This is a genomic window from Nitratireductor sp. StC3, from assembly GCF_003015025.1.
In the GTDB taxonomy this organism is placed as follows: domain Bacteria; phylum Pseudomonadota; class Alphaproteobacteria; order Rhizobiales; family Rhizobiaceae; genus Mangrovimarina; species Mangrovimarina alexandrii.
The window spans coordinates 1-55,553 of the sequence record NZ_PYBP01000003.1 but is presented as its reverse complement, the minus strand read 5'-3'; the positions used below and the strand labels follow the sequence as shown (position 1 = coordinate 55,553).

General features: G+C 65.7%; 56 protein-coding genes and 1 pseudogene (1 of these 57 running past the window's edge). 29 read left to right on the top strand and 28 right to left on the bottom strand.

Going from position 1 to position 55,553, the window contains the following annotated elements:
- Positions 1-85, bottom strand: partial view of a response regulator transcription factor gene (locus tag C7T96_RS07450; protein ID WP_106570588.1) — the beginning only. It extends 620 nt beyond the left edge of the window; 85 of the gene's 705 nt are visible here — the first part of the coding sequence; the start codon lies at positions 83-85; its stop codon lies off the left edge, out of view.
- Positions 78-611 (bottom strand): MarR family transcriptional regulator, encoded by a 534-nt coding sequence (locus C7T96_RS07445; RefSeq protein ID WP_106570929.1) that lies wholly within the window; start codon positions 609-611, stop codon positions 78-80. The genes C7T96_RS07450 and C7T96_RS07445 overlap by 8 nt, the downstream gene beginning before the upstream one ends.
- 238 nt (positions 612-849) lie before the next feature.
- Here C7T96_RS07445 and C7T96_RS07440 point away from each other — a divergent pair, with 238 nt between their 5' ends.
- The 3 genes from C7T96_RS07440 (at position 850) to C7T96_RS07430 (ending at position 2,967) form a co-directional block, all read left to right on the top strand.
- Positions 850-1,746, top strand: a complete 897-nt coding sequence (locus C7T96_RS07440) for a branched-chain amino acid aminotransferase (RefSeq protein WP_106570587.1) — start codon at positions 850-852, stop codon at positions 1,744-1,746.
- Between the two features lie 154 nt (positions 1,747-1,900).
- Positions 1,901-2,185: a hypothetical protein gene (locus C7T96_RS07435; RefSeq protein ID WP_106570586.1), complete on the top strand. Its 285-nt coding sequence runs from the start codon at positions 1,901-1,903 to the stop codon at positions 2,183-2,185.
- 140 nt (positions 2,186-2,325) lie between these two features.
- Positions 2,326-2,967, top strand: coding sequence for an MBL fold metallo-hydrolase (locus C7T96_RS07430; protein WP_106570585.1), 642 nt, complete (start codon positions 2,326-2,328; stop codon positions 2,965-2,967).
- A gap of 65 nt (positions 2,968-3,032) precedes the next feature.
- On the opposite strand, the gene C7T96_RS07425 is transcribed toward C7T96_RS07430, so the two are convergent.
- The 3 genes from C7T96_RS07425 to C7T96_RS07415 all read right to left on the bottom strand — a co-directional run bounded on the left by C7T96_RS07425 (position 3,033) and on the right by C7T96_RS07415 (position 4,664).
- Positions 3,033-3,491 carry a BA14K family protein gene (locus C7T96_RS07425; RefSeq protein ID WP_106570584.1) on the bottom strand — a complete coding sequence of 153 codons (459 nt, stop codon included), beginning with the start codon at positions 3,489-3,491 and terminating at the stop codon, positions 3,033-3,035.
- Positions 3,492-3,798: 307 nt separating this feature from the next.
- Positions 3,799-4,014 (bottom strand): cold-shock protein, encoded by a 216-nt coding sequence (locus C7T96_RS07420; RefSeq protein ID WP_106570583.1) that lies wholly within the window; start codon positions 4,012-4,014, stop codon positions 3,799-3,801.
- Between the two features lie 260 nt (positions 4,015-4,274).
- Complete coding sequence (locus C7T96_RS07415) at positions 4,275-4,664, bottom strand: hypothetical protein (protein ID WP_106570582.1); 390 nt, start codon at positions 4,662-4,664, stop codon at positions 4,275-4,277.
- 314 nt (positions 4,665-4,978) lie between these two features.
- On the opposite strand from C7T96_RS07415, the gene C7T96_RS07410 reads away from it, so the two are divergent.
- On the top strand, positions 4,979-5,206 hold the full coding sequence (locus C7T96_RS07410; protein ID WP_127599494.1) for a hypothetical protein: 228 nt from the start codon (positions 4,979-4,981) through the stop codon (positions 5,204-5,206).
- A 22-nt stretch (positions 5,207-5,228) separates the two neighbouring features.
- On the opposite strand, the gene uvrB is transcribed toward C7T96_RS07410, so the two are convergent.
- The 4 genes from uvrB to C7T96_RS07390 form a co-directional block, all read right to left on the bottom strand.
- Entirely contained in the window at positions 5,229-8,282 is a 3,054-nt protein-coding gene (uvrB, locus tag C7T96_RS07405; RefSeq protein WP_106570580.1) for an excinuclease ABC subunit UvrB, read from the bottom strand.
- 115 nt (positions 8,283-8,397) lie between these two features.
- Positions 8,398-8,826, bottom strand: a complete 429-nt coding sequence (locus C7T96_RS07400; protein WP_106570579.1) for a GNAT family N-acetyltransferase — start codon at positions 8,824-8,826, stop codon at positions 8,398-8,400.
- Positions 8,827-9,114: 288 nt separating this feature from the next.
- Entirely contained in the window at positions 9,115-9,630 is a 516-nt protein-coding gene (locus C7T96_RS07395) for a histidine phosphatase family protein (protein ID WP_106570578.1), read from the bottom strand.
- A gap of 9 nt (positions 9,631-9,639) precedes the next feature.
- A complete protein-coding gene (locus C7T96_RS07390; RefSeq protein WP_106570928.1) occupies positions 9,640-10,137 on the bottom strand; it encodes a hypothetical protein in 498 nt (165 codons plus the stop codon).
- Positions 10,138-10,354: 217 nt separating this feature from the next.
- Here C7T96_RS07390 and C7T96_RS07385 point away from each other — a divergent pair, with 217 nt between their 5' ends.
- Entirely contained in the window at positions 10,355-11,599 is a 1,245-nt protein-coding gene (locus C7T96_RS07385) for an endonuclease/exonuclease/phosphatase family protein (RefSeq protein WP_106570577.1), read from the top strand.
- Positions 11,600-12,251: 652 nt separating this feature from the next.
- On the opposite strand, the gene C7T96_RS07380 is transcribed toward C7T96_RS07385, so the two are convergent.
- Both C7T96_RS07380 and C7T96_RS07375 read right to left on the bottom strand, forming a co-directional pair.
- Positions 12,252-13,010: a LuxR C-terminal-related transcriptional regulator gene (locus C7T96_RS07380; protein ID WP_146149152.1), complete on the bottom strand. Its 759-nt coding sequence runs from the start codon at positions 13,008-13,010 to the stop codon at positions 12,252-12,254.
- 292 nt (positions 13,011-13,302) lie between these two features.
- Positions 13,303-14,043, bottom strand: a complete 741-nt coding sequence (locus C7T96_RS07375) for an autoinducer binding domain-containing protein (protein ID WP_106570575.1) — start codon at positions 14,041-14,043, stop codon at positions 13,303-13,305.
- A 452-nt stretch (positions 14,044-14,495) separates the two neighbouring features.
- On the opposite strand from C7T96_RS07375, the gene C7T96_RS07365 reads away from it, so the two are divergent.
- The 7 genes from C7T96_RS07365 to C7T96_RS07335 all read left to right on the top strand — a co-directional run bounded on the left by C7T96_RS07365 (position 14,496) and on the right by C7T96_RS07335 (position 21,771).
- Positions 14,496-16,127, top strand: coding sequence for an FAD-binding oxidoreductase (locus C7T96_RS07365; protein WP_245414095.1), 1,632 nt, complete (start codon positions 14,496-14,498; stop codon positions 16,125-16,127).
- 442 nt (positions 16,128-16,569) lie between these two features.
- The gene (locus C7T96_RS07360; protein WP_106570573.1) at positions 16,570-16,812 is read left to right on the top strand and encodes a DUF1344 domain-containing protein; all 243 of its coding nucleotides are present in this window, start codon (positions 16,570-16,572) and stop codon (positions 16,810-16,812) included.
- 168 nt (positions 16,813-16,980) lie between these two features.
- A complete protein-coding gene (locus C7T96_RS07355) occupies positions 16,981-18,201 on the top strand; it encodes an NAD-dependent epimerase/dehydratase family protein (protein ID WP_106570572.1) in 1,221 nt (406 codons plus the stop codon).
- Positions 18,202-18,234: 33 nt separating this feature from the next.
- Positions 18,235-19,059 (top strand): glycosyltransferase, encoded by an 825-nt coding sequence (locus tag C7T96_RS07350; protein ID WP_106570571.1) that lies wholly within the window; start codon positions 18,235-18,237, stop codon positions 19,057-19,059.
- Positions 19,060-19,063: 4 nt separating this feature from the next.
- The gene (locus C7T96_RS07345) at positions 19,064-19,960 is read left to right on the top strand and encodes an NAD(P)-dependent oxidoreductase (protein WP_106570570.1); all 897 of its coding nucleotides are present in this window, start codon (positions 19,064-19,066) and stop codon (positions 19,958-19,960) included.
- A 135-nt stretch (positions 19,961-20,095) separates the two neighbouring features.
- Positions 20,096-20,770, top strand: a complete 675-nt coding sequence (locus tag C7T96_RS07340; RefSeq protein ID WP_106570569.1) for a 5-formyltetrahydrofolate cyclo-ligase — start codon at positions 20,096-20,098, stop codon at positions 20,768-20,770.
- Between the two features lie 308 nt (positions 20,771-21,078).
- On the top strand, positions 21,079-21,771 hold the full coding sequence (locus C7T96_RS07335; RefSeq protein WP_106570568.1) for a hypothetical protein: 693 nt from the start codon (positions 21,079-21,081) through the stop codon (positions 21,769-21,771).
- Positions 21,772-22,127: 356 nt separating this feature from the next.
- Here the strand turns inward: C7T96_RS07335 and C7T96_RS07330 are convergent, their stop codons facing one another.
- The 3 genes from C7T96_RS07330 to C7T96_RS07320 are packed head-to-tail and all read right to left on the bottom strand — an operon-like array spanning position 22,128 to position 25,398.
- Positions 22,128-23,051, bottom strand: a complete 924-nt coding sequence (locus C7T96_RS07330; RefSeq protein ID WP_106570567.1) for an NAD(P)-dependent oxidoreductase — start codon at positions 23,049-23,051, stop codon at positions 22,128-22,130.
- 10 nt (positions 23,052-23,061) lie between these two features.
- Positions 23,062-24,276, bottom strand: coding sequence for a mandelate racemase/muconate lactonizing enzyme family protein (locus tag C7T96_RS07325; protein WP_106570566.1), 1,215 nt, complete (start codon positions 24,274-24,276; stop codon positions 23,062-23,064).
- A gap of 30 nt (positions 24,277-24,306) precedes the next feature.
- Positions 24,307-25,398: a Zn-dependent alcohol dehydrogenase gene (locus tag C7T96_RS07320; protein WP_106570565.1), complete on the bottom strand. Its 1,092-nt coding sequence runs from the start codon at positions 25,396-25,398 to the stop codon at positions 24,307-24,309.
- Between the two features lie 196 nt (positions 25,399-25,594).
- On the opposite strand from C7T96_RS07320, the gene C7T96_RS07315 reads away from it, so the two are divergent.
- Positions 25,595-25,987 (top strand): acyl-CoA thioesterase, encoded by a 393-nt coding sequence (locus C7T96_RS07315; protein WP_106570564.1) that lies wholly within the window; start codon positions 25,595-25,597, stop codon positions 25,985-25,987.
- Positions 25,988-26,001: 14 nt separating this feature from the next.
- Here the strand turns inward: C7T96_RS07315 and C7T96_RS07310 are convergent, their stop codons facing one another.
- The 4 genes from C7T96_RS07310 to C7T96_RS07295 all read right to left on the bottom strand — a co-directional run bounded on the left by C7T96_RS07310 (position 26,002) and on the right by C7T96_RS07295 (position 29,269).
- Positions 26,002-26,718 carry an extensin family protein gene (locus C7T96_RS07310; RefSeq protein WP_245414107.1) on the bottom strand — a complete coding sequence of 239 codons (717 nt, stop codon included), beginning with the start codon at positions 26,716-26,718 and terminating at the stop codon, positions 26,002-26,004.
- A gap of 228 nt (positions 26,719-26,946) precedes the next feature.
- Positions 26,947-27,657 (bottom strand): extensin family protein, encoded by a 711-nt coding sequence (locus tag C7T96_RS07305; protein WP_245414094.1) that lies wholly within the window; start codon positions 27,655-27,657, stop codon positions 26,947-26,949.
- 223 nt (positions 27,658-27,880) lie between these two features.
- Positions 27,881-28,306, bottom strand: coding sequence for a DUF3775 domain-containing protein (locus C7T96_RS07300; RefSeq protein WP_106570561.1), 426 nt, complete (start codon positions 28,304-28,306; stop codon positions 27,881-27,883).
- Positions 28,307-28,378: 72 nt separating this feature from the next.
- On the bottom strand, positions 28,379-29,269 hold the full coding sequence (locus tag C7T96_RS07295; RefSeq protein WP_106570560.1) for a DMT family transporter: 891 nt from the start codon (positions 29,267-29,269) through the stop codon (positions 28,379-28,381).
- A 202-nt stretch (positions 29,270-29,471) separates the two neighbouring features.
- On the opposite strand from C7T96_RS07295, the gene C7T96_RS07290 reads away from it, so the two are divergent.
- On the top strand, positions 29,472-30,011 hold the full coding sequence (locus C7T96_RS07290) for a carbohydrate-binding module family 14 protein (protein ID WP_106570559.1): 540 nt from the start codon (positions 29,472-29,474) through the stop codon (positions 30,009-30,011).
- A gap of 76 nt (positions 30,012-30,087) precedes the next feature.
- Here the strand turns inward: C7T96_RS07290 and C7T96_RS07285 are convergent, their stop codons facing one another.
- On the bottom strand, positions 30,088-31,224 hold the full coding sequence (locus tag C7T96_RS07285) for a PQQ-dependent sugar dehydrogenase (RefSeq protein ID WP_348627230.1): 1,137 nt from the start codon (positions 31,222-31,224) through the stop codon (positions 30,088-30,090).
- A 146-nt stretch (positions 31,225-31,370) separates the two neighbouring features.
- On the opposite strand from C7T96_RS07285, the gene C7T96_RS07280 reads away from it, so the two are divergent.
- Together C7T96_RS07280 and greA are read left to right on the top strand one after the other, a co-directional pair.
- The gene (locus C7T96_RS07280; protein WP_106570558.1) at positions 31,371-31,907 is read left to right on the top strand and encodes a PH domain-containing protein; all 537 of its coding nucleotides are present in this window, start codon (positions 31,371-31,373) and stop codon (positions 31,905-31,907) included.
- 160 nt (positions 31,908-32,067) lie between these two features.
- Positions 32,068-32,541, top strand: coding sequence for a transcription elongation factor GreA (gene greA, locus C7T96_RS07275; RefSeq protein WP_106570557.1), 474 nt, complete (start codon positions 32,068-32,070; stop codon positions 32,539-32,541).
- A 9-nt stretch (positions 32,542-32,550) separates the two neighbouring features.
- Here greA and C7T96_RS07270 read toward each other — a convergent pair whose 3' ends face one another.
- Positions 32,551-33,024 (bottom strand): Lrp/AsnC family transcriptional regulator, encoded by a 474-nt coding sequence (locus C7T96_RS07270; protein ID WP_106570556.1) that lies wholly within the window; start codon positions 33,022-33,024, stop codon positions 32,551-32,553.
- 251 nt (positions 33,025-33,275) lie between these two features.
- Between C7T96_RS07270 and trxB the strand changes: the two genes are divergently transcribed.
- Together trxB and C7T96_RS07260 are read left to right on the top strand one after the other, a co-directional pair.
- Positions 33,276-34,250 (top strand): thioredoxin-disulfide reductase, encoded by a 975-nt coding sequence (gene trxB / locus C7T96_RS07265; RefSeq protein WP_106570555.1) that lies wholly within the window; start codon positions 33,276-33,278, stop codon positions 34,248-34,250.
- A 27-nt stretch (positions 34,251-34,277) separates the two neighbouring features.
- Positions 34,278-35,174 (top strand): LysR family transcriptional regulator, encoded by an 897-nt coding sequence (locus tag C7T96_RS07260; RefSeq protein ID WP_106570554.1) that lies wholly within the window; start codon positions 34,278-34,280, stop codon positions 35,172-35,174.
- A gap of 343 nt (positions 35,175-35,517) precedes the next feature.
- Here the strand turns inward: C7T96_RS07260 and msrP are convergent, their stop codons facing one another.
- Both msrP and C7T96_RS07250 read right to left on the bottom strand, forming a co-directional pair.
- Positions 35,518-36,483, bottom strand: coding sequence for a protein-methionine-sulfoxide reductase catalytic subunit MsrP (gene msrP, locus C7T96_RS07255; protein WP_106570553.1), 966 nt, complete (start codon positions 36,481-36,483; stop codon positions 35,518-35,520).
- 110 nt (positions 36,484-36,593) lie between these two features.
- On the bottom strand, positions 36,594-38,642 hold the full coding sequence (locus tag C7T96_RS07250; protein WP_106570552.1) for an elongation factor G: 2,049 nt from the start codon (positions 38,640-38,642) through the stop codon (positions 36,594-36,596).
- Positions 38,643-39,017: 375 nt separating this feature from the next.
- On the opposite strand from C7T96_RS07250, the gene C7T96_RS07245 reads away from it, so the two are divergent.
- Positions 39,018-40,022 (top strand): hypothetical protein, encoded by a 1,005-nt coding sequence (locus tag C7T96_RS07245; RefSeq protein WP_146149151.1) that lies wholly within the window; start codon positions 39,018-39,020, stop codon positions 40,020-40,022.
- A 51-nt stretch (positions 40,023-40,073) separates the two neighbouring features.
- Here the strand turns inward: C7T96_RS07245 and C7T96_RS07240 are convergent, their stop codons facing one another.
- On the bottom strand, positions 40,074-40,799 hold the full coding sequence (locus C7T96_RS07240) for an alpha/beta hydrolase (RefSeq protein WP_106570550.1): 726 nt from the start codon (positions 40,797-40,799) through the stop codon (positions 40,074-40,076).
- A 114-nt stretch (positions 40,800-40,913) separates the two neighbouring features.
- Between C7T96_RS07240 and C7T96_RS07235 the strand changes: the two genes are divergently transcribed.
- Positions 40,914-41,921 (top strand): helix-turn-helix domain-containing protein, encoded by a 1,008-nt coding sequence (locus tag C7T96_RS07235; protein WP_106570549.1) that lies wholly within the window; start codon positions 40,914-40,916, stop codon positions 41,919-41,921.
- Between the two features lie 174 nt (positions 41,922-42,095).
- On the opposite strand, the gene C7T96_RS07230 is transcribed toward C7T96_RS07235, so the two are convergent.
- Entirely contained in the window at positions 42,096-43,298 is a 1,203-nt protein-coding gene (locus C7T96_RS07230) for a pyridoxal phosphate-dependent aminotransferase (protein ID WP_106570925.1), read from the bottom strand.
- 249 nt (positions 43,299-43,547) lie between these two features.
- On the opposite strand from C7T96_RS07230, the gene C7T96_RS07225 reads away from it, so the two are divergent.
- The 3 genes and pseudogenes from C7T96_RS07225 (at position 43,548) to C7T96_RS07215 (ending at position 46,130) form a co-directional block, all read left to right on the top strand.
- On the top strand, positions 43,548-44,480 hold the full coding sequence (locus C7T96_RS07225) for an EAL domain-containing protein (protein ID WP_106570548.1): 933 nt from the start codon (positions 43,548-43,550) through the stop codon (positions 44,478-44,480).
- Positions 44,481-44,583: 103 nt separating this feature from the next.
- A complete protein-coding gene (locus C7T96_RS07220) occupies positions 44,584-45,402 on the top strand; it encodes an EAL domain-containing protein (RefSeq protein WP_127599541.1) in 819 nt (272 codons plus the stop codon).
- A gap of 115 nt (positions 45,403-45,517) precedes the next feature.
- Positions 45,518-46,130: pseudogene (locus C7T96_RS07215) on the top strand (glutathione S-transferase family protein).
- A gap of 106 nt (positions 46,131-46,236) precedes the next feature.
- Here the strand turns inward: C7T96_RS07215 and C7T96_RS07210 are convergent.
- Positions 46,237-46,449 (bottom strand): cold-shock protein, encoded by a 213-nt coding sequence (locus C7T96_RS07210; protein ID WP_106570547.1) that lies wholly within the window; start codon positions 46,447-46,449, stop codon positions 46,237-46,239.
- A 473-nt stretch (positions 46,450-46,922) separates the two neighbouring features.
- Between C7T96_RS07210 and C7T96_RS07200 the strand changes: the two genes are divergently transcribed.
- Both C7T96_RS07200 and C7T96_RS07195 read left to right on the top strand, forming a co-directional pair.
- Complete coding sequence (locus C7T96_RS07200) at positions 46,923-47,159, top strand: DUF1344 domain-containing protein (RefSeq protein ID WP_158264322.1); 237 nt, start codon at positions 46,923-46,925, stop codon at positions 47,157-47,159.
- A 179-nt stretch (positions 47,160-47,338) separates the two neighbouring features.
- The gene (locus tag C7T96_RS07195) at positions 47,339-48,238 is read left to right on the top strand and encodes an alpha/beta fold hydrolase (protein ID WP_106570544.1); all 900 of its coding nucleotides are present in this window, start codon (positions 47,339-47,341) and stop codon (positions 48,236-48,238) included.
- 46 nt (positions 48,239-48,284) lie between these two features.
- Here C7T96_RS07195 and C7T96_RS07190 read toward each other — a convergent pair whose 3' ends face one another.
- Complete coding sequence (locus tag C7T96_RS07190; protein ID WP_127599549.1) at positions 48,285-48,596, bottom strand: hypothetical protein; 312 nt, start codon at positions 48,594-48,596, stop codon at positions 48,285-48,287.
- Between the two features lie 264 nt (positions 48,597-48,860).
- Between C7T96_RS07190 and C7T96_RS07185 the strand changes: the two genes are divergently transcribed.
- The 3 genes from C7T96_RS07185 (at position 48,861) to C7T96_RS07170 (ending at position 53,447) form a co-directional block, all read left to right on the top strand.
- Complete coding sequence (locus C7T96_RS07185) at positions 48,861-49,697, top strand: alpha/beta hydrolase (RefSeq protein ID WP_106570923.1); 837 nt, start codon at positions 48,861-48,863, stop codon at positions 49,695-49,697.
- A gap of 1,795 nt (positions 49,698-51,492) precedes the next feature.
- A complete protein-coding gene (locus C7T96_RS07175; RefSeq protein ID WP_106570541.1) occupies positions 51,493-52,404 on the top strand; it encodes an IS1595 family transposase in 912 nt (303 codons plus the stop codon).
- Complete coding sequence (locus C7T96_RS07170) at positions 52,401-53,447, top strand: hypothetical protein (protein WP_106570540.1); 1,047 nt, start codon at positions 52,401-52,403, stop codon at positions 53,445-53,447. Before C7T96_RS07175 ends, C7T96_RS07170 begins: the two co-directional genes overlap by 4 nt.
- A gap of 7 nt (positions 53,448-53,454) precedes the next feature.
- On the opposite strand, the gene C7T96_RS23840 is transcribed toward C7T96_RS07170, so the two are convergent.
- Positions 53,455-53,700, bottom strand: a complete 246-nt coding sequence (locus tag C7T96_RS23840) for a hypothetical protein (RefSeq protein ID WP_146149150.1) — start codon at positions 53,698-53,700, stop codon at positions 53,455-53,457.
- Between C7T96_RS23840 and C7T96_RS23835 the strand changes: the two genes are divergently transcribed.
- Positions 53,699-54,433, top strand: a complete 735-nt coding sequence (locus C7T96_RS23835; protein ID WP_146149149.1) for a hypothetical protein — start codon at positions 53,699-53,701, stop codon at positions 54,431-54,433. The genes C7T96_RS23840 and C7T96_RS23835 overlap by 2 nt on opposite strands.
- 575 nt (positions 54,434-55,008) lie before the next feature.
- Here C7T96_RS23835 and C7T96_RS23830 read toward each other — a convergent pair.
- Entirely contained in the window at positions 55,009-55,509 is a 501-nt protein-coding gene (locus C7T96_RS23830) for a hypothetical protein (RefSeq protein ID WP_146149148.1), read from the bottom strand.
- Positions 55,510-55,553 lie beyond the last annotated feature (44 nt).

The window sequence follows — 55,553 nt, the reverse complement described above, 5'->3', positions numbered from 1 at the left end:
TGAGCAGGGTGCGGATGCGGGTGTCGTCGTCGACCACGAGAAGATGCGGCGCGTCGTCGGCGGGAATGATCATTTCGTCAGCCATCGTCGGATCCCAAAGTGCCCGGCCTGCCCGGCAGATTGTCGATCTGCGCGCGCAGATCGGGGTTCACCATCGCCTTGAGGAAACCTTCTATCACATCGCGCTTGTCGCGGCCCGTCTCCTTCAGCGCCGCATCGATGCGCCGAGACTGTGGCCGCGCGAGGGCAAGGGCGAGCGCGCGGCCGCGCTGGGTGGGGTAAAGCTCGCGCTGGCGGCGGTCCTTCGGTCCGGGAAGCTGCACGATATGGCCGGTGTCGATCAGTTGCTTGAGCACGCGCGCCAGGCTTTGCTTGGTGATCTTCAGCACGTCGAGCAGTTCGGCCACCGTCAGACCGGGCATGCGGTTGACGAAGTGCAGCACGCGATGATGCGCGCGGCCGAAACCGTCGGCGGCGAGAATCTGGTCCGGGTCGGAGGTGAAATCGCGATAGGCGAAGAAAAGCAGCTCGATAATGTCCAGATCGATCCCGTCGGCGCGCGACAGCGCCGTGCGGATCGGTACCGGTTCGTGTTCGTCCTTGCCTGGCATCATGGTTCCGTTGGTAAAAAATATGTCAGCCTTGTTGACATATATCGAGCCGACTGGTAATTTTCGACAAGCTTTTCGGCAGATTGCGAACGAAAAGGCAAGGCGTTTCCGGATTGGGGATGGATCCTTCCCTTTGCATTTCGCACCATGATTGGCGACACTTTCAATTCAACACGGGAACCGGCGTGAAATTCCGGTACGTTGTCACACATGCGGCGCTGGTCCGCAGGAGGTAAACATGGCATCCGTTCCATTCGATCAGCTTGACGGTCACATCTGGATGAACGGTGAGTTCGTGGCGTGGGGCGATGCCAAGGTGCATGTGCTGACGCACGGTCTTCACTATGCCAGTGCGGTGTTCGAAGGCGAGCGCGCCTATGGCGGCGAGATTTTCAAGCTCACCGAGCACAGCGAACGGCTGCACGAATCGGCGCGCATCCTCGGCTTCACGATACCCTGGTCGGTCGCCGAGATCGACCAGGCCAGTCGCCAGCTTCTCACGATGCAGGGTTTCAGCGACGCCTATGTGCGCCCGATCGCCTGGCGCGGCAGCGAGCAGATGGGCGTTTCGGCCCAGAATAACCGCATCAACTGCGCCATCGCGATCTGGCAGTGGCCGAGCTATTTCGATCCCGAGCAGAAGCTGAAAGGCATCCGCCTCGACATCGCCGAATATCGCCGGCCCGATCCGCGCACCGCGCCCTGCAAGTCCAAGGCGGCCGGTCTCTATATGATCTGCACGCTGTCCAAACACGCCGCCGAGGCCAAGGGCTATGCCGACGCGCTGATGTTCGACTGGCGTGGCCACGTCGCCGAAGCCACCGGTGCCAACGTGTTCTTCGTCAAGGACGGCGTCATCCATACGCCGAAGCCGGACTGTTTCCTCGACGGCATCACCCGCCGCACGGTGATCGAGCTTGCGCGCCGGCGCGGCTACGAGGTCGTCGAGCGGACCATCCTGCCCGAGGAGATGGACGGTTTCCAGGAATGTTTCCTGACCGGAACGGCCGCCGAGGTGACGCCGGTGTCGGAAATCGGACCCTACCGTTTCCAGCCCGGCGAGTTCTCCCGCAATCTGATGGCCGACTACTCGGCCGAGGTCCATCCCAGGCGCGCGGTGGCCGCTGCGGAATAGATAGCGGTCGTTTATGACCGTGGCGAAGGGGTTGCGGCCGCGATTTAAGAAAATGCGTGAAACCCCGCCGCTATAGATTTGACTCCGGGGCGCATTGCCTTTTCGATGGCCATGCCGGCAGCGGGACCGGCTTGGCCACGGAGGGTAAAACGACATGGAAGCGCTACTTCCCATCATTGTTCAGTTGGTGACCGGCGCCATTGGCGGGCACGCGGTTTCGGGCGCGCTCAAGCAGCAGGCGGTCAGCGCGATCCTGCGCACCGTCGTCGGCGCGATCGGCGGCGTCGGCGGCGGCACGATCATCGGTTCGCTGCTGGGGGATCCGGCGACCGCCGGCGCGCTTGGCGGCATGCTCGGCGATGCGGTTGGCGGGGCCGCCGGCGGTGGCATCCTGACCGGCATTGTCGGCGCGGTGATGCAGTCGATGAAAAAGAGCTGAGCCGGCCTGTCCGGCCGGTGGGCAAGGGCGGCCGCGTGGGCCGCCCTTTTTCGTTCGCCGCGTAGAGTCCTCGCCCCCGGGACGGGTGGACGCTCCCGCACCCGGCCGTTATGGGAGGGGCGACCAACGAGGAAAGCGCCATGGGACAGCTCAACGCCGGCATCATTCCAGTCACGCCGTTCCAGCAGAACTGCACGATCCTGTTCGATACCGACACCAAGCACGGTGTGGTCGTCGATCCGGGCGGCGAGGTCGAACGCATCCGCGCGGCCGTCGAGGAGAATGGGCTGTCGATCGAGGCTATCTGGCTGACGCATGGCCATATCGACCATGCCGGCGGCGCGATGGACCTGAAGGAGGCGCTCGGCGTCGATATTGTCGGCCCGCACGAGGCCGACCGGCAGATGCTGCTCAATCTCGAGGAGCAGGCAAAAATGTTCGGCCTTGCCGATCCGGTGCGCAATTGCGTGCCGGACCGGTTTCTGGCCGAGGGCGAAACGGTGCGTTTCGGCGCTCACGATTTCGAGGTCCTGCATTGTCCCGGACATGCGCCGGGCCATGTCGTGTTCTTCAACCGCGCGGCCCAGTTCGCCCATGTTGGCGACGTCCTGTTCAACGGTTCGATCGGGCGCACCGACCTGCCGGGCGGCGACCACGAGACGCTGATCCGCTCGATCAAGGAAAAATTGCTGCCGCTCGGCGACGAGGTCGGGTTTATTTGCGGCCACGGGCCGGGCGGCCGCTTCGGCGACGAGCGGCGCAGCAATCCGTTTCTAGTGTAGGTGCCGCGAAAAGGAAAACCCCGCCCGCGAAGCGGACGGGGCAGCGTGCGCGTCTTGGCTGGAGGTCAGTCGGCGACGCAGAAATGGTCCCTGCCGTCATAGCCGCGATAGGTGCCGGTGCTGACGTTGAAGGAGCGATAGCGCTGCTGGCAATAGCGCATCCATTCGCGGCTCCAGGGCTGATAGTCGCTGCCGGCATAGGGATCGGCATTGACGACGCGCCGGCGATACGGGCGCGGCTGGGGCGCCGGCGGGAAATCGTCGAAGCCGGCATCGCGGTAGTCGTCGACATAGGCCGGTTCCCGGTCCGCGCTGCTGACGGCGCCGACGATCAGGCCGCCGACCACCAGGCCGAGAATGCCGGCGGCGAGCAGGTCCTCCTGGGTGTTCTGGCGATGATTGACCTCGGGATGGCGCGGACGATGCTCGCGCCAGCGCTGCCCGGCACTGGCTTCCAACACCGGTACGAGTGTGGTCGCGGCGACCGCGGTGGTGAGAAGCAGGGATTTGAGAAAACGGTTCATCAAGCTCTCCATGAAAGCGCCGGCGCGAAAGGCGGGCCGGAATTGGCGCTGTTTTAGAAGGGCGCGACTGAACGCTGGCTGAACGGCGCGTTCAGCAAGAATAGGGTTTTGAAACAACGGGCTGGTTGTCGACGCAATCGGGCGGCGGCGGTGGCGCGAAACGGGGACGTGCCGGCTGGACGGTCGTGTGACAGGGCGGTCCGGCAGGGTCGCCGCCGGCGGATGGCCGGCGCGGACGAGGCCCGGCCGCGTGGCCGGGTTTGAGCGCGGGACCGGCGGTCCCGCGACGCGAAAGCGTGCGTATGTCTCAGGCGAGCATCAGGTTGACCGCCTTGGGGCCCTTGCCGCGTCGGTCGGGTTCGGTGTCGAAGGTGACCTTTTGTCCGTCTTCCAGTCCGGTCAGGCCGGATGCCTGGACCGCCGAAATATGGACGAAAATGTCCTTGGCGCCGTCGTCGGGCGTGATGAAGCCATAACCCTTGGCATGGTTGAAGAACTTGACGGTTCCGGTCATCTGACCCATCGGAATCTCCTTTCTCCCGTCAGGTTGCTCGGTTTGCGGGCATGCCGCATGTCATCGGTCGTTCACTGGGGGAGAAGAAACAGTCGGATCGACGCCGGGGCGGTGCCAGGGGCCCTCTCGTTTCGCGATCCACCCGGGCGCCACGAGGGGCAGTCCAAAGCCGGGGCATGCCATTCCAGTCTCCGGGCCGGCAAATGCCCGAATGCGGAATTTGTCCCCTATTTTTTCGTTGGCGGCAAGCGCGGATTTGCCGGTCGGCCTCAGTTGCCGATCGCCGGTTCGCTCGAGCGGCGGATGATGCGGATGCGGCAATCATCGCCGACATGGCGATGATAGATGCGGCCTGCGCCCGGCACGCGATGAAGCCGCGGGGCGCGGTGGCAGTCCGCCGGCTTGCGGCGCTCAGCCGTTTCGTCGGCGACCGGCCGGCAGTCGCGCCGGCGGTGGTGATGGCGCAGCGTCTTGCCGAACTCCGGCACGAAATGGCGGCGCGTGTCCTGGTGGCAGCCGCCGGCCGGGATCGCGGCCGCCGTACCGGGCGGCGTCGACGGCGCTGCCGCAAATAATGGCGCGGCCGCGGCGCCGGACAGGGCAGCCAGGCCGAGGGCTGCGGACAGGAACAGGCATGCGGCGGTGCTACGAAGCGTCAAGGTCCGTCTCCCGGTCTGGTGGTCCACTGCTCAATCTGGGGCCTGAGAGGCCGTCGATCCAACGGGCGCTTCGACAAACGGGGTTTTGCCTTAACGAAAGGTGAAGCAGGCCGCAAACCCGGCGCTGGCGCGCAATGGGCGGTGCGGATGGCGCATCGTGTGGGCTTGCCATGCGGTTTCCGGTGCCGTTGGGTTACCGAACGGCACAAACTGTGATCGCGCCTGCCGATCCATGTCCGCATTTCATGCGTTAGATTTAAAGGTTGGCCGAGAAACGATCGTCAATGGAGCCGGCCCGACAGGAGGCCAAGGAGATGACCCGCCCCACGCAATCCCCCCGCCGCAAGCCCGTCCCGGCGCCGCCGCGCCCCAAGGAGGCGCGCGAGGCGATCCGACAGGTGGTGGAGGCGGTGTGCTGTGAACTTGGCGTGTCCGCCCGCCAGCGCGCGCGGCGCGCCGCGATCGAACAAAGGATCACGGTCGCCTACCACCACGGTCCGCGCCAGCCGCTCGACCTCGTCCGCGCCGGGCTGGAGGGCTGATCGCGCAGCCCTATGACTGCGCCTACCGGCCCGGCCGGCCGCTCTTTTTCGGCCGCCGCGCGCGGCGTTCGTCGGCCGGGTCCTCGTAGGAGCCGGCGCCGGCGCGGTGGCGCTTGACCGGCTTGGCCTCCTCGGGCGGCGCCGGCGGCTCGCCACCGAGCGGCTTTTCGGTGCGTCCGACCGTCATCTCGTCGAGCGTGTTCTTGCGGAACAGGGATTGTTCCCCGCCCGGCCGCTCTTCGCCCGGCGTGCCGTAATCGGGACCGTGCGCCTGGCGGTGCGACTGCTTTTTGAACAGCGAGCGTGGCACCGCGCCGGCCGGGGTGGCGTGGTCGCCCGAACCGCCCATGTCGTCGAGCGCCGGCTTGGAAAACAGGCTGTCGCCGCCCGCCGCCGCGCCGCCGGCGCCACGCGGTTTCGCCGCTTTGCCCCTGGCCTTGTCGCGCCGGCTCCTTTGCGTGTTCTCCACGCCGGTATCGCGGGCCATCGGGTCGTCCATGACCGCCAGCTCGGTCTCCTGCAGGCGCTTGATCTCGTCGCGCAGACGGGCCGCCTCCTCGAAATCGAGATCGGCGGCGGCGTCGCGCATCTTCTTTTCCAGATGCTCGACATGCGATTTGAGATTGTGGCCGACCAGCGCGCCTTCCTCGGTGTGGCTGGAAATGTCGGCGCGCACATGGTCGCGCTCGTAGACCGAATCGAGAATGTCGGCGATGCGCGATTTCACGCTCTCCGGCGTGATGCCGTTTTCGGCGTTCCAGGCGAGCTGCTTTTCGCGCCGGCGCGCGGTCTCGGCCATGGCGCGTTCCATCGAGCCGGTCACCGTGTCGGCGTAAAGAATGACGCGGCCGTCGACATTGCGCGCCGCGCGGCCGATCGTTTGCACCAGCGAGGTCTCGGAGCGCAGGAACCCTTCCTTGTCGGCGTCGAGAATGGCGACGAAGCCGCATTCGGGAATGTCGAGCCCTTCGCGCAACAGGTTGATGCCGACCAGGCAGTCGAAGGCGCCGAGGCGCAGGTCTCGGATGATTTCGATGCGCTCCAGCGTGTCGATGTCGGAGTGCATGTAGCGCACGCGGATGCCCTGTTCGTGCAGATATTCGGTCAGGTCCTCGGCCATGCGCTTGGTCAAGACGGTGCACAGCGTGCGGTAGCCGCGGCGCGCGGTGTCGCGGATCTCGCCCAGGACGTCGTCGACCTGGGTCTTGGCCGGGCGCACCTCGACCGGCGGGTCGATAAGCCCGGTCGGGCGGATCACCTGTTCGGCGAACACGCCGCCGGACTGCTCCATCTCCCAGCCGCCCGGCGTCGCCGACACCGCGACGGTCAGCGGCCGCATCGCGTCCCACTCCTCGAAGCGCAGCGGCCGGTTGTCCATGCACGAGGGCAGGCGGAAGCCGTATTCGGCCAGCGTCGCCTTGCGGCGGAAGTCGCCGCGATACATGCCGCCGATCTGCGGGATCGTCACATGGCTTTCGTCGACGAACACCAGCGCGTTGTCGGGCACGTACTCGAACAGCGTCGGCGGCGGCTCGCCCGGCGCGCGGCCGGTCAGGTAACGCGAATAATTCTCGATGCCGGCGCACGAGCCGGTCGCGTCCAGCATTTCCAGGTCGAAGCGGGTGCGCTGTTCGAGCCGCTGCGCCTCCAAGAGCCGGCCTGCCTTCTCCAACTCGTCGAGGCGGTGGGCGAGCTCTTGCTTGATCGACCGGGTCGCCTGGTTCAGCGTCGGCCGCGGCGTCACATAGTGCGAATTGGCGTAGATCTTCACCGATTTCATGTCGCCGGTCTTGTGGCCGGTCAGGGGATCGAATTCGGTGATCGTCTCGATCTCGTCGCCGAACAGCGATATGCGCCAGGCGCGGTCCTCCAGGTGGGCCGGGAAGATCTCGATCGTGTCGCCGCGCACCCGGAACGAGCCGCGCACGAAATTCACGTCCTGGCGCTTATATTGCTGGGCGACGAGGTCGGCGAGAAGCTGGCGCTGGTCGAGCCGGTCGCCGACCTGCATCTGGAAGGTCATCGCCGTATAGGTCTCGACCGAGCCGATACCGTAGATGCACGACACCGAGGCGACGATGATGACGTCGTCGCGCTCCAGCAGCGAACGCGTCGCGGCGTGGCGCATGCGGTCGATCTGCTCGTTGATCGAGGATTCCTTCTCGATATAGGTGTCGGTGCGCGGGACGTAGGCCTCCGGCTGGTAATAATCGTAGTAGGAAACGAAATATTCGACCGCGTTTTCGGGAAAAAACTGCTTGAACTCGCCGTAGAGCTGGGCGGCGAGCGTCTTGTTCGGCGCCAGGATCAGCGCCGGACGCTGCGTCGCCTCGATCACCTTGGCCATGGTGAAGGTCTTGCCCGAGCCGGTGACGCCGAGCAGAACCTGGGTGCGCTCGCCGGTATCGACGCCTTCCACGAGGTCGCGAATGGCGGTCGGCTGGTCGCCGGAGGGCTGGTACTCCGTCACCATGCGGATCGGCACGCCGCCTTCCGACTTTTCGGGCCGTTCGGGCCGGTGCGGCGTCCACAGCTTGCCGTTCTTGTGCAGCGGGTTGCCGCTTTCGATCAGCTTCGACAGCGCCTCCACCGTCGCGGTGACGCTGGAACTGGCGAGCGTGCCGGCGTCCTCGAGCGAGATGTCGAGGCCGGCGACCGGGTTCAGGCCGGCGGCCGCGCGGTCCTTGGCGGAGGCCGCGCCGCCCATCGAGGTGCCGCGCGCCGTCTTGGTCGGGGCGCCGGAGCGTTCGGGCACTTTTTTCGACGGCCGCGCGGCTGGTTCTCCGGCGGCCTTGACGCGGTGCTTGCCGGCGGCCGAGCGAATGGCGCGCATCTCCGTCGCGCGGGCGTCCGCCTCGGCGGCGCGTTCCATCTCGCGGGCCCAGTCCGATACCGATCCCGACAGCGGCGCGCCGGACATATCCTTTTGCGGCGCTTCCGCAAAACCGCCGTCGCCGCGATCGAGCGGTTCGGCGGCGTCGTGAAAATCGGTCAGCGGGCTGCGCCGCTTGCGCGTGCCGGGCGCTTTGTCGTCCTTGGCCGGGCGCGGCGCCTTGTTGTCGGATTTGGAAGCCATGCCGGGAATATGGAGAGAGTCCGGCCGAAAGGGAAGGGTTCGGGCCGGTGCGCTTAAGCCGGCGCGTCGCGCCTCCTGACAGGCCGGTGTCAGGACGGCGACGCGCCGGTCGCGGTCAGGCCGGATAGCGCAGGCGGATCACCGGATGGCCGGTCGGCTCGTCGACATGCCGTCCGGTTTCCACGAACCCGTAACCGGCATAGAAACGCCGGCCGACGGCATTGTCCACGAACACGTCGAGTTCGAGGCTGCCGCGACGGGCAACGGCGTCGTCCACCAGCGCGCGGCCAAGGCCGCGGCCGTGAAAGGCGGGGTCGAGGAACAGGCCGCCGACCTGATCGCCGAGCAGCGACAGGAAGCCGACCGGCCGCCCGTCTGCCCAGACCGTGCGGGTATCGGCCGCCGGCAGGTAGACATCGCGGATGTTGCCGGCCTCGCGCTGCAGAAAATCCTCGCCGAGGAAGGGATGGGCGAGGCGGCTGGCCTTGAGCCAGATATCGACGATGGCGTCGTCATCGACGCCGGGGCGGTAGGTCTTGATCATGGTTCGCTCATGTCCGGTTCGGGCAACCACAAACACGCACCGGAAACCGGCGCGGCAGGCTGCCTATTCACGATATTGGTAAGCCAAACGAACAGGGGGCCCGACTTCCTGCGGGCCTCGTCCGTTTGCGGGGCGTTGCCGCCCCTCCTTTACCGGGACATAAAACCTCCGATCATTCGCCGAGCTGCTAGCGCGGATTGCAAGGACGCGCAAGTTCGTGTTCGCCGCTGCGTCCGCCGACTGTCCCGGCTCCGCTGACGTCTATCGCAGCGCCGGTCGCGAACGCAGCTAGCCGAAATCGCGCGGCTTCAGGAAGGCGGCGAGCCGGGCGGCGCCCGATGTCAACGTGGACCAGTGCGTTGCCACCTCGAACCGGGCCAGGGCCGCGGTCGGGAATTTCGTTCGCAGCCGCGCCAGCGCGGCCGCGTCGGAGCCCGGCCCGGCGAGGGTTTCGGCCAGGCGCTCCAGTCCCGGATTGTGGCCGACGACGACAAGCCGACGGATCGCGGGCGGCACGGACCGGATCGTCTCCAGAATGATCTCGGGTTCGGCTTCGTAAATCTCGGGGGCGAGCCGGGTCTCGACCGGACGCGGCAATTCGGCTGCGACCAGTGCCCAGGTCTGCCGGGTGCGCAGGGCGGGCGAAACCAGCGCCAGTTCGGGCACCCAGCCGTGCCGGGCCATCGCGCGCGCCATGACCGGCGCCGCCTTGCGGCCGCGCGCGGCGAGCGGCCGGTCGGCATCGTCGAGCGTGGCATCGTCCCAGCTCGACTTGGCATGGCGCAGCAGCAGGAGTTCGCGCATCTGGTCAGCCTACGGACAGCCGTCCAGGGCGGCGGCCAGCGTTTCGGCGGCGCCGTCGAGCGAAAAGGCGGCGAAGGTCTCGAAGGGCGAGCCGTCGGCGGCGTTGGCGCCGGTGATGTCGAAATAGAGCACCAGCCGCCGCCCTTGCCGCAGCGCGTCGATCAGCCGGCGGTCGAGCGGGGCCAGATGGTTTTCGGCCACCGTTCCTTCCGAAAACAGCACCACCGCCATGTCCGAGGCGGCCGCCACCAGCGGCCAGTCATGATCGTCGACGCTGGCGATGATCTTGCCGGGCCGGTACAAATAGTCGGCGCTGCCGCCGGCCTGCGGCAGCACGGGCGCGCCGTCGGCGGTGTGGAGTTCGACCTGAAACGGATCGCCGCATCCCACCGTCAATGCCGCCACGGTGCTGTTCGTGCTCTGCGGCGCGGCCACCGCCTGTTGCGCCTGCACCCGCCATTGGGCGTGCGCGGCGGTGCCGGTCGCGGCGAGGAGAAGGGCGGTCATAAGCCAGGACGGTTTCATGCTCGCCAGTTTGCGCGAGATCGGCCGGCTTGCAAGGCCGGGCGGCGGCCGGCGCGCGCGCGAGATCGTCGCAGCCGGATCGAGGACGCGTCCCGCGGCGACGCCTCGACGAGATGCCGTGATTGTCCTGTGTGAAGTCGGCCACAGCGGCGTTGTATGATCGATGCCATCATAGCGTGAAAACGATCGGGGTTTCGCCATGGTTGCCTACTGGAAGTTGCGCTATGCCTTCAAACGCCTCGACAAGCCCGCGCGCAGGGCCGCGCGGATCCGCACCATCGACGGGCTGGCCCGCCTGCGGCAGGCGATCGCCGAGCGGATGCCCGACCGGACCGCGTCCTCGACGCTTTTGCTCGGCACCTGGAATATTCGCAATTTCGACGACAACCGGTTCGGCCACGGACCGCGGCTGGAGGAGAGTTTCTTCTATCTGGCGGAGATGATCTCGGCCTTCGATATCGTCGCCGTTCAGGAACTCTGCGACGATCTCGGGCCGTTCCAGGAACTGATGAACGTGCTCGGCCCCGGCTACGATTTCATCATGACCGACGTCACCGAGGGGCCGGGCGGCAACCGGGAGCGGCTCGGTTTCCTCTACGACCGCAGCAAGATTTCCTTCAAGGGCGTGGCCGGCGAGATCGTGCTGCCGTTCTCGCGGCAGATTTCCGACGTGACCAAGGAGAGGCAGTTCGCCCGCACGCCGTTCTCGTGCACCTTCCAGTCGGGATGGTTCAAATTCGCCTTCGCCACCGTGCACATATATTACGGCAGCAGTTCGCCGGGGTCTGACAAGTTCAAGCGCCGGGTGAAGGAAATCGACGCGGTCGCCAAATTCATCGCCGGTCGGGCAAGGCGGGACCCGGTCTACAACCATATTCTCGTCGGTGATTTCAATATCGAGGATTTCGAGGGCGAGACCTTCGACGCGCTGGCCCGGCACGGCTTCGAGGTGTTCCGCAACAAGATCGGCAGCAACGCCAAGAAGACGAAATTCTACGACCAGATCTCCTTCTTGCCCAAACACAAGCAGGTCGCGCTCGCCAATCCCGAAAGCGGCAAGGCGCACGGGGTGTTCGACATGTTTTCGGTCGTCTTCCGCGATCAGGATTTCGATCTGCACGACCCGGCGATGTCGGCGATCATCCGCGGGCGGCGCGACGCGGCCGAAGCCCGGCGCGTGAAGGCCGAGGCGCGGATTTCCGCTGCGACGACGGATACTGCGCGCGAGCGTGCGCAAAAGGATCGTGACATTGCGGTGCGGTCGGTCGAGGCCGAAGATCTCCTGCTTGCCGACCGGGACGCGCGCGAGGCCTATTATCTCGACGACTGGCGTACGTTTCAGATCAGCGATCATTTTCCGCTGTTCGTCGAACTGAAGATCGATTTCGCCGACAATTATCTGCAGCGCATGCGCGCGGAGGCCGAAAGCGAGGCGGTCGGCTGACGGGGCCGGGCTTTGACGGTTGGGCGCGGCGCCGCATGTGGCAGGCAGCGGTTAAGATCGCGCTAAACCGGGACCCCCAGTTTTCGTATCCGAAATAAGGCGAATATCAACGCCGCCACAACCGCGCTAGGATGTGTCTATCTTTGGGAGGAGAAGCGGAAAACGGCGGCGCCGGGCGACCATCAAGACGCTCCCGCGCTGCGTGTGCGAGACACCGAACAAGCCCATATGGTGTTATGACGTAATCGCGCCGGTTCCGGTTCTACCCCATAGTCAAGACAGGGTCAGGCCATCCTCCCCACGGATGGCCGCCCATAAATCCACGGGAGCGGGATCGAGAGCTCTTCCCTGTTTCCGCGGTGCGCGGCCAGCGCTCAACCCCACCCCTATGGTCGCTGGCCGCGCGAGCCCTTGCGCATCCGGTTCGGGCATGGCGCCGGCTTGCCGATCCAGCCCGGAATCCGATCCCGTCCGGAACTTTGGCGTGCGACTTGAAGGGCAGGGGCCGGTTTGGCATGGCGGAACGGCACGCTCTTTTTCCCAGAAGCCCTTTTTCCCAAAAAATGCACGGCATCAGAGCGTTGGCAGGCGAGGCGGGGGCCGGTTTACCGCCCGGACGCGTGTTCAAACAAGGCGTTGGAATCGAACGGCGCTAGTCGATCAGCCGGAGCCGGATCGCCTCGGCGACGGCCTGGGTGCGGTTGACCGTGCCGAGTTTCTGGCTGCTTGAGGCGATGTACTGATTGACCGTGTGTTCGGACAGGCCGAGTATCGCCGCGATCTCGACGCTGGTCTTGCCGGCGCTGGTCCAGCTCAGGCATTGCAGTTCGCGCGCGGTCAACCGGGACCGCGGTCGGTCCCGTTGCGACTGTTCGAACCTGGCCATGCGTTCGTAAATCCCGTTGCACCAAAACGACAGATGGGCGGCCTGGCCGATGTCGGGGACCGGGCGTTCGCCGCCGAACAGCGCGAAGCCATGCGGTGCGCGGGCGCGGAAGACCGGCAGGCCGAGCCCGGTGCGGATGCCGAGCCGGGACAGGAGCCCGTCGGTCGCGCGATTGTCGTTGCCGGCATCGGCGGCGCGCGCGGATAAGGGCGCCGGCGTGCGACGATCCCAGAAGAAGGGCCGGCCGCCGCGCAGCGCCTCGACCAGCGTCTTGTCGCCGGAGGCTGCGTCCAGCTCCTGATATTCCCGCACCGAACTGTGCGACAGGCTCGTCAGAACGACCTGGTACGGCAAGGCCGTATCCGCTCCCGATCGGGCCGTCAAAACGGCAAAATGGCGATAGCCGGCATCGCGTGTCAGCTCCATGAGCAGGTCATAGGCTTCCATCGGCCCGACGACGCGTTCCATGCGTTCGCGGAACGCCGTCCAGCCCATGCTGGCCGAAATCAATGCGGCTTGTGTCACGTGTCTTGCTCGCGTGCCGGAACGCCGGCGCTCGACCGGCTGGACTGAGCCGTTCTGCCGGTCGACTTTATGGGAATAAGGCCGCAGATAGGTCTTTTTGCGCAAAAAACAAGCGTCTTGCGCGGCAGTGGTGGCGATTTGTTGCGGCGAAACATCGTGCCGCGCGGCCAAGGATCCGCGGAATATTCGATCCCGTCGATCGGTTTTCTCGTTCGAAGATTGTTGCGGGCCGTGCGCGGCCCCGGTCGGAAACGGTGCTACGCTCGGCGCATATCGGCTGTGCGGCGCGGCGCTACTCGATCAGGCCTCGCCGCACCGCCTTGGCGACCGCGTGGGCGCGGTTGACGGCGCCCAGCTTCTGGCTGCTTGAGGCGATGTACTGATTGACCGTGTGTTCGGACAGGCCGAGGATCGTGCCGATCTCGAGACTGGTCTTGCCGGCCGAGGTCCAGATCAGGCATTGGCGCTCCCGGTCCGACAGCCGCGCCGCGGGTTCGTTGCGACAGGGCGTGTCCAGCACGTCCAGCAGGCGTTCGCTGAGATGGGCGGCAAGCATCATAAGATAGGACAGTTCGACGACATCCGGTTCGGCCCGGTCGCCTGCGAGAAAAAGCAGTCGTCGTTTGCCGGGGCGCCCGGCGGTCGGCACCGCCACGCCGGTGACGAACCCGTGTTCGGCGAAAAGCGCGGCGGCGCGTTCCGCCTCCGTCTGGTTGCGGCGGGCCATGTTCGCCTTGGACGACCAGTGAAACGGCGCGACGGCGTCGCGCGCCCGCGCGATCACGGGGCTCGTCGCCATCAGGCCGAACGCGTCGTAGTCGCGCAAAAACCGGTCGGGCCAGTTGCTGATCAGGATGTGGTCGGCTAGGTGCTGGCTGGCTTCGACCGGTAGGTCGAGCATCACGCCGTGCAGATAGCCGGCCTGGCCGCACATCTCCAGCAGCACATCGTAGCCGTCGTAGCGGTTGCGGATCGCCGCCATTTTCTCGATGAGGTCGGTAAGCGACTGGGCGGTAAGGAAATTCGACGACATGCTGTTTGATCGCGCCTCATTTTTCTTGTTCGTTTTGCGTCGCCGCCGATAATCGGTGACACCCTGTGTGACGTGCGCGTTTATGGTGCGAACCTAGTGGTTCGGCGAGAAAACCGCATCCGGATTATCCAATTTTTCCCCAATTGATCGCGATTATTGCCAAAATAGTTGATAATTTATGTGACGATCTGCAACCGGCGACCGTGTCGGAGCCGCGGGCCGGCCTCCCGCCGCAAGCGAAAGGCTTGCTGGTGCGGCGGACGCCGAATGCCGGTTTTCGGCCAAGTTCGCGCGCAAGCGGCGCCGGTCTCGTCGACGGCGGCGATTTTTCGGCCAGGTGAAGCCGGACAGCCGCCGGACCGCGGCGCGTCCGGAACTGGAGACGGTTGCGCCGCGCCGCGAAAGCCGGTCTAAGCGGGCCGGCCGGGGCGGATCGGGAGGCGGATTTGGCGGTGCGGCGCAAACGGTACTGGGTGTCTCGGCGCGCCGTTCTGGGGGCTGCCCTGGGCGTCGGCGCCATCGGCTGGAGCGGGGTGACGCTCGCCCGGCTGGCGCGCGCGCCGTCCGGGTCCAAGGATGCCGGCCGGGTCGCGGACGCGGATGGGCTGAGCCTTGCCGTCGACCCGCCGCCGGCGCCGCCGCACGACCCCGCACTGCCATGGATCGCGAAAGGCGGCAATCTCAACGATGCCAGCGCCCTGTCGCGAACGCCGGTCTACGGCGTTGTCGGCGTGCGCGGCGAACAGGATGTGGCCACAGCGCTCGCCTTCGCCCGCGCCAACGGCCTGAAAGTGTCGGTCGCGGCGGTGCGCCATTCCATGGGCGGGCATGCGTTCGACGATCACGCGTTGGTGCTCGACATGCGCGCCTTCAACGCCATCGCGGTCGACGCGGCCGAACGCACGGTGACCGTCGAGCCAGGCGCGACCTGGCACGACATCCAGAACGTTTTGCATCCGTTGTTCGCGGTCAAGGCGATGCAGTCGACCGACATCTTCTCCGTCGGCGGGTCGATTTCCGTCAACGCGCATGGCATGGACCATCATGCCGGCGCGCTGGCGGGCAGTGTGCGCGCGATGCGGGTCATGCTGCCCTCGGGCACGGTGCTGACCTGCTCGCGCGAGGAAAACGCCGAGCTCTTCCGCCACGTCCTGGGCGGTTACGGCCTGTTCGGCGTGATCGTGTCGGCCACGCTCGACATCGTCGCCAACGCCGTCTACCGCACCGCGCGGGCGGTCATCCGCTCCGAGGATTTCCCCGGCTATTTCGAGCGCGACCTGGCGGGCGAGGGCGGCCCGGGCCTGTTCTACGGCCATCTGTCGACGGCGCCCGGCAGCCTGCTCGAAGAGATGATCGTCTATCGCTACGACAAGGTGGCCGAGCGCGCGCCGCTCGACATGCCCCGGCTCGGCGCGCCCGGCGCGGTCAAGCTCAAGCGGCTGATCATGAACCTGGCCAAGCACGGGGCGCTGTTCCAGCGGCTGAAATGGTACGCGGAAAAGAAACTCGAGCCGGAGTTCGAAAACTGCACCGTGGCGCGCACCGACGCGCTCGGCGAGGGCGAGGCGTGCCTGGTCTCGCGCAACGATCCCATGCACGATTCCGTGCCGTACCTGTTCAACGATCTGGCGGGCGATACCGATATCCTGCACGAATATTTCGTGCCGCGCGCCGCCTACAACGCCTTCATCGCCGACATGCGCCGCGTGCTGGCCGCTCAGTCCCTGCCGGTGCTCAACGCCTCGGTACGGGTGGTGCATGCCGAAGACATCGCGCTTTCCTATGCGCGCGCGCCCGCCTTCTCGCTGGTGCTTTACATCAACCAGCCGGCCGACGAGGCCGGCTCCACGGCGATGCGCGCGTTGACGCGGGCCTTGATCGACATCGCCCTCAAACATGGCGGACGCTTCTTCCTGCCCTATCAGCTCCACTATACGGGCGCGCAACTGCTCGCCAGCTATCCCGAGTTGCCGCGTTTCCTGGCCAACAAGCGCGCCTATGATCCGGACGAGCTGTTGAGCTCGACCTTCTATCGGGTGTTGAAGGCGATGGCGGCCGACATCCCGTTGCCGGGACCGGCCTGAACCGCGTCGCCTGCGCGATACGCTCCCGAACGGAGCTTGCCGCCGGCGTTGCGGGCCGTGCCCCGGCAGGGTCGCGACACTCACATTATTTATATTACGTAACGCGAATTTATTGGGCGAGGCGACCGCGGCGCGTGCCCGGCGCCGTCCGTGAACGGGACGCGCGCCAATTTCGGCAAAGTTGCGTCCACAGCCGTCGCGATTAAGGCCGGCACAGCGCCGTCGCGCGGCTCGGCGCCGGTCGGCCGATGCCGTTTCCCGGCGCGCAAGCCTCGGATTGTGGCAAAAACAAGTCATTGAAATCGTTTGATTCTTTTACACGAGTTGATTTGCGGACAGCATCCGGCGGGGCCTAGATAAGCCCCGTCGGCCGGGATTGACTCAAACGGGTCTCAGGCAACGGAGATTCCGGCCGGCGAAACGGAAATAACGGAGTCATGTGATGACCAAATTGCTTACTGCCCTCGCCGCTACCGCATTTTTCGCCGTTGCCGCCCATGCGGCGGAGGTACAGGGCACGGTCCAATCGGTCGATCCGGCCAGCCGCACCATCATGCTCGATGACGGCACCAGCTACGTCGCCGATGCCGCCGTCGATCTCGATGCGCTCGCGGCGGGCGACAAGGTGATGATCACCGTGGACGACGCCACCACCAGCGCCGTCGAGGTCGAAAAGCAGGAGTAGGCGCGGCGGACCCGAATCTTCTCCCGGCCGGTCCCGCAAGGGGCCGGCCTTTCTCGGTTGGCCCGGCCGGCTTCGCGGCGTGCCGGGCGAGGCCGTTTCGGCGGCGTACCATTCCTGTCATAAATGCCGGCTACCACGCGGCAGGTTTTTGTGAGAGGGATCAATTCGATGAAAATAGCGGTTCTCGGCGGTGACGGATTCGTCGGCTGGCCCACCTCGTTGCATCTGTCCGACCGCGGTCACGACGTCCATATCGTCGACAATCTCTCGCGGCGCTGGATCGACACCGAACTGGGCGTGCAGTCGCTCACCCCGATGGATTCGATCCAGGAGCGCACCCGTATCTGGCATCAGGAGACCGGGCGGCGCATCCATTTCCATCTGATCGACCTGGCGCGCGACTACGAGGTGTTGAAGCGCTGGCTCGCCGAGGAGCGGCCCGACGCGATCGTGCATTTCGCCGAGCAGCGCGCCGCGCCCTATTCGATGAAGAGCGATCGGCACAAGAACTACACCGTCAACAACAATGTCAGCGCCACGCACAATCTGCTCAACGCGGTGGTGGAAGCCGGACTCGACGCGCATCTGGTGCATCTGGGCACGATGGGCGTCTACGGCTATTCGAGCGTCGGCGCGGCGATCCCGGAAGGCTATCTGCCGGTCGGTGTCGAGACCCTGGCCGGCGAGACGGTCAGCCAGGAAATTCTCTACCCGGCCAATCCCGGCTCGATCTACCACATGACCAAATGCCTGGATCAGCTCCTGTTCCAGTTTTACGCCAAGAATGACGGGGTCAGGATCACCGATCTGCATCAGGGCATCGTCTGGGGCACGCACACCGACCAGACCCGCCGTCACGACCAGCTCGTCAACCGTTTCGATTATGACGGCGATTACGGCACGGTGTTGAACCGCTTCCTGATTCAGGCGGCGATCGGCTACCCGCTGACCGTGCACGGCACTGGCGGCCAGACCCGCGCCTTCATCCATATCCAGGATTCGGTGCGCTGCATCGAACTGGCGCTGAACAACCCGCCGAAATCGGGCGAGCGGGTGAAGATCTTCAACCAGATGACGGAAACCCACCGCGTGCGCGACCTGGCCGAGATGGTCGCGCGTATCGCCGGAGCCGAGGTCGCCTATCTGCCCAATCCGCGCAAGGAAGCGGCCGAGAACGACCTGGTGGTCGACAACGAGCAGTTCATGGCGCTCGGCCTCGATCCGACCACGCTGGAGGCCGGCCTGTTGTCGGAAGTGATCGACGTGGCCAAAAAATTCGCCTATCGCGTCGACCGGTCGCGCATCCCCGCCGTCTCGGCCTGGACCAGGGACATCGCGCCGACGGTCGAACGCGACCCCGAGGGCCGGCGGCTGAAGAGCGTTTCCTAGGCCCGTGGGCAGGCGAATGACGAGATTTTCCCGGTGAGCGATGCGCGCGCCTATGTCACGCTGGTCACCAATGCCGATTTCGCGCTCGGCGCGACGGCGCTGGTGCGCTCGCTGCGGCTGACGGGGACGAGCGCCGATATCGTGGTCATGCACACGGGCGGTGTTGCGCCGGCGGCGCTGGCGCCGGCCGCCGCGCTCGGCGCGCGGCTGCGGCCGGTCGCGATGCTGGCGACCTCGGATGCGTTCAACGCGCGCCATGCCAAACAGGAAATCCACGGCCGCAATCCTTTCACCAGGGGCGAAAAGCCGGCCTTCCACACCCCGCTCGACAATTTCGCCAAGCTGAGGCTGTGGCAGTTGGAGGAGTATGAAAGCGTCGTCTTTCTCGACGCCGACACGCTGGTCCTGCGCAATATCGACCGGCTGTTTGCCTATCCGGAGTTTTCCGCCGCGCCCAATGTCTACGAGCGGCTTGCCGACTTCCACCGCATGAATTCGGGCGTGTTCGTTGCCAGGCCCTCGCAACGGACGTTTGAAAAAATGCTCGCCGTGCTCGATGCGCCCGGCGCCTTCTGGCCCCGCACCGACCAGACCTTTCTGCAAAGCTTCTTTCCCGACTGGCACGGCCTGCCGGTGTTCTGCAACATGCTGCAATATGTCTGGTTCAACCTGCCGGAACTGTGGGACTGGAATTCCGTCGCGGTCGTGCATTACCAGTACGAAAAACCCTGGCAGGGCGACCATGCCAAGGCCGACAGGCTGCGGCCGCTGATCGAGCTGTGGCGGGCCTTCCACCAGGGCGGCGCGATCCCCGCTATCGCTGCCCTGCCGCCGCCCGCGCCGACGGCGCGGGGTTAGGGCCGTGCCGGCGACGCTGGTTTCGGGAGGCACCGGCGTTGTCGGCCGGTTCGTCGTCGAGGCCCTGCTTGCGGCCGGCCACGACGTTACCCTTTTGGGCCGCACAGCGCCGCCGGCCGGTTTTTTTCCGCCTGCCACCGGCTTCGTCGAAGGCGCGCTCGATCCCGGCCGCGACCGGAGCGCGGCCTTTGCGGGCATCGATTTTTTCGTTCACGCCGCCTTCGACCATCTGCCCGGCCGTTACCGGGGCGGGGAGGGCGACGATCCGGCCGGGTTTCGCCGCCGCAATCTCGACGGCAGCCTGGCCCTGTTCGACCAGGCCAAACGTGCCGGCGTGAGACGCGTGGTGTTTTTGTCGAGCCGCGCCGTCTACGGCCGGCAGCCGCCGGGTGCTGTGCTTTTTGAAGACACGCCGTGTCATCCCGACACGCTTTACGGCACGGTGAAGCACGCCGCCGAACAAGGGCTTATGGGGCTGGGCGATGCCGGCTTTTGCGCCACCGCGCTGCGCATCACCGGCATCTACGGGCCGGCCGCGGCGAACCGGGCGCACAAATGGCAGCCGCTGTTTGACGATTTCCTCGCCGGCCGGCCGGTCGCGCCGCGTGTTGCCGGCGAGGTGCACGGCGCCGATGTCGGCCAGGCGGTGCGGCATGTGCTCGCGGCCGCGCCGGGGGCGGTGTGCGGCGAGCTCTTCAACGTCGCCGATATCGTGCTCGACCGGCACGACCTTCTGGCGCTTGTGGGCGAGGCGGCCGGCGCGGGCGGCCCCCTGCCGGCGCGCGCCGACCCGGCCCCTCTCAACCTGATGGACACGCGCAAACTGCGCGCGCTCGGCTGGCGGCCGGGCGGCATGGCGCTTCTTGAGCGCACCGTGCGCGAGATGTGCGCAAGGCGGTGAGGGTCGGCGATGCGACGCCGCGATGTCGCTTGCGTGGCAGGGGCGGCCTTGCGTGGCGGTCTAGGATCGGCTCGGTTACCGATCGGGACATGGCGGGTTTTGCCGCCGCGGTGCCGCAAGAATGCGAGGTGTGCGATGGCGGACGAGGACGACCGGCCGGCCGGCGGGGCCTATGCCTCGCCGCCCTGTTTCATGCACGAATTGCAGTCGGGTTTTGCCGCGTCCGACAGCGATCCGCAGGCGCGCGCCGACATCATGCGCTGGCGCAAGGCCGAACGCCAGCGGCTGATCGAGGCACGGTTGGCCGTGCCGGCCGCCGAACGCAGCGCCATGGCCGGCGCGATCGCGACCCATCTTGACGCGGCGATCGGCGATCCGGCCGGTCGGCGGCTCAGCCTCTACTGGCCGTTTCGCGGCGAGCCGGATCTGCGCGCCTTCGCCGCCGACTTCATGCGGCGCGGCGGCACGCTCGCCCTGCCGGTGGTGGTGGAAAAGGCCGCGCCGCTGGTGTTTCGCGACTGGCGGCCGGGCATGAAGCTGGAAAAGGGCGTGTGGAACATTCCGGTTCCGCCGGCGGCGCCGGCCGTGATCCCCGACATCGTGATTTCGCCGGTCGTCGGCTTCGATCCGGCCAATTACAGGCTGGGTTACGGCGGCGGGTTCTTCGACCGCACGCTGGCGGCGCTGCCGGCCCGGCCGACGGTGATCGGCGTCGGTTACGCCGCGGCCGCCATCGCCACCATCTATCCGCAGCCCCACGACATCGCGATGGACTTCATCGTCACCGAGGCCGGGCGCGCCGGTCAATAATCTCAGACGTCTACAGCCCGGCTCCGGCGGGGTCGCATGCAGCCGGCGCACCGGCACGGCGAGATCCGTGCGGGGCCGGCAGGCGCGGGGCGCATCGCGGCTGGGATATCGTGGCATGATTTTTTAACAAGCCATCGCTAATGTGGTGGGCGGGGTGACGGCGCGGCCTTCGGGCGGCGGCTTTGGAGAAAGCGCGGCGGACGACGCCGTAGCGGGAGCCTCGGCATGGTCCTTTCGAACGACGCAAGCAGATCGGCGGCAGCGTACCCGGCCGCCGCTTTCGCCGCGCACGGCGCGGGGCGCGCGGCGTGAGCCGGCGGGGTTTTTGGGCGAAGGTCGCGCTGGTCGCGGCGCTGCTGGCGCTCGCCGGCTGCGACGCGCTGGGTTTCAAGAACTGGGAATGGCGCCAGAAACTGGTGATCGAGATCGAGACGCCGTCTGGCATCGTCAGCGGCGGTAGCGTGGTCGCGGTCGAGGCCGGCACCTCGCCGAAATGGGCGCCTGGCGCGGGGGCCGGCGGACTGGGCGCAAGGGTGCGTGGCGAGGCGTCCTTCGTCGAGGTGGCGCCCGGACGCTATTTGTTCGCGCTGCTCGGCGGCGGCGACTGGGAGCGCGAGGTCGCGCTGACATTGTTCTTTCCCGAGCCCGCGCCGCCGCCGCTCGAACGGGCCGAGAGACTTGAGTCCATGCATGAAACCCGTGAAGTGCCGCGCCAGCGCTACCCGCCGCTCGTGACCTTCACCGACCTTGCCGACCCGACGACGGTGAAGCGCGTCGATCCCGACGACCTCGCTGCGAGCTTCGGCCCCGGTGTGGCGCTGAAACGCGTCACGCTGGAAATCACCGACGAGGATGTGACGGAGGGAGAAGTGGAGGCGGTGCTGGGGTGGCTGGGGGAGTACTATGACAAGCGATTGGACGGGAACCGTTTTGGCACAATCAATACGACCAATCGGTTTGCGAATGATCTGAGCGCCGGACGCTTCGACACGGAGAAGTAGAATGCCGATTTCAAAAGACCTCTTCCTCGCCATCCTGTCCATGGACGCTTACAATCGCGGCTATGGGGCGGGCATAAATAACGAAGGTATCAACGACACGGATGGCCTAGGCACTATCGGTTCGAAGATCGGCCGAGCTACGGTACGTGACGAAAGCGATGTCGACGACGGGACGCCAAGTGTCGAAGCCGGCTTCTACACGCTGGCCTACGAAATGGATGCGGAGGTCGGCACGGGCTCCGACAAGCTCTTGGCCGGCGACACGGTGATCGCCTGTCGCGGCGCCGCGGCGGCCGGGGCCGGGCGCACCGGCTTTGTGCGCCCGCGGTCCCCAACGCCGTCCGCGCCGGCGCGCCTCAGGCCTGGAGCCGGGCGGGGAACCCCGGGGCGCGCAGATCGGTGCCGGTCTCGTCCTCCAGCAGCTTGACGATCATGGTCGACCAGGCCTCGCCGCCATAGGCCGCCCTGCCGTTTTCGAAGATCGCCTCGACACGCGCGGCCAGATCGAACGGCGCGCCGAATTCTGCGGCCATGGCGCGCGCGAAGCCGAGGTCCTTGAGCGCCAGGTCCATCGTGAAGCCGATATCGTAGGAACCGTTCAAGACCAGCTGGCCCTCGGTCTCGTGCACGAAGCTGGTGCCCGACGAGGCGGCGATGGCGTGATAGGCCTGGGCCAGGTCGAGCCCGCCGCGCCGGGCCAGCATCAAGGCCTCGCCGGCGGCGACCAGATGGATGAAGGCGAGCATGTTGGTGATCACCTTGATCACCGCCGCCGCGCCGAGCGGGCCCATCAGAAAATGCTTGTGGCACATCGCCGTGATCGCCGGGGCGTGGCTGTCGTAAAGCGCCGCGTCGCCGCCGACCAGCGCGGTGATGCGGCCCTCGGCGGCCAGATGCACGCCGCCGGTGACCGGGCATTCGAGCACCGCGACGCCGCGTTCGGCGGCGAGGCCGGCCAGCCGCAGCATCTCGTCGCGGCCGTTGGTCGACATTTCGATCCAGGTCCCGCCCGCCGACAGGCCGTCGAGCAGGCCGCCCGGCCCTGCCAGCACCGCCTCGCTGACCGCCGGCGAGGGCAGGCAGGTGATGGCGTTGCCGGCGCTTTTGGCGGCTTCTGCCGGGCCGGCGCAGGCGACCGCGCCCTTGTCGACAAGCCGGGCGACGGCCTCCCGGTCGCGGTCGTGGACGAAAACGGCGTAGCCGGCCGCAAGCAGGCGGGCGGCGAGATGGTGGCCGAGATGGCCGAGGCCGATGAAGGCGTAGTCGGGCTTGTCCGTCATGGCGACCTCCTCAGGGCATCAGCGGGGTCTGCATCATCTGCAGATGCAGGTCGTCGCCGTCATAGGGGTGGGCCTCGCAGACCGCCTCGTCGAGTTCGACGCCGAGGCCGGGCCCGGTCGGGGGAATGACGTCGCCGTCCTGCCATGCGATTTTTTTCTTCAACAGCCGGGCGTGAAACCCGTCCCACTGCTTGAGCGATTCCAGGATCAGGAAATTGGGCAGGGTGACGGCGAGCTGGATGTTGGCCGCGCCGACGATCGGTCCGCAATAGCAGTGCGGCGCGATCTGGATATGGTAGGCCTCGGCCATCGCCGCGATCTTCTTGGTTTCCAGAATGCCGCCGGAGCGGCCGAGATCGGGCTGCAGGATGGCGGCGGCGCGGTGCTCGATCACCCGGGCGAATTCGGCCTTGGTGGTCAGCCGCTCGCCGGTCGCGACCGGAATAGAGGTGGCGCGGGCCACCTGCGCCATCACTTCGGGCATGTCGGGCGGCACCGGTTCCTCGAACCAGAGCGGGTCGTAGGGCTCGATGGCGCGCGCCAGCCGCAGCGCGCCGGCGGCGGTGAACTGGCCATGGGTGCCGAACAGGATGTCGGCCTTGCTGCCGACGGCGGCGCGGATCGCCTTCAGCATGCCGGCCGAGGTGTCGATGTCGACGAGCCGCGGCTGGTGGCCGTCGAAGGCGGTGTAGGGGCCGGCCGGATCGAGCTTGACGGCGGTAAAACCCTGGCTGACATAGTCGGCCGCGCATTGGGCGGCGAGATCGGGGTCGTTGTAGACGTTGCGGCCCTCGGGCGCGTCTTCCGAATGCACCGATCCTTCCTGCGGGTAGAGATAGGTGTAGGAGCGCAGGCTCTCGTGCACGCGGCCGCCCAGAAGCATGTAGACCGGCTTGCCGGCCTCCTTGCCGATAATGTCCCAGCAGGCGATCTCGAGCGCGGAAAAACAACCCATCACCGAGACGTCCGGACGCTGGGTGAAGCCGGAGGAGTAGGCGCGGCGGAAAAACGCCTCGATGTCGTGCGGGTCGCGGCCGACCAGATAGCGCGCCGCCAGATCCTCGATCATCCGGGCGGTCACGTGCGGGCCGAAGGTGGCGTTGTAGGCCTCGCCGTAGCCGGTCACGCCGCCATCGGTCGTCAGGCGCACGAAGATGAAATATTTGCCGCCAATGCCGGGCGGCGGATTGCCGACCACCCAGGTCTTCACGTCGGTGATCTTCATCGTCTGCCGCTCCTTCTCAGCCGCCGGGTGTCAGTCGAACACGATTACGTTGCGCAGCGCGTGGCCGGTCTTCACCGCCGCGATCGCCTGGTTGATCGCCTCCAACGGGTAGCGCGCGCTGACCAGCTCGTCGAGCTTGAGCCGGCCGCCGCGATAATGCTCGACAAGGGCGGGGATGTCGGTCGCTATGTCGGCCTCGCCCATCTTGGAACCGATGATCTTCTGGTTCCAGGCGGCAAGGGTGCCGGGATCGTAGTGGGCAAGCACGCCTGACGGCGGCATGCCGACGACGACGACCGTCCCGTTCTTGGTGATGTAGTCGAAGGCCCCGTCGAAGGCGGTCTTCTGGCCGACGGTGACGAAGACATGGTCGACGCCGCGCCCGTTGGTCAGCGCCTTGACGCGGGCCGCGGCGTCCTCGCGGGCCGGGTTGACGCCGTCGGTGGCGCCGAACCGTTTGGCCGCCTCCAGCTTGTCGTCGTGAAGGTCGATCGCCACGACTGGCGCCGCGCCGGCGATCGCCGCGCCCTGGATGCTGTTGAGCCCGACGCCGCCGCAGCCGATGACGGCGACCGCCTCGCCGGGCCCGACGCGGGCGGAATTGACCACGGCGCCGAAGCCGGTGATCACCCCGCAGGCCAACAGCGAGGCGCTGTCGAACGGTATGTCGGCGGGGATCGCCACGAGCTGGCTTTGATGCACCACCACCTTGTCGGCGAAGGCGCCGGTGCGCAGGGCCTGCTCGTAGCGGCTTCCGTCGGCGCCCGTAAGCGCGCCCTCGCGGTCGAGCGCGAACACCTCCTCGCACATCACCCGGCTTTGCCGGCGGCAATAATGACACGCGCCGCAGGAGCGGATCAGGGTGACGACGACATGGTCGCCGGGCGCGAGGCCGGTCACGCCCGCCCCGGTCGCGGCCACCACGCCGGCCGCCTCGTGGCCGTAGACCGCCGGCAGCGTCCCGCCCCAGGCGCCGTCGGCATAGGAAATGTCGGAATGGCAGATGGCGCAGGCCTTGACGTCGACCAGCACCTCGCCCGGGCCGGGGTCGGCGAGCGTGATCTCCTCGATCGCCAGCTCTTGTCCAAAGGCGTGGCACACGGCGGCGCGGGCTTTCGGCATCGGGTTTCGGCCTTTCTGGCGATTTCGTGCGGCCAAGACTAGGCGAGGGGCGCGACGATTGCGCGCCGCCAGGGCGACATCGCAGGTCGGGATTTTCGTAGCCGCACGGGTCTGTCCAGGTGCCGGCCGTCGTTGACGCCGGACAGTCCCGCCGCTACCAGCGGGGTTTGCGCGACACGATCTTGAAAGGCGAACCATGGGCGAAAACCGGATCCCGCCATGCGGCGAGCTGACCTTGCGCACGCTGGCCATGCCCAGCGACGCCAACGCCGCCGGCGATATTTTCGGCGGCTGGGTGATGGCGCAGATGGATCTCGCCTGCGGCATCCGCGCGGCAGAGCGCGCCAGGGGGCGCGTGGTGACGGCCGCGGTCAAGGAGATGTCGTTCGCCAAGCCGATGAAGATCGGCGACACGCTGTGCGTCTATACCGAGATCACCCGCGTCGGCCGCACCTCCATGGTGCTCAAGGTCGAGGCCTGGGCGCAGCGCTACCTGTCCGACCTGATGGAAAAGGTCACCGACGCCGATTTCATCATGGTGGCGCTCGACAAGGACGGCAAGCCGAGCCCGGTGCCGGCAGACGGCTGACGGCGCGGCCGGGCCTATTTGCAGGCGCGGTAGCCGTTGCGGCGCGGCTTGATGTCGAAGTGGAAATGGTCGGCGTGGTCGCGGTCGTAGCCGGGCCCGAGCACGGTGGTGAAATAGCCGCAGGCGTCCGAGCGCACGGTGTTCAGGAGCCCGCGCTCGCGGAAGGAGAACCAGCCCGGCTTGCGCACGTCGATCTTCCTGCCGTTCTTCAGGTCGATCTGCATGACGTCGAGCGCGTTGCCGCGCGAATGTTCCGACATCTTGGCGCTGCCGTTGATGCGCCGGCACGAATAGCTCGAGCCCTGGTGAATGGTGCGGATGCCCGACATGTAGCGCCAGCGCGCGGCCGGGGCGAGTTCGTCCTTGGTCCAGCGGGCGAAAGCGAGCGCCATCTGGCAGTTGAGCGTGGCGGCCGGCTTCAGCGCGATGTTTCCCGAAAAGCCGGAGATTTCGACCGGATGGTCGATGCGGCACGACGCGCTGTCGTTGATCGGCGCGATGTCGCGATAGGTAACGCCGAGCCGTTTCAGCGCGGATCGGCACTGGCGTTCCTCGGCAGATAGCGTCTGGAATGGCGAGGCCGGGCTGTTTAGGCGCGGGAAACCGGCCATGAACGGGTTGGACGGCACCAGGCGCGCCAGTCCGCGCGCCGGCACGGCGCTGGTCCTGGCGCCGACATCGACGTCCGGCCGCATCACCTCGGAGACGGAGCAGGCCGATAGCGCCAGCATCCCGACGGCAAGCACGGCGACCGGTGCGGCGGTTAGGCGGCGCGACCGGCGCGGAGCCGGCCGTGGAGAGCGGCGGAACGATAGACGCATGAACATTTTCCCGTCCGTTTCACGCCACAATAGCGGCGAAGCGTAAAGGAAAGTTCAGCGCCGGCATTTACGATTTGGGCCAAATCCGGGCGAGCCGCCCCGGTTCACTGGCAGTCCGGGCTCACTGGCGACCCGGGCTTACTGGCAAAAAGTCGCCCCGCCGCGCCGTTCGGCCAGGTCGAAATGGAAATGGGTGGCATGGTCGGCATCCGCGCCCGGACCGAGCACGGTCTTGAACGGTCCGCAGGCGCGGTCGCGCACGCCACGCAGAAACTGGCGCTCTCCATCCCCGGCAGGCTTGCCGACCTCGATGCGGGTGCCGTCGGCCAGTTCGAAGGCCGACAGGTCGATTGCGTTGCCGAACGCGTGTTCGGAGAGTTTCGCCGAGCCGTTGCGCGGCCGGCACACGTAACCCGATACCCGATGCAGCGCGGCGAGCGGCTGCGCGAAGCGGCGCGCGGCGACCGGCGCGGCCACGTCGCGCACGAAACGGGCGGCGGTTTCGGCGATGGCGCAATTCAACAGCGCCGGCGGACGCAGGCCGACCTGCGGGGAAAGCGTTCGCACCAGCACGGGATGATCGATGCGGCAGCCCGCCGGATCGCGCACCGGCGCGGCGTCTCGAAACGAGACGCCGAGCGTGCGCAGGCGCTTGCGGCAGTCCCGTTCGGTCGCGTCCGCCTCGGCCGGCGGCGGGGCCGGTTGCGCGTCGTCGCCGGTCGCGCGGCGTGGTGCCGGCGCGGGAATGGGCGCAGCCGTCCGCGTTTCCGGCACCGGCCGCAATGCGGGCGCGGGCGCGGTTTCCGGCAGCGGGGCGGCGGCGATCCCGCTTGCCGATGCTGCGCTCAAGATAAAAGCCAAAACAAAAACTTGCCCTGGTTTGGTGACGCGGTGATTCATCGAGTTGTGGTTGTGAGTCAACGTGTTTTCGAACCGGTTCAACGTTCCTGTCGCCGTGCCATACACAGCGGTGGCGACCGTGGCGTGACCGGTTCGGTCACATCGCGTTTCGTTGATGAAACATAGGCTCTGGAGCCCGGATGGGCGGCCTCGAGGCGCACCGCCTAAGCCGTCACGCGCCGATCGCTTCCAGGCCTTCCTCCAGCCAATCGCCCAGCATCGGCATGCCGAGCAGATATTTGGCGGTGCGGCGGCGGCCGCGCTGGCGCGCCTCGGCGACGGCTGCGTCCCATTCCGACGCCTCGTAGTCGCCGCGGCCGATCCAGGCGAGGGCGACGAGTTCGGCCGCCTCGTCGACGTTGAGGTCGCCGATCAGGGCGCGCAGTTCCTTTTCGGTCAGGTTTTCGGATTCTTCCTCGGCGAGCCCGTCGTGATGATGGCCGTCGCGCATGTCGCCGTCGAACTCGATCTCGTGTTCGGCGCCGTCATTGTAATCGTCGTTGAGCGCGGCGCTGATCGCCTTCGCCTTGAGGATGAAGACGCGCACCGTGTCCGGGTCGATGGTCAGATCCCAGTCGTGTTCGATCGGTTTGTGCACCGTGCCGCTCCATGCGCGCCCATCGTCGCATAATGAATTCAACGCCGGGCCGATGCAAATGAAGTCGGCGGTTCAGGCCGGGCCGCGCCGGCGCAGCAGAAGCGGCGGCAGGATTTCGACGGCGAGGATGGCGAAAAAGATCAGCGCGCACCCGACGAGCCCGGTGGCCGGCAGCCGTTCGCCGAGGAAGATCGCGCCGAACAGGGCGGCGAAGACGGATTCCGACGACAGGAAGATCGCGGCCTGCGAGGCGGTGGTGTAGCGCTGGCCGACCGCCTGCAGCGTAAAGGCGATGCCGCCGGAGAAAATGCCGGCATAGAGGATTTCGGGCGCGGCGGCGACGATGCCGGCAAGCCGGATCGGTTCCAGCGCCAGCGCGGTGGCGAGCCCCAGCCCGGCGCAGACCGCGAACTGGGTGACCGCCAGCGTGATCGGCCGTCCGCTGCCGGCGGCGTGGCGGGCGATGAAGATCATCTGCAGGGCCCAGAACAGCGCGCACAAAATGGTCAGCCAGTCGCCGACGGTCAGCCCGGCGAGCGCGCCGCCCGACAAAAGCCAGATGCCGGCGAGCGCGGCGAAGGCGGCGGGCCACACCACCGGATGCGGCCATTGCCGGTAGAGGACAACGACCAGAAACGGCACCATCACGACATAGAGCCCGGTCAGGAAACCGGAATTGGTGACGGTCGTGGTCAGCAGGCCCGCCTGCTGGGAGGCCATGCCGCCGAACAGCAGGATGCCGATCAGGCCGAAGGCGCGCCGGTCGGCCGGCGCCAGCGCGGTTTCGGCCGCCGCACGCTCTCTGAGCGCGAAGGGCAGCATGGCGAGGGTGGCGACCAGGAAACGCAGGCCGACGAACAGGAACGGGCCGAGCGCGTCCATGGCGGTCGACTGGGCGACGAAACCCATGCCCCACAGCGCGCCGGCAAGCAGAAGGACCAGATTGGCGACGGAGCGGGACATAAAAAACCGTTTCGGGAGCGACGATGCTTTGGTTTAGCAAGCCGAAACGGTGCGGCAAAGCCCGGCGCGGCCGCAGGCGCCGACGCCTCGTCACGGCAATGTGAAAAGGACGGGCGGCGTTTCGGTCTTATTGTTCTTCATGAAGGAACAAACCAGTCGACCGCCCGCGCCGTATTGGGGAACGGTCATGCAGGAGGAGCCTATGCCGAGATATCTGACGAGCCTTGCCGCCGCGTTGATGGTCGGGTTGCCGCTTTCGGGCGGTGCCGCGCTGGCCGCCGGCGGCGGCGGCGGTGGTGGCAGCGACACGATGGACTGCCCGGCCGGCCAGGTCTACGACAAGTCGACCAAGAAATGCGTCGCGAAATCGAGCGCGCTCGAGACCGAGACGCTGTTTGAGGCCGGGCGCGCGCTCGCCTATGCCGGCCAGTATGACGAGGCGATCTCCGTCCTGCGGCTCGCCGAGGGACGCAAGCAGCCGGGCATCTACAACATGCTCGGTTATGCGCACCGCAAAAAGGGCAGGCTGCTGGTCGCGCTCGGTTATTACGAGGAAGCGCTGCGGCTCGATCCCGACCACGTCTTGACGCGCGAATATCTCGGCGAGGCGCATCTGCAGATGGGCGACGTCGCCGCGGCGCGCGAGCAATTGGACGAGATCGCCAGACGCTGCGGCACGGGCTGTCCCGAATATGCCGAACTCGACCGGCATATTGCCGCCTACGAGCGCGACAACGGCTGACGGGCGGCAATCGCCGAAAAAAGGGCGCGACTCGCCGAGTCGTGCCCTCTTTTTGTGCGAAGCGGAGCGGTCCGCGTCAGTCGCCGCGCGACAGGCGCACGATCGCCCCGTCGCTGTCGTCGGTGATCAGCCACACCGACCCGTCGGGCGCGACGTCGACGTCGCGGATGCGGCCGAACGCGCCTTCGAACATGCGCTCCTCGCCGGTGACGTTTCCTTGCGCATCGCGCTTGATGCGGCTCACCAGCGCGAATTTCAGCGCGCCGGCCAGAAGATCGCCCTTCCAAGCCGGGAACATGTCCCCGTCATAGACGTCGAGCCCCGACGGCGCGATCGAGGGATCCCAGTAATAGACCGGCTGCTCGTACCCCTCGGCGTCGGTGCCGACGCCGATCTGGTCGCCCGAATAGTGACGGCCGTAGGAAATCACCGGCCAGCCATAGTTCCGGCCGGCCTCGGGCCTGTTCAACTCGTCGCCGCCGCGCGCGCCGTGTTCGATCGTCCACAGCGCCCCGGTCACCGGGTCCCAGACGGCGCCTTGCGGGTTGCGATGGCCCTTGGACCAGATTTCCGGGCGGTGGCCGGGCGTGTCGGCGTAGGGATTGTCGGCGGGCACCGAACCGTCGCGATTGAGGCGCAGCACCGCGCCGGCATGGTCGTCCATGTCCTGGGCGCGCCGGCCGTCGCCGCGGTCGCCGGTGGTCACGAACAGCGTGCCGTCGGGATTGAAGACGATGCGCGAGCCGAAATGCTGGCCGGCGGCGGTTTTCCTGGCCATCGAAAACAAGGTCTCGACCTCGGCGAGCCTGGCGGCTGCGTCGCCGCGCACCAGCCGAGCGCGCGCCAGCGCGGTGCCGGCGCCGTCGCTGCCCGGCTCCGAATAGGTGAAATAGATCAGCTCGGTGCTGTCGAAATCGGGCGCGACGGCAACGTCGAGCAGGCCGCCCTGGCCGCGCGCGGCGACCGGCGGCAGGCCCTCGATCGGGGGCGACAGCCTTCCTTGCGAGAAGATGCGCATGGTTCCCGGCCGCTCGGTGATGAGCGCGTCGCCGTTCGGCAGGAAATCCAGGCCCCAAGGGTGGTTGAGACCGTCGGCCAGGATGTCGGCCTGGATCACCGCCTCCTCGGTCTCGAAACTCTGCGCGGATGCGGTGCGGGCGATCGTCAGCGCCGCCGACAGGCCGATGGTCAGGCTCGCTATGGCCAGGGTCAGTCTGTTCACGGTCCCCTCCGGTACGGTTTGGTCCTGCAGTCGAGGTAGTGGCGTTTGCCTGCTTTGCAAGCATTCGCCGCCGTGACAGCGGCCAAAAGCGATGTATCCTGTTCACAAGCGGTTGAACACGAATCACGAGGCACGGCATGCGTGGGGTCAACGACAATCCCCAGCCCGGATATGGCGGCCCGTTCCTGCCGTCGGCGCTGTCTCTGTTCCTGCCGAGCCTGGTGATCCTTTCGGGATATGGCCTGGCGCTGGCCGGGCTCGTCGTGGCCGGGCGCGGCGACGGCGCGCTGGCAAGGCTGTGCATCGTGGTGCTGGCGCTCGGCGGCCCGTTCCTGATCGCGCATGCCACCTTGCGGTTTTTCACCATACGGGTCGCCGTCATGCCGCGCGCGCTTTACATGCACCGCGGCTTCCCCTCCAGCGAAGCGCAGGACATTCCCTACCGGCTGATCGATCGCGTCGCGGTCCGGCGCGGATTGGCGGGGCGGATTTCGGGTGGCGGCGCGCTCGTCGTCACGCTTCTGGGCGGCCGGCGGATCGTCGTCGGCGACCTCAAGCACCCGCATCAGGCCCGGGCCGCGATCGTCCGGCAGATGCCGGACGAGGCGCGTCCGGCGCCCGATTCGCCGGAGACAAAGCCGGAGCCGTCGCGGCCTTTTGCCTCGGCGCGATGATGGTCCGGCAAATTTTTGGGCGTGAAAACGCCCGCGACGGTTGCTATATAGGACGGGAACGATTTGTTGCGGTTCCGTGGCATGCGCCTGCGGACCGTTTTCTTTTTGCGCTTTGCGCCGCCGGACAGTGTCTGGCGCGACAGACGAGAAAGGTGTGACGATGAACAAGGTCCCGATGACCGTACGTGGATTCGAAGCGCTGAAGGAAGAACTGCGCTGGCGCCAGCAGGAAGAGCGTCCGCGGATCATCGAAGCGATCTCGGAAGCGCGCGCGCATGGCGACCTTTCCGAGAACGCGGAATATCACGCCGCCAAGGAATCGCAGAGCCTGAACGAGGGCCGCGTCGGCGAGCTCGAGGACATGATCGCGCGCGCCGAGGTGATCGACGTGTCGAAGCTGTCCGGCGACACGGTCAAGTTCGGCGCCACGGTGGAACTCGTCGACGAGGATACCGAGGAGACGCGCGTCTACCAGATTGTCGGCGATCAGGAGGCCGACGTGAAATCCGGCCGTATCTCGATTTCCTCGCCGATCGCACGCGCGCTGATCGGCAAGGGCGTGGGCGAGGCGATCGAGGTCAATGCGCCCGGCGGGGCGCGCGGCTACGAGATCGTCAAGCTGAAATGGGTCTGAGGCGACCGCTCAGGCGATGTCGACCAGCCCGTCATCCTTGACCTGGCGAATGGTCAGCGCGGTGCGGACCGTGTCGACATTCGGCGCCGAGGTCAGCTTCTCGATGACGAAGTTCTGAAACGTGGTCAGATCGGTCGCCACGCAGTGAAGCAGGAAGTCGGAATCGCCGGACACCATCCAGGCGCGACGCACGATCGGCCATGTGCGGGTGAGGTCGGAGAACGCCTTCAGCTCGCTCTCGGCCTGATGCTGCAGGCCGATCAGGCAGAAGGCGACCACGTCGAACCCCAGCGCCGGCGCGTTCAAAAGCGCCCGGTAGCCGCGGATGACGCCATTGTCCTCGAGGCGCTTGACCCTGCGCAGGCAGGGCGGCGCCGAAATGCCGACCCGGCGCGACAGCTCGACATTGGTCATGCGGCCGTCATTTTGCAGTTCACGCAGGATCTTCCAATCCGTCGCGTCGAGTTCGGCCCTGAAGGTCATTTGTTACCCATTTGGCGTTCTTGGCGAAAGAATCGGTCGCTCAGGCAGAACTCATACGGCAAAGCCGCGATGGAGCCAAGCGCCCGGCCCGCCGGCCGCAACCGGCGACTATCCGCGCGCCGCGGCCGCCGGAGTTGTGCGAAAAGCCGGCCGCGCCCTTGCACAATGGGGGCCCCATTCCTTAGATCAACGTGGCCTTGCCCGCCCGCTTGCCGTTGGCGGCGGCGCGGACGTGCGAAAGGAACCCGGATATGAGCGCAACACACGCCCCCGTCATCATTATCGGCTCCGGTCCGGCCGGCTACACGGCCGCGATCTATGCCGCGCGCGCGATGCTCAAGCCGATGCTGATCGCCGGGCTCGAGCAGGGCGGCCAGTTGATGATCACCACCGAGGTGGAAAACTATCCGGGTTTCGCCGAGCCGATCCAGGGGCCGTGGCTGATGGAGCAGATGCTCAAGCAGGCCGAGAATGTCGGCACCGAAATCGTCTCCGACCTGATTACGGAGGTCGACCTCGACGTGCGCCCGTTCCGGTTGAAGAGCGATTCGGGCACGGACTATACCTGCGACGCGCTGGTGATCGCGACCGGCGCCAAGGCCAAATGGCTGGGCCTGCCGAGCGAGGAAAAATTCATGGGCTTCGGCGTGTCGGCCTGCGCGACCTGCGACGGGTTCTTCTATCGCGGCAAGGAGGTCGTGGTGGTCGGCGGCGGCAACACCGCCGTCGAGGAGGCGCTTTACCTGTCCAACCTGGCGAAAACCGTCACGGTGGTCCACCGCCGCGACGAATTCAGGGCCGAGCGCATCCTCCAGGATCGGTTGTTCAAGAAGGACAACATCAAGGTGCTGTGGGACACCGTGGTGGACGAGATCAAGGGCGAAGCCGGAAAGCCGCCGCTGCCGGCCTCCGTCAACGCGATCAGTCTGCGCAACAACAAGACCGGCGAGATCACCGAAATGGCGATCGACGGCGTGTTCGTGGCGATCGGCCACGCGCCGGCGGTGGAGTTGTTCGCAGGCAAGGTCAAGCAGAAGCCGAACGGCTATCTGTGGACGGAGCCGGATTCGACCCGGACCGACATTCCCGGTGTTTTCGCCGCCGGCGACGTCACCGACGACATCTACCGCCAGGCCGTCACGGCCGCCGGTCTCGGCTGCATGGCGGCATTGGAAGCGGAAAAATACCTGGCCGAACAGGAAGCCCACCGCGAAGCCGCAGAATAGCGGATCGCCGGTCCGGGAGGAGGGCTGATGTCACTCGACTGGGATAAGCTGCGTGTGTTTCACGCCGCCGCCGAGGCTGGGTCGTTCACCCACGCGGCGGAGAAGCTGAATCTGTCGCAATCGGCGATCTCGCGCCAGGTCAGCGCGCTCGAGCAGGAAATCGGCGTGTCCCTGTTCAACCGCCATGCCCGCGGGCTGGTGCTGACCGAGCAGGGCGAACTTTTGTTCAACACGGCGCACGAAGTGTTCGTGAAGCTGGAATCGGTCCGCAGCCGGCTGATGGAAACGACGGAAAAGCCGTCCGGCCTGCTGCGCGTCACCACCACGGTCGGGCTGGGGTCGGGATGGCTGTCCCAGCGCGTGCAGGAATTTCTCGACCTTTATCCCGATATCCAGATCCAGCTCATCCTCGCCAATGAGGAGTTGGACCTGACGATGCGCCAGGCCGACTGCGCCATACGCCTGCGCCAGCCGCAACAGCCGGACTTGATCCAGCGGCGGCTGTTCACCGTGCACCTGCACGTGTTTGCCGCGCCGTCCTACATCAACAGGTTCGGCGAACCCGAAAGCGCGGCCGAGCTCGACAAGCATCGCCTGATCACCTTCGGCGAGCCGGTGCCGGCCTATCTCAAGGATTTGAACACGCTGCAGAGCCTGGGCATGCCGGAAGGCGAAAAGAGACCGGCGACGCTGCAGATCAACGATTTGATGTCGATGCGCCGGGTCGTGCGACGCGGCGCTGGCATCGCCATGCTGCCCGACTACATGGCCGATCCAGGCTCGGGGCTCGTGCAGGTGCTGACGGACATGGCGGTGCCGGCCTTCGACACCTATTTCTGCTATCCCGAGGCGATGAAGAACCAGGCGAAACTCAAGGCGTTTCGCGATTTCATCTTTTCCAAGGCGCGCAGCTGGGCCTATTGACGGCTCAAACGGGTTTTCGACGCCCGAAATCTGCCCGTTGGACAGGCAATTCTGCCCGATTTTCAATCAGTTGCACAAACCATGCATAATTGCATGGGTGCGATGCAATTCATCTGCTTGCGAAAAGGGCAGAGCCGGCACATATAACAATCACTCCTGGGCGCGTTCCTCCTCCCATTAGCGCCCGCGAGTGTTCCCCTCTGGAGGTTTCGCCGTTTTACGGCACTTCCATTAGCTAGGCCGGTCCCTTCAGGTACCGGCCTTTTTTTTGTCTATCGACCGGCGCGGCCGGTGGTTTGCTGGCGGCGGCGTCCGGATGGCCGGCATCGATCTCCGGACGGCGTCACATGAACAATTTTTCCCCGTCCATGCCCTGGTAAAGCCCGGCCACCTGTTCGCCATAGCCATTGTAGATCACGGTCGGTACGGTCTCGCCGGTGTGCAGGACGCGCTCCTCGGCCTGGCTCCAGCGCGGATGCGGGACCTGCGGGTTCACATTGGCCCAGAACCCGTATTCGCCGGGTGCGATCTCCTGCCAGAAATTTACCGGCCGTTCGGCGGTGACGGTGATCTTGACGATCGACTTGATCGATTTGAACCCGTATTTCCACGGCAAGGCGAGCCGCAGCGGCGCGCCGAACTGTTTGGCGAGCGGCTTGCCGTAGGCGCCGGTCACCATGAAGGCGAGCTCGTTGCGCGCCTCGTCAAGGGTCAGGCCCTCCACATAGGGCCAGGGATACCAGACCTGCCTCTGGCCGGAGGCCATTTTCGGGTCGAGGAACGTTTCGAGCCGCAGATATTTGGCCTCAGCCTGCGGTTCGGCCAGCGCGACCAGGCGCGACAGCGCGAAACCCGTCCACGGGACCGTCATCGACCAGGCCTCGACGCAGCGATGGCGGTAGAGCCGCTCCTCCAGCGGCATTTTGCGGATCAGCTCGTCGAAGGCGAGCTTTTGCGGCTTGTCGACAAGGCCGGCGATTTCGATGTCCCATGGCCGTGTCTGAAGCGCCTGGGCCGCGTTGGCGATCTGCTTGTGCGAGCCGAATTCGTAGAAATTGTTGTACTGGCTCGACGTTTCCTCCGGGGTGAGAGGGCGGGCGACCGTGAAGGCCGGGTTACGGGTCGCGGGGTAGAGGTCGGCGGTGGGATCGGCCGCCGCCCGCGCCGTGCCGACCAGGGCGGGCGCGGCCAGCGCGGCGGCACCGGCGCCCAGGCCCGCGAGCAGGGCGCGGCGATTGATGAAGGCGGCCTCGGGCGTCGCCAGGCGCTCGGCGAGCGCCCAGGACGGCCGGCGGTGGATGGCAACCATGACGTCCTCCCGAATCCGTGTGGCGCAAAACCTAGCGCGCGTGGACGGGCGGGCAACTCAATCGCCATCACATCTGCGTGGGCCGGGCACGGCCGCCGTGCCCGGCAACGTCAGGCCGCCTTGCCGTGGGCGTTGGCCACCTCGTCGGCAAGGCGTCCGGTCAGTTCGGCCATGTGATCGAAGCTCGCCCGGAACGTGGCGACGCCGGCGGTCGCCGAGCGCAGCTCCACGATCAGGTCGCCGATCTCGGCCTGCGGCATCATCGCCTCCACCACGTCCCACCCCGGCCAGCCGGGCCTGGCGTCGAACCCCAGAATCTGGCCGCGGCGCTGCGGCAGGATGGCGGTCACCTTGGCCGTGGCGTCGGAGGGGGTGAAGACCTCGATCTTCATGACCGGCTCCAGGATCGCCGGCGAACAGGCCGGCATCGCCTCGCGCATGGCCAGCTTGGCTGCCATCTGGAAGGCCATGTCGGAGGAATCGACCGAATGGAACGAACCGTCGGCGAGATTGACCGCGATGTCGACCACCGGAAAGCCGAACAGGCCCGCCTTGAGATAGTCGCGCACGCCGGCCTCGACGGAGGGGATATATTGCTTGGGCACGACGCCGCCGGTGATGGTGTCGGTGAACTCGAAGCCGCTGCCGCGCGGCAGCGGCCTGATCTCCAGCACGACGTCGCCGAACTGGCCATGGCCGCCGGACTGCTTCTTGTGACGGCCGCGCTGGGTGGTGCCCTTGCGGATGGTCTCGCGATAGGGAACGCCGGGCCGGCTGGAATCGACCTCGATCTGGAACTTGCTGCCAAGCCGCTCCGTGGTCACGCGCAGATGCATTTCGCCGTGACCCGAAATCACCGTCTCGCCGCTGTCTTGGTGCTCGATCGCGATCGAGGGGTCTTCCTCGGCCAGTTTCTGCAGGGAGGCCGACAGCTTGACCTCGTCCTTGCGCTCGTGCGGCCGCAGGGCGACGGCGTTGACCGGCTGCGGCGGCTCGGGCGTGGCCAGGGCCGGCGGCGGCGTCTTGCCGACGGCGAGCGTGTCGCAGGTGCGCACCTCCTCGAGCTTGCCGAGCGCGACCGTTTCGCCCTCGCCGGCATTCTGCAGCTTGGTCTGGTTGCGGCCGAGCATGCGGTAAAGGCCGGAAACGCGTCCGGTGCGGCCGTCATGCGTGACGATTTCGGCGCCGTCGGCGATCGAGCCGGCCAGCACCCGGGCATAGGAAAGCTTGCCGCCATGCGGCGTGTGTACGGTCTTGACGACCTGGAGGATCGTTTCGTCGGTCTCGCCGAGCCCGAGCCGTTCGCGGGTCTGGGCGATGTCGGGCGCGTCGTGTCGTATCGTCTTTAAGAGCCGCAGCACGCCGTTGCCATGCTCGGCCGAGCCGATCAGCACCGGAATGACGGAGCCCGCGCGCAGGTCGGCGGCCAGGTCGTCGAACACCGCGTCGCGCGGCGGCTCGATTTCCTCCAGCAATTGCTCCATCAGCGCGTCGTCGTGGTCGGCCAGCGTTTCCAGCATGGAAAAGCGCGCCTCGACCTCGCGGGCCTTTTCGTCGTCGGGGATCGGCGCGATCTCGCTTTCGGCGTGTTCGCGATAGATGTGGGCGCGTTCCAGCGCCAGATCGATCGAACCGATGACGATGCCGTCCTTGCGCAGCGGAATCTGGCGCAGAACCAGCGGCACCGCGCTCGCCGGCTGCAACAGCTTCAGCGTGTCGCGCACGCCGATTGCGGCCTTGTCGACCTTGTTGAGGAACAGAACGCGCGGAATGCCGTGTTCTTCCAGCGTGCGCATGATGAGCTGCAGGGCCGGGATTTTCTTCTCGTCGGCCTCCGCGACCACGATCGCCAGGTCGCAGGCGGCCAGAACCGGTTCGGCCTCGTAGGCGAACTCGATCGAGCCCGGGCAGTCGATGAAGGTCAGGTCGTCGTCCATGAAGCCGGTGGTGGCAAGGCTCGCCTCCACGCTCATCAGGTGCGCGCGCGCCTCCGGATTGTCGTCGCCGACCGTGGCGCCCGAGGCGACGGTGGCCTGGCGCGCGATGGCGCCGGTGCGGGCCAGAATGGCTTCCAGCAACGATGTCTTGCCGCTGGCGAAGGGACCGACAATGGCGATGCATTTCGGTCCCGTGCGTCTTCCTCCGGCGCGATTGCCCATGTCAACGACCTCCTCCTCACGCTTGCTCGCGAGCGGCGGCCGGCCCGCGGCCGTCGCGCGCCGGGCTTCGGGCACCCGGCACGGATATCGTCACACGGCTTTGGCAATGTGGCAAGAGATGCGCCCGCGCGGCGCCCGCCGGATTTCGGCGGCGGCAAACCGGTCGGCGCGGCTCTTGCGGCGGGGGCGGCCGGGCCTGACGCCGCCGTCCGGCACACGCCCCGCCGCCTGGTGTCGCCGTCCGGATCCGCACCGCTTCGTCGGGGCGGAACCCCCAAAGCCCGGTGCCGCTTGTCGGTTTTTTGTTGTATTGGGCAAGATTTGTCATTTTACTTGGAAATATACGGCGTTCCATTGAAAATGAGGGAGGGTCCTGTGCGTCGCTTGTTTCTTATTCTTGCCTTTGCACTGATGTCGTCGCCGGCTTTGGCGGATATGTACCAGGACCAGTACAAGGCCGTCATGGCGCGTTATTTCCTCGCCAACCACTATGCTGTTCCGATTTTCACCAACGGAAACATCCGCAAGGGCGACATCATCCAATATCCCGACGAGGGACGGGTGGTGCCGCGGAAAAACTGCCTCGATCTCGGCGCGTCGGCTTTTCGCGACGTCGATGCGCTGGACATCACGCTCGCCAACGAGGTGTCGTTCGGTGTCGGCGCCGGCATCTCCGTTCAAGGGCTGGCGCAGATCGAGGCCGATCTCGATCTGGCGATCTCGGGCATCGCCAGGATCGCGATCGACCCGGCCTCGCGCGAACACACCGAGCACGAGCCGTCGACGGAGCGCGTTTCGAACGACAAAAAATGCGACCTCGTGCGGTTCGTCATCGACGGGCGCGAGACGGCCTATCTCATGGTCAGCGACATCATCAGGGGGCAGGTCAAGGCGCGGACGCAGATGATGGCTGCCGGCGGCGCGTCGCTGGAGGCCGGGCTGACCCAGAAACGGCTGCAGGCGCTTCTGGGCGATACGCCGCGGATCGGCGTTTCGGTCAGCGGCGGGGTGGCCATGATCGAAAGCCGCCGGTCGCCGAGCGTCAGGACGGTCGCCGTCAAATCCCGCTTCGTCAGCACGTACCATCTGGCGCGGCTCTACCATCTCTACCAGGCGGCCGGCCCCTCCGACCTGGAGCTCAGGGTGGACGAGATGCTGAGGGGGGTCGAGCCCGGCGTATTCGACAGGCTCGCCGCCGACCTGAATGATTTTTTGCAGAAACACGAGCTGATCGAACGGGACAAGGCGCAGTTCTACAACAAGATGCGCTATCTCGAGACCCGCGACGTGCTCGACGAAAAGACCCTGGCCAATATTCCGCCAGAACACTGGCGCGCGCTGGGTGTCATCGCCGCCGCGCACGAATTGTCGGTCTGGTGAGGGCGCAGAACGCGGCCGTGTCGGCCGCGCCCCCGCAATGCCCGCACCGCTTCAGTCGCGACCGGCCTCGATGATCTTTTGGGCGAGCAGCGCCGGATTGGTGAAGCAGACCTCATGCCCGCCGGGCGCCTGGATCAGCCGGAACAGGCCGAGCTTTTCGGACAGGCGCGGATGCCAGCCGAGCGACTGGGGCAGGGCGGTGTCTTCGGTGAAGTTGATGTAGGATTTGGCAACCTCCATGTCGGCCGGGTTCGCCGACAGCGCGATCGCGTCGGTGAAGGTCGCGTAGGGATGCGGATTGAGCTTTTCGTAGCTCGCCTGCGCCATCGCGCCATCGGCATCGTTCATGAACGCCTCGCGCCAGACCGGCGGCGGCAGCATGACGGCATTGTCCGGGCTCGCGGCGCTGATGCTATCGAACAACGCCACATAGTGGGGCGGCACCATGTCGTTGAGGCACTCGCCGTCGTTCGGCACGAAGGCGTTCCAGTACACCAGGCGGCGGATGCGGCCGGGCAGCCGGTCGGCGGTGCCGGTGATGATCATGCCGCCATAGGAGTGGCCGACAAGGATGATGTCGGTCAGATCGCGGTCCTCGATAAAGGCGACGATCGAGCCGATCGCCGCCTCGAGTCCGGTGCGCCGATCGTCGTGCGGCCGGTTGCCGGCGATGGTCGGCGTGTGGACGTCGTGACCCTGGTCGCGGATCGGCCGGGCGACTGCCTCCATCAGTTCGCCGGTATGCCAGGCGCCGTGAACGAGCACGTAAGTTGCCATTTTTTTCTCCCTGCGCTTTTGTTGTCGGGCATACGATGTTGGCGCAAACGGGCGCGGCGGACTTGGCCGGGCGCGCACCGATGATGGACCGGAGCGAACGCAAGGGGGCAGGCGATGACGACCACGCCGGGGGGGAGGCATATTGTTGCCGGGCCGTCTTTGCATTGGGGCAGCGTGTGGGACACGCGCGATGTCGGGGATGTCGAGGCCTTCGATTATTATCGAGACGGCATCTGCCAGTCCTTCATGGAGCTCCTGCCCGAGTTGGAGGCGGCGCGGCGGCTGCGGTTCAAGGCGCGGGTGGAATCGCACCGGCTGGGCGAGGGCGCCGTCAACCGGGTCGATGCGACAGCCCATCTTGTCTTGCGGACTGGCCGCGAGATCGCCCGCTCGCCGCGCGAATGCTACTATCTCAATCTGCAGCGGGGCGGAGAGTGCCGCATCGATCAGGCGGGGACGGAGATCGCCCTGCGCGCCGGCGATGTCGGGATTTTCGATTCGGGGCGGCCGTTTTCGCTCGAGCATCGCCGGCTGTCGTCGCTGGCGGTATCCTCGTTCTGGGTGCCGCGCGAAGCGCTGGCTTCCCGCCTCGGCGGCCATTTGCCGGAGCGGCCCCGTCTTTTGTCGACGGTGCCCGCGCTCGGGCGGCTGATTGCGGAGACCGCGCGCTCGATCGACGAGACTGCCGGTTATCTGCCCGAAGCCGCGTCGGCGCGGCTTTTTTCCATGCTGCTCGACCTGACGGCGATGGCCCTGGGCGGTGAGGGCGTCGCGGTGGCGCCCGGGTCGCGGGCGGACGCGCAGTTTATGGCCCTGCGTCGCTATGTTGAGCGCTGTTTCGCCGATCCGCGTCTCAACGCGGCGCGGTGTGCCCGGGCCATCGGCATCTCGCCACGCTATGTGCACAAGCTCTTCGCGCGGGCCGGAACCACGCTCGGTGCCTTTGTGATGGAGGTGCGGCTGCGCGAGGCCGCGGCCGCGCTGCGCGCGCCGGCGAAGGCTGCCGTTCCGGTGACGTCGATCGCGTATGCGTGCGGCTTTTCCGACCTGTCGCATTTTTCCAGGTCGTTTCGCGCCCGCTACGGCGCGCCGCCGGGCGCCTGGCGGCGTCTGGCTCACTAAAGCGTTTCCAGGCGAAGTGGAAGCCGGTTCGCCGGTCAAAAACACGTCAAAACAATAAGTTAAACCGGTCTGCGATTCCGTGAAAAGCAGAACGGCCCTGACCGCCGGAAAGCAAAAACCCGGCCGCGGGGGCCGGGTCGGTCTTGTTGTGGGCTATGCCCGTGCCGAAAAGCGTCAGCTCAGCGAGCCGGTAAAACGCTGGATGCGGGTACAGGCCTCTTCCAGCAGTTCCTCCGAAGTCGCGTAGGAAATGCGGAAATTCGGGCCGAGCCCGAAGGCGGACCCCTGCACCACGGCCACGCCCTCGGCCTCCAGCAGTTCGGTGACGAAGTCCTGGTCGGTTTCGATCACCTTGCCCGACGGCGTCTTTTTGCCGATCAGCGCCGCGCAGGACGGGTAGACGTAGAAGGCGCCCTCCGGCACCGGGCAGGAGATGCCGCGGGCCTGGTTGAGCATCGACACGACGAGATCGCGGCGCCCCTGGAAGATCGCCTTGTTGCGGGCGATGAAATCCTGCGGCCCGTTGAGCGCCTCGACCGCGGCCCATTGCGCGATCGAGCAGGCGCCCGAGGTCTGCTGGCCCTGGATCATGTCCATCGCCTTGATGAGTTCGACCGGCCCGGCCGCGTAGCCGATGCGCCAGCCGGTCATGGCATAGGCCTTCGACACGCCGTTCATGGTCAGCGTGCGTCCGTACAGCGCCGGTTCGACCTCGGCGATGGTGCGGAAGGCGAAATCGCCATAGGTCAGGTGCTCGTACATGTCGTCGGTGAGCGTCCACACATGCTCGTTTTTCATCAGCACGTCGGCGAGCGCCTTCAGCTCGGCCTCGGTATAGGCCGCGCCCGACGGGTTGGAGGGCGAGTTCATCACCAGCCATTTGGTCTTGGGCGTGATCGCCTTTTCCAGTGCGGCCGGCGTCAGCTTGAAGCCGTCCTCGATGCTGGTTTCGGCAAACACCGCCGTGCCGCCGCAGATCGCCACCATTTCCGGATAGCTGACCCAGTAGGGCGCGGGGATGACGACCTCGTCGCCCGGGTTGAGCGTGGCCATGAAGGCGTTGAACAGGATCTGCTTGCCGCCGGTGCCGACGATGGTCTGCTCCGGCTTGTAGTCGAGATTGTTCTCGCGCTTGAACTTCGCCGCGATCGCCTCGCGCAGCGGCACGATGCCGGATACGGGCGTGTATTTGGTCTCGCCGCGCCGGATCGCCTCGATCGCCGCGTGCTTGACGTTGTCGGGCGTGTCGAAATCCGGCTCGCCGGCTCCCAGGCCGATCACGTCGCGGCCGTTCGCTTTGAGCTCGCGCGCTTTCTGGCTGACCGCGATGGTCGCGGAGGGCTTTACGCGGGACAGGGCGTCGGCGAGGAAGGCCATGGTGATCGTCTCCTTTCGGCCAGGGTGTCGCTGCATCGGGCAGCGGCTTGTAATGTCCGAATGCGGGCACGAGCGCAAGACTTTGCCGGCGTCGGCCGTCGATGCAAAAAAATCGGCGTCGTTAACCTTGATCAAAACCGGTTCGCCGATAATGGCGCGGATCCGGCCGGTTTCGTATCGGTGCGGCCGGCGGATCGCGGTGCGGCGGATCATCGTCGCCGGTCGGGTTCAATGCGGAGAGCCGGTTTCGTGTCGCGCAGCGCAGGCCTTGCCCATATCGTTCGCCAGAATGACGGCACCTCGACCGGCGTGTGGGGCGTCTACACGATCAAGAGCGCCTTTCAGCCGGTGTTCGCCTTCGGCGAGGGCAAGCTTTCCATCGCGGCGTTCGAGGGGCTGGTGCGGCCGTTTCGCGACGGGACCGGCCTGTCGCCCTATGCGTTCTTTCGCAGCATCCCGCCGATCGACCGCTTCCATGTCGAAACCTTGATGCGCACGCTGCATCTGCTCAACGCGGCGGCGTGTCTCGATCCCAAAGTGTCGATCTTCGTCAATTTCGATCCGTCCCTGTTCACCGACGCCGAGGTCGTCGACGTGGCGATCCGCGACATGCGGCTGGTGCTGCACGAGGCGGGCATGCATCCCGGCCGGATCGTGTGCGAGGTGACCGAACAGAAATCCGCCTCCTCCGGCGCGCTGCATCGTTTTGTCGACGCCTTGCGGGCCAGCGGGTTCAAGATCGCCGTCGACGATTACGGGGCGGACGATTCCGATATTCAGCGCATTGACGAGTTGAAGCCCGATATCGTCAAATTCGACGCGCAGTGGATCACGCGGCTGATGGATTCGGGAGCCGGATTCGGACTTTTGAAGGTGATGGTGTCGCGTTTCGCCGACAACGGCATCGAAACCGTGTTCGAGGGGATCGAGGAGATGTGGCAGCTGGAACTCGCCGAGGAAAGCGGCGCGTCGATGGTGCAGGGTTTTGTGCTCGCCCGGCCGGAACTGGCGCCGACGAGCTTTTCGATTTTCTCCGCCGCGCACGCGCCCGGCGGGCCGGACCCGTCATGGTCGGGGGGCGGCGCGATGCCTGTGCGGGAAACCGACGACGCGCCGCCGCAGAGCCGTCATCAACCGGCTGCGAGGCGCCCGACATTCGGCCGCCGTCAGTCCGGCCGTTGACCGCTGCCATGGCCCATGCCGCGCCCCCGGCCATCGCAGCAAATCGCCTGCGCGCGCCGCTTTCGTGTCGCTGCCGTGCGAAGGCGTGGCCGGGGGGGCGGGGGTGAGCGACGCCTTCGCCTTCAATGTCGACGAGGTCGGCATCGCCTATGGCCGCTTTCAGGAATTGCGGTTGAAAAGCTGCTATCAGCCGCTTTTCCGGGTCGAGGACGACCTGTTGATGCCGTTCGCGGTCGAGGCGCTCGTGATCGCCTTTACCGGCGGCAGGGCCGTGCCGGCGGCCAAGCTTTTCGAGCGCGCCGCGGCCGAGGAGCGGGCCGCGCTCGAGCGCCTGTGCCGGGTGCTGCACATGCGCAACTACCACAATATCGGCGTGGACGGGCTGGAACTGTTCTTCAATGTCGACCCGGCCATGCCCGATGAGGACGTCGAGCATCTGGACTGGCTGTTTGCGGAAAACGAAATCGCGCCGGGGATGGTGGTGTGCGAGATCACCGAAGCCCTCGGCGCGGGAACGGAGCGGGTGACGGCGCTGACCCAAAATATCCGCCGCTCGGGCATGCGGGTGGCGGTCGACGATTTCGGGGCGGGCCATTCGACGCCGGCCCGGCTGCGGCTGATCAGGCCGGATATCGTCAAGCTCGATGCGGCCTGGTTTCAAAAGATCGTCGCCGACGAGGCCGCGCGCGATTTCCTGCCCACGCTTTTCGCGCGCTTTCACGAACTGGGCACCCAGGTGCTGGTGGAGGGGATCGAGACGCCCGAGCAACTGCGTGTCGCGATCGCGGCCGGTGCCGACCATCTGCAGGGGTTTTTGCTGGCCCGCCCGGCGCTCGCCGGCACGATATTCGACGATGCCGCCTTGTCGGTGGCAGCGCTTTCGGCCGAGGCCGCGCCGGGAGCGCAGGCGACCTCGCGCTGACAGGTCAAGATTGTCGATCGGTCCACCAAAACGATTGATTGGTCAAGCGCTCCCGCGCGGCCGATAGTGGGCGCGGCGCGGTTTGCGCGTTTCCGGATCGGCAAGGTGGCGGGCGATGATCACGATCTACGGCATGGGAGACAGCGGCAATTGCTACAAGCCGCGGCTGCTGCTGGCCAAGCTCGGGATTGGCTTTCGCCACGTCGAGGTCGACGCGCTCGACGGGTCGACCCGCGCGCCGGACTTCCTCGCCAAAAACCCGAACGGCAAGGTGCCGCTGCTGGAGACCGAGGACGGGCGTCATCTGGCCGAATCCAACGCCATGCTGCTTTATCTGGCCGAGGGGACCCGCTTCCTGCCGCAGGACCGGTTCGAGCGGGCGCTTGCCTATCAATGGCTGTTTTTCGAGCAATATAGCCACGAACCCGCCGTGGCGGTGCGCCGGGCGCTGTTGGTCTATCCCGAACGCGCGCCGCAGCGCACGCCGGCCCGGCTCGCCGAAACGCTGGAGGCCGGCAACAGGGCGCTCGCGGTGATGGAAGATCGGTTGGATAACGGCCCGCTTTTTCGCCGGCGAGGCGATGTCGGTCGCCGATATCGCGCTTTACGCCTATACCCATCAGGCCGGGCGCGGCGGGTTCGACCTCGGGCTTTTTCCGGCGGTTTCGGCATGGCTGAAACGCGTCGAGGCCGATCCCGGTCACGTGCCGATCGACTGGCGGCCGTGAGCGCGGGTCCAAAATCTGTCGCCCGGGCATGAAAAAGGCGGGGTCGGCACCCCGCCTCTTCCAAAACGATCACGTGCCGCGGCGCCGGGCGCCGCCCGCAAATGGTTCAGTCGGCAGCCGTCAGATTGCCGGCCGAGGAGCGGCCGGTGCGGCGGTCCTGCTGGATCTCGTAGTTGACCTTCTGGCCTTCCACGAGATTGCCCATGCCCGAGCGCTCGACGGCGGAGATGTGGACGAACACGTCCGAGCCGCCTTCGTCAGGCTGGATGAAACCGAAGCCTTTGGTCGAATTGAACCACTTCACTGTTCCGGTTGCCATGGTGAGTTCCTTCAGATTTGCAACGTCATGTGGCCACGACCCTTCGTGGCCGGTGGTATCGAGATTTTGGAGATTGACGTCAGCAAATGCGAGGAAGATCGCAACCTGCCGTATCGATCGGCCGAAATATCAATGTTGACCATATAAAGGTGTGCGGGCCCGCTGGCAAGAACAACGGTGCGCGCGCCGCCGAGGGTCAAGGCCCGCCGCGCGCGGCGATCCGGCGTCGCGGCGGCGCCACATGGCCGGTCGGGGCGGGCGGCGCGGGACTGGAACCTGGCCGCGCGCAGGCGCTGAATTGCGGCGGAATTCGGATCGAATATCCGGGAAAAAAATATATTTTTCAGCCAATTGCGTGCATCAGCGGACAGGAATAGATGCCTGCCGTCCGCTGCGGCGTGGATGAAACGGGCCTGCCCGAAACGCGCCGGGGCGGCATCTATGATCCCTCATTGTGGAATGGAGTAATTCCAATGAAGACCCTTGTCGCCGCCGTGCTCGCTGCGGCTTCCTTCGTGACTGTCGCGCTCGCCGGTGAAATGCAGGGCGTGGTGTCGGCCGTCGACGCCGAGGCCATGGTCATCGTGATGGAGGATGGCGCCGAGCTCGCCGTTGCCGACGGCGTCAGCCTCGAGGGCATCGAGCCGGGCACCAGCGTCGTCGTGACCACCGACGACAGCGACACCGTGATCTCGATCGTCGCCGACTGATCGCGCCGCGACGGTCGAAAGCCTGCCGCGGGCCGTTGGCGCGCGGCAGGTCTCCATAAACCCGCCCTGGCCGCCCTCGTGACCGCCATGGCGGACGCCCGGTCCGGGACGCGGATTGCGTCCGACCCGGCACGTGTTATGGCTAAGGGGTTGCGCATCAGCCCCGGGAGGACACCGCCATGACGCTTCGATTGCCGCTTGCACGCCTTCTATCCTTTACCGCCATCGCGCTGGCCGTCGCGCCGGGCGCGGCCCTGGCCGCCGAAAAGACCGTCAGTTTCGAGGTCGGCGGCGAAAAGGTGGTCGGCACGATGAACCTGCCCGACGGCGTGGAGAACCCGCCGGTGATCCTGCTTCTGCACGGGTTTACCGGCAACCGCGACGAGCTCGAGATCCCGGCCGCCAAGGAAGGCGTTTTCGCGCGCGCGGCGCGCATGTGGGCCGACAACGGCATTGCCAGCCTCAGGATCGACTTCCGCAATTCCGGCGACAGCGACGGCGATTTCGCCGACACCACGGTTGCGCGTCAGGTCGAGGACGGGCTGGCCGCGCTCGACTTTCTCGCCGCCTCCGGCGAGGTCGACGACGAGCGCATGGCGCTGGTCGGCTGGAGCATGGGCGGCACCGTCGGCGCGACGGTCGCCGGCCGCACCGAACACGATCTCGACGCCGTGGCGCTGTGGGCGCCGGGCAGCAATCTCGCCGCGGCGATGACCTTCGTGCTCGGCCCCGACACCATGAAGGCCGGCTTTGCCAGCACCGGCGCGGCGGTGAAGGTGACCTTGCCGTGGGGCGCGGAGATCGCGCTCAAGCCGGGTTTTTTCGAACAGCTTTACCTGATCGATCCGGTGGCGGAGATCGCCGAATATGACGAGCCGCTGTTCGTGGCGGTCGGCACCAAGGACGACGTGGTGTTTCCGCAGCCGGCGTCCGGCCAGGTGCTGCTCGACTATCACGACGGCGAGGGGGAGCTGTTCGTGCGGCCGATGGACCATGTCTTCAACGCCTTTGCCGGCACCGAGACGGTCGACGAGCTGATCGGCGCGACCGGCGCCTTCATCAGCAAGCATCTCGACTGATGGCCGGCACCGCCGCGACCGGGCCGGGCTGAGCCGGACGCGCGGCTCAGAACGGGTCTTCGTGAAACACTTTCGGCTTGCACACGCGCACGAAACAGCGCGGGTCGTCGCGGGTCGGGATCCAGCCATTGGCGGCATACTCGTCCCAGCCGCAAAAACCGCCATGCAGCACGTAGCGGTCATAAAGCGTCAGCGAGGGGTTGCGTTTCGATCCGTAGCGGAAGATCGCCGCGCCCTCGCGCTCCAGGATCGCCTGCGCCTGGCCGCAGTCGAGCGTCTCGGACTGGTAGCGCGCGATCGCGGCGGCCGGCGTCGCGGCCAGCGCGACAAGCGAGGTCAGCACCAAAATCCTGATCATGGCCGCTCCCCTGTCTCGGCCGGCGGCGAAACGCGCCGCGGCCCGAAAAGCCTCGCGCGCGAATGCGGCGGCGATGCGGCAGGGCCGGCCGGACGGCCCGTGGCGCAGACCCGACACGGCCGGTTTTTCAAGGAAAAGGGATCGGCGGTGTCGAAATGCCGGCGCCCGGTTCGTCGTGAGGTCGCAAGCGGCCGCGGCCGCAGGATCAATCAGGAGGAAACGATGTCCCGCGCCACACTCTTCGCCGGCCTTGCCGGCCTGCTCATGCCCGTGCTCGCCGACCCCGCGCTTGCCGACGACGCGCCCACCGGCGACCGGGTCGCGGTCAACGGCATGCAGGTCTATTACGAAAAATCCGGCGCCGGCGACCCGCTGGTGGTGCTGCACGGGGCCTATATGAACATCGAGACGATGGGCGAGATCATCCCGATCCTGGCCGAAAACCATACCGTCTACGCGCTGGAGTTCCAGGGCCACGGCCGCACCACCGACATCGACCGGCCGATCACCTATCCAAACCTCGCCGACGACGTGGCCGCCTTCATGGACGCGGTCGGGCTCGCGCGCGCCGACGTGTTCGGCTATTCGATGGGCGCGGCGGCCGGCCTGCAGCTCGCCATCCGCCATCCCGACAAGGTCGACCGGCTGGTCGCGGCCTCGGTCGCCTACGACGCGCAGGGCTGGCAGCCGGAGTTCAAGGCCTTCATCCCGCAGATGAACGTCGAGATGTTCCTCGAGATGCCGTTCGCGGCCGACTACAAGCGGCTCGCCGCCGACCCGGACGGCTTTCCCGCGCTGGTGGAAAAGCTGATCCGGCTCGAACACGAACCGATGCAATGGGCCGACGACGTCAAGGCGCTGACGATGCCGGTGCTGATCATTTCGGGCGACGCCGACGTCAACACGCTGGAGCACGCCGTCTCGATGCTGCGGCTTCTCGGCGGCGGGGGGATGGGCGACATGGGCAAGCCGCTGCCGCAATCGCGGCTGGCGGTGATGCCGGCGACGTCGCACACCGCGGTGATTACCCAGGCATCCCTGCTTGCCGCCTTCATCGAGCCGTTCCTGAAGGGCGAGACGCCGAAGGGCCTGTTCGACTAGCCGGGTCATTCGTCGGCGCGCCCGGAGCGCCCCGTCGCGCCGTCCGCCGTCTCGGCGCGGCCCGCGTCGCGAACCGGGGTTTCGCCGTCGTCGAACACCAGCGGCACGGCGGCACAGCGCACCGGCGGCGGCGACGGGGTCTGCGCGCCGCGGCATTCGGCCTGCCAGAGCACCTGGTTGACCTCGTCGCGGAGCTGGTAGATGCGCTCCTCCTCGATCGGCTCGCAGGGCGGCACCAGCGGAAACAGAAACCCGTCGTTCCAGCGGTCTTCCGGCCGGCGGCCGGCGCAGCGGCGCTTGCGGCGGCACACGCGCAGGCGGCAGCGCCGGTGGTTGCCGAGCCTGGTGCACACCCACTGCATCAGGCCGAGGATGATGCCCATGTTCCTGTAGTAATCGGCGCGCTCGCGCTCGCCCAGTTCCCATTGCGCGTCGGTGCCGACGCCGCGCGGGATTTCCGGCACCTTGAACACCGGCCAGGGCCGCGGGAATGGCGGGATTTTGCGGGAATCGGGTGCTTGTTTTCGCTCGCGGGCCGTTCCGTCGCTGCGCGCCGGGCCCTGCGCGGGCGCGCCCGGAAAACCGGGCGGCCGGCGGTCGCCGGCTTGGGGGTTGGGCGCTTGACTTCGCTCGCGGGCCGTTCCGTCGCTGCGCGCCGGGCCCTGCGCGGGCGCGCCCGACAACGCGGGCGGCCGGCGGTCGCCGGCTCGGCCGTTGGCCGCTTGTTTTCGCTCACGGGCCGTTGCGTCGCTCCGCGCCGGGCCCTGCGCGGGCGCGCCCGGAAAACCGGGCGGCCGGCGGTCGCCGGCTTGGGGGTTGGGCGCTTGGCTTCGCTCANTTTTGCGGGAATCGGGTGCTTGTTTTCGCTCGCGGGCCGTTCCGTCGCTGCGCGCCGGGCCCTGCGCGGGCGCGCCCGGAAAACCGGGCGGCCGGCGGTCGCCGGCTTGGGGGTTGGGCGCTTGGCTTCGCTCACGGGCCGTTGCGTCGCTGCGCGCCGGGCCCTCTGCGGGCGCGCCCGATAACGCGGGCGGCCGGCGGTCGCCGGCTCGGCCCTTGGCCGGAATGTCGCGCCTTGCCTGCGGTTTGCTGCTGTCCATTGCCCATGCTCCATCGCTGCCACGCCCGCCGAAGCGTCTGGCCATTGCGGTCGGGAGACGGCGGCCTTCGGCTCGCTCGCCTTTGCATTTCGTGCGATCCGAAGACCGCCGCCCGGCGTTTTTACGTCCGCGTCCGTTCCGCTTCCGCCGTCCCTTGAAGGACGGACCGAGTGCACCGTCCGGCACGCGCGGGTCGTCATGCCCGCAGGGGAACCCTTGGACGCGGCCGCCCCGGTGCCGGCTTACGAGGCCGAAACGGAGGCGCCGGTTCCCCTCCGCGCAATCACCGTCATGATCGGCGTTCCCGCGAGAAGAACTGGGCAAAGGGTAAGGGAGGCGGCGAGGGGCGGGGATGAAAAAACGGGTGGGGAATGGGGAAAGGGGTGTTGGGACAGGGGGTTGGCGGGCGGCGGCGGCGGTTGGCGCGGGCGATTTGTCCGCGTGGTTCCGTCTCTCCGTTGCCATTTCGGTCAGGGGTTTTTGCGACCGCGCGCCGGGTTTTGTGCCGGAACGTCTGTGATCTGCGCCAGTTTCGCGGCATGGAGCCTGGACAGGCCGCGCTATCGCGTGGCTGTTGGGGTGGTTGCTGAGGTGGCTAAATTAGTTCAACAAAAAAAGGGGGCCTATATACGTGTGTGACCCATTGACGTGGGTCAGATAAACACCTATGTTCAGGCTATCGGATCGGAGCGGTAGCCATGAAAGCCTTCAGCAGCCTGTTTGAGATGATGGAAGCCTTCCCGGACGAGCAGTCCGCGATTGACCATCTGCGCTCGATCCGCTGGGGCGCCGATAACGAAAACGCGCACTGCCCGCATTGCGGCTCCACGAAGGTCTATCACTTCTCCGATAACCGGAACCACAAGTGCGGCGACTGCAAGAAGCGCTTCAGCATCAAAGTCGGCACGATCTTCGAAGATAGCAAAATCCCGCTCCGCAAGTGGTTCATGGCGATCTGGCTTATCACGTCGCACAAGAAGGGCGTCGCCAGCACGACGCTCGCCCGCGATATCAAGGTGACACAGAAAACCGCTTGGTTCATGCTGCACCGTCTTCGCCATGCGGCCCGCACCAAGTCTTTCAATAGGCCCCTCGAAGGCACCGTTGAAATCGACGAGACGTTCATGGGCGGTAAGGACAAGAACAAGCACGCCGATAAGCGCAAAGGCGTTCGCGGACCTTCCGGCAAGGCAGTTGTGTGGGGTGCTCTTGAGCGCAATGGTGAGTTCCGCGCCTTCCACCTGACGACGCTCAAGGATGTGAAGGCCGCCGTAGAGGCGCACGTCACCGAGGGGTCTATCGTGATGACAGACGAGTACCCCGGCTATCAGGGTCTGTCGAAGTCCTACTATCACCAGACGGTCAATCACAGTTGCGGCGAGTACGTCCGCGCCTTCTATTTCCATATCAACTCGATTGAAGGCGCATGGTCGCACATCAAGCGTCAGATATACGGCATCCACCACTGGATTTCGGACAAGCACCTTGGCCGATATCTTTCCGAAATGACGTGGCGTTACAATCGCCGCGAGTTCGAAGAAGGCGACCGCCTGAATGCCCTTCTCAGCCGCGTTGATGGCCGTCTCCGTTACAAGGAACTGATCGCATGAACGACAGAAAGCGAGAAGGCCCGTTTAGCCTCGACATGGACTTCGATGAAGCGGTGCGAAGATTAGCTCAGACCGACCCGAAGGAAATCACCCCAAACGCCAGCAGTATCAAGAGCTTAGCATCAAAATCGGGGTCGAAGGAAATCACCCCCCAAGGTGAACTTGACCTTGGTATCGAGATTGAGCGCGACATCGGCGGCATTGGTATGGGCGTCCTTGGCGACGGTACGCCGTATCTTAACCAGCGCGGGCTTGCTGTCCTTTGCGGTGTCCAGAATGCCCACATCGGGACTATCAGTTCGCAATGGAACGAAGCGCCCCCCAAGCCTCGCATCACCGCCATCAAGGCGATATTGGAGAAGGCTGGATTTTACGCTCGCAAGGCGCATATCGAGATCATGCACAAGGGTGTGGTGCACTACTGCTACCCCGCCGAGGTGTGCCTTGCCGTACTTGAATATTACGCCTTTGACGCGGGGCAGAACGTTCAGGAACAGGCCCGTGATAACTTCCGCCTTCTCGCCGGGTCAAAGCTCCGCGAACTCATCTACAGCCAGCTTGGTTATGATCCGACTGGCAAATTCCAAGACAAGTTCCGCAAGTGGCATGAACGGATCGAACTGAATTACCAGTCCGCGCCGCGCGGCTTCTTCAACGTGTTCAACGAAGCCCATACGATCATCTATGAGATGCTTCAGGCTGGGGCAGACATTGGCGAAAAGACCGTTGTCGATATCTCAATCGGTCAACACTGGTCAAAATTCTGGGATGCTAACAGGCTTGCTGAAAAGTACGGCGCGCGAACAAAATACCCGCACCGCTATCCTGCGGATCACCCTCAGGCGCAGTCAAACCCGCAGGAATCGTGGTGCTATCCGCTTGCCGCGCTTGGTGAATACCGAGAATGGCTGCAAAGCGAATACATCGAGGGCGGCAAGTTCCGGCACTACCTCGATGGAAAGGTGAAGAAAGGCGACCTGCCGCCATCCATGGCCCAACTTGCACTCGACGCTATCGAGCAGAAACTGTTGCCGGGCGGCTGACCAGCACCTAAGCCGCAACGCGGGGAAATTTCGCAGATGATGCCAACATCGCAAAAATTTCACGCGCCGTGTCTAAATTTGCAGCTTTCGCAAGGATTTGGAATTCTCCACGACGCTGGCGCGCGATAAAATAGCCACCAGGACCGCCAAGATTGTCACGATCAACAAACTCTGAATAAGTAGTTTCGTGCATTGGCGATACGTATATAGTTGTGTTCTCGTCGATTTTTGCAACCAGTGAGATGTCGTCCATGGGTGATTCTCCAAACTACGGTTACAACCGAAATCCACAGTTTTCAGTAAACCACGTTGCGGAGTATTTGGCTGCTTCGAATGCCCCACAACGGACAAGAATTATCGGGGCCGCCAAGTTCCCCAAAAAGGTCGAGGTAACTTCGTACACTCAGGTTAAGAAGCCATTGAAAGACGCGCTGTCAACGCCTGATTTCGGCGCTGCTGATTTGGCATTCCTTGAAGACCGTATGGACACTAAAGCACGCAGAGAGATCGGCTATCAGCGCGATGAAGCTTTGCGTTGCGCCCGAGCAATTCGGTGTTTTCGCGAAACAATCACGCCCCGCAAGTTTGGCCGTTATCAGATCAGTGCCGCGCCGAAGACGATCCACCATACCGTGGAAGGCGTCAGGATAAACGTCAGTCTTGATGCCTTGATAACCGCTGAAACCGATGACGTGACAAATAGCGGTGGGATATTACTTCTTTACGCGTTTTCAGCCGATAGAGGTGACTTGCGAGACCGTCTTGCGGCAATCTCTGGGTTGATGCTTTGGTCACTTGAAGGCGGCCAAATGGAGCCTCTCCCCCGCCTATGCATGGCAATCGACCTCGCTGAAAAAAATGTAACGAAGGCAAGTTCAGCGCACCAGCGGTTCAGAGAGCGGGTAACGGAATCTTGCAAAGAAGTCGCCGCACGTTGGAAAGAAATTCGACCCCCCGATGACTATGACGGGCCGCCATTGGAATAACGAGGATGCCACCCCGTAGGGTTTGGGTCACACACGTATATAGGTCCCAAAAAAAGACTTGTGTCCGACTGCTTGCGTAATCAATAATTCGAGGTGATATGCAAGAAGCACGGCCAAACTGACGAGGAAATTTTCTGATCGGGTTCCGGCCGATATTAAGATTTGTAGTGAAAAGCTGAAAATGTTGCTTGAAGGTGCGACGGCCAAGTGTGAGACAGTTGAAAGGGACAAGGCCAAGGAGGCGGCTGCGCGCATCAGCAAGGCGGCCAAGATGATGAAGCAGGCAAAGAGGAAAGAGCGGCGACGTCCTAAGCTTGTTCCTAAGGCTGCCTTGTGAGGCTATAGGAAAAGACCTTGTGGCACGTATAACAACCACGACGAATTACGTCGAACTCGATGGTCACCACGGAATGGTTGAGGGCGTCGAATTAACCTGCGATCGTTGCGGGCATACCGAGGAAAGCTACGGTACAGATGAGCCTTCAATACTCCGCTGCGCATATCTCCTACGTGAAAATTGTCCTCGTGGTGAGAAAAATTTCTATGACGTATCCCAGTAAATTTTTAGGTTCTGGTTAGTCGGCATGAGAAAGGAGGCCTGCAATCACACGGCTATCCATCACTAAAGACGCGGCCCCATATGCCTTTAGTAAAAACTCGCCAGTGTTGGAGACATCTTTAAGAATGCCGATTTTCTCATATATTTTCCTTAAGGATCCATATGCCTTCTTGAGAACAGCTTCAGAATCGGGCGTTTTATTTGGAACGATCCCTCTTTCGAGTGCTAGATAAGCTCCTATGATGTCTCGCAACGAGGCAACGGTGTAACCCCAACCAAGCCATCCGATTCGCTCGAGGCGGAAACGAAATTGTCGGATTCCATCCAGTATCGCTTGTCTGATGAAGTCTTGTTCATTCAACTGATGTTTTGATAGCCATTTCTCAAGATCATCTGTTAATTTAAGTACCTCATCAATTTCTGAATCGTCAAGTTTAGGTGACGTGCTCCCCTGAGATGTTCCCGATTTTGGGTTAGCCTGTTCCTCGACAAAGGAGACAGGCAATGAAGCGATCACGGTTCTCGGAAGAACAGATCATCGGGGTTTTGAAGGAGCATCAG

Coding starts and splice junctions, on each gene's coding strand:
- C7T96_RS07195 (WP_106570544.1), top strand. CDS start 47,339: ATGACGCTTCGATTGCCGCTTGCACGCCTTCTATCCTTTACCGCCATC.
- C7T96_RS07315 (WP_106570564.1), top strand. CDS start 25,595: ATGGGCGAAAACCGGATCCCGCCATGCGGCGAGCTGACCTTGCGCACG.
- C7T96_RS07360 (WP_106570573.1), top strand. CDS start 16,570: ATGACCAAATTGCTTACTGCCCTCGCCGCTACCGCATTTTTCGCCGTT.
- C7T96_RS07190 (WP_127599549.1), bottom strand. CDS start 48,596: ATGATCAGGATTTTGGTGCTGACCTCGCTTGTCGCGCTGGCCGCGACG.
- C7T96_RS07420 (WP_106570583.1), bottom strand. CDS start 4,014: ATGGGTCAGATGACCGGAACCGTCAAGTTCTTCAACCATGCCAAGGGT.
- C7T96_RS07280 (WP_106570558.1), top strand. CDS start 31,371: ATGCGTGGGGTCAACGACAATCCCCAGCCCGGATATGGCGGCCCGTTC.
- C7T96_RS23840 (WP_146149150.1), bottom strand. CDS start 53,700: ATGGACGACATCTCACTGGTTGCAAAAATCGACGAGAACACAACTATA.
- C7T96_RS07210 (WP_106570547.1), bottom strand. CDS start 46,449: ATGGCAACCGGAACAGTGAAGTGGTTCAATTCGACCAAAGGCTTCGGT.
- C7T96_RS07295 (WP_106570560.1), bottom strand. CDS start 29,269: ATGTCCCGCTCCGTCGCCAATCTGGTCCTTCTGCTTGCCGGCGCGCTG.
- C7T96_RS07250 (WP_106570552.1), bottom strand. CDS start 38,642: ATGGGCAATCGCGCCGGAGGAAGACGCACGGGACCGAAATGCATCGCC.
- C7T96_RS07310 (WP_245414107.1), bottom strand. CDS start 26,718: ATGCTGGCGCTATCGGCCTGCTCCGTCTCCGAGGTGATGCGGCCGGAC.
- C7T96_RS07430 (WP_106570585.1), top strand. CDS start 2,326: ATGGGACAGCTCAACGCCGGCATCATTCCAGTCACGCCGTTCCAGCAG.
- C7T96_RS07325 (WP_106570566.1), bottom strand. CDS start 24,276: ATGAAGATCACCGACGTGAAGACCTGGGTGGTCGGCAATCCGCCGCCC.
- C7T96_RS07340 (WP_106570569.1), top strand. CDS start 20,096: ATGGCGGACGAGGACGACCGGCCGGCCGGCGGGGCCTATGCCTCGCCG.
- C7T96_RS07260 (WP_106570554.1), top strand. CDS start 34,278: ATGTCACTCGACTGGGATAAGCTGCGTGTGTTTCACGCCGCCGCCGAG.
- trxB (WP_106570555.1), top strand. CDS start 33,276: ATGAGCGCAACACACGCCCCCGTCATCATTATCGGCTCCGGTCCGGCC.
- uvrB (WP_106570580.1), bottom strand. CDS start 8,282: ATGGCTTCCAAATCCGACAACAAGGCGCCGCGCCCGGCCAAGGACGAC.
- C7T96_RS07400 (WP_106570579.1), bottom strand. CDS start 8,826: ATGATCAAGACCTACCGCCCCGGCGTCGATGACGACGCCATCGTCGAT.
- C7T96_RS07375 (WP_106570575.1), bottom strand. CDS start 14,043: ATGTCGTCGAATTTCCTTACCGCCCAGTCGCTTACCGACCTCATCGAG.
- C7T96_RS07395 (WP_106570578.1), bottom strand. CDS start 9,630: ATGCGCGAACTCCTGCTGCTGCGCCATGCCAAGTCGAGCTGGGACGAT.
- C7T96_RS07330 (WP_106570567.1), bottom strand. CDS start 23,051: ATGACGGACAAGCCCGACTACGCCTTCATCGGCCTCGGCCATCTCGGC.
- C7T96_RS07270 (WP_106570556.1), bottom strand. CDS start 33,024: ATGACCTTCAGGGCCGAACTCGACGCGACGGATTGGAAGATCCTGCGT.
- C7T96_RS07445 (WP_106570929.1), bottom strand. CDS start 611: ATGCCAGGCAAGGACGAACACGAACCGGTACCGATCCGCACGGCGCTG.
- greA (WP_106570557.1), top strand. CDS start 32,068: ATGAACAAGGTCCCGATGACCGTACGTGGATTCGAAGCGCTGAAGGAA.
- C7T96_RS07170 (WP_106570540.1), top strand. CDS start 52,401: ATGAACGACAGAAAGCGAGAAGGCCCGTTTAGCCTCGACATGGACTTC.
- C7T96_RS07240 (WP_106570550.1), bottom strand. CDS start 40,799: ATGGCAACTTACGTGCTCGTTCACGGCGCCTGGCATACCGGCGAACTG.
- C7T96_RS07385 (WP_106570577.1), top strand. CDS start 10,355: ATGGTTGCCTACTGGAAGTTGCGCTATGCCTTCAAACGCCTCGACAAG.
- C7T96_RS07290 (WP_106570559.1), top strand. CDS start 29,472: ATGCCGAGATATCTGACGAGCCTTGCCGCCGCGTTGATGGTCGGGTTG.
- C7T96_RS07440 (WP_106570587.1), top strand. CDS start 850: ATGGCATCCGTTCCATTCGATCAGCTTGACGGTCACATCTGGATGAAC.
- C7T96_RS07355 (WP_106570572.1), top strand. CDS start 16,981: ATGAAAATAGCGGTTCTCGGCGGTGACGGATTCGTCGGCTGGCCCACC.
- C7T96_RS23835 (WP_146149149.1), top strand. CDS start 53,699: ATGGGTGATTCTCCAAACTACGGTTACAACCGAAATCCACAGTTTTCA.
- C7T96_RS07390 (WP_106570928.1), bottom strand. CDS start 10,137: ATGACCGCCCTTCTCCTCGCCGCGACCGGCACCGCCGCGCACGCCCAA.
- C7T96_RS07320 (WP_106570565.1), bottom strand. CDS start 25,398: ATGCCGAAAGCCCGCGCCGCCGTGTGCCACGCCTTTGGACAAGAGCTG.
- C7T96_RS07410 (WP_127599494.1), top strand. CDS start 4,979: ATGACCCGCCCCACGCAATCCCCCCGCCGCAAGCCCGTCCCGGCGCCG.
- C7T96_RS07200 (WP_158264322.1), top strand. CDS start 46,923: ATGAAGACCCTTGTCGCCGCCGTGCTCGCTGCGGCTTCCTTCGTGACT.
- C7T96_RS07425 (WP_106570584.1), bottom strand. CDS start 3,491: ATGAACCGTTTTCTCAAATCCCTGCTTCTCACCACCGCGGTCGCCGCG.
- msrP (WP_106570553.1), bottom strand. CDS start 36,483: ATGGTTGCCATCCACCGCCGGCCGTCCTGGGCGCTCGCCGAGCGCCTG.
- C7T96_RS07185 (WP_106570923.1), top strand. CDS start 48,861: ATGCCCGTGCTCGCCGACCCCGCGCTTGCCGACGACGCGCCCACCGGC.
- C7T96_RS07175 (WP_106570541.1), top strand. CDS start 51,493: ATGAAAGCCTTCAGCAGCCTGTTTGAGATGATGGAAGCCTTCCCGGAC.
- C7T96_RS07235 (WP_106570549.1), top strand. CDS start 40,914: ATGACGACCACGCCGGGGGGGAGGCATATTGTTGCCGGGCCGTCTTTG.
- C7T96_RS07435 (WP_106570586.1), top strand. CDS start 1,901: ATGGAAGCGCTACTTCCCATCATTGTTCAGTTGGTGACCGGCGCCATT.
- C7T96_RS07230 (WP_106570925.1), bottom strand. CDS start 43,298: ATGGCCTTCCTCGCCGACGCCCTGTCCCGCGTAAAGCCCTCCGCGACC.